The sequence below is a fragment of the Undibacterium sp. genome, from assembly GCF_030683615.1.
In the GTDB taxonomy this organism is placed as follows: domain Bacteria; phylum Pseudomonadota; class Gammaproteobacteria; order Burkholderiales; family Burkholderiaceae_D; genus Undibacterium; species Undibacterium umbellatum.
Map to the genome: position 1 here is coordinate 1 of NZ_JAUXQE010000004.1, position 57,386 is coordinate 57,386.

Annotated in this window: 58 protein-coding genes (1 of these 58 running past the window's edge); 36 read left to right on the forward strand and 22 right to left on the reverse strand. The window is 50.4% G+C overall.

Annotation, left to right across the window (positions count from 1 at the left end):
* The 8 genes from aceE to Q8K39_RS00975 all read left to right on the forward strand — a co-directional run.
* Positions 1-1,966, forward strand: a 1,966-nt coding sequence (gene aceE, locus Q8K39_RS00940; protein ID WP_305257924.1) for a pyruvate dehydrogenase (acetyl-transferring), homodimeric type, incomplete at its 5' end; no start/stop codon positions are given.
* Positions 1,967-2,101: 135 nt separating this feature from the next.
* A complete protein-coding gene (aceF, locus tag Q8K39_RS00945; protein ID WP_305257925.1) occupies positions 2,102-3,427 on the forward strand; it encodes a dihydrolipoyllysine-residue acetyltransferase in 1,326 nt (441 codons plus the stop codon).
* 14 nt (positions 3,428-3,441) lie between these two features.
* Positions 3,442-5,556 (forward strand): dihydrolipoyl dehydrogenase, encoded by a 2,115-nt coding sequence (gene lpdA, locus Q8K39_RS00950; protein ID WP_305257926.1) that lies wholly within the window; start codon positions 3,442-3,444, stop codon positions 5,554-5,556.
* Between the two features lie 160 nt (positions 5,557-5,716).
* On the forward strand, positions 5,717-8,605 hold the full coding sequence (locus Q8K39_RS00955) for a pitrilysin family protein (RefSeq protein ID WP_305257927.1): 2,889 nt from the start codon (positions 5,717-5,719) through the stop codon (positions 8,603-8,605).
* Positions 8,606-8,788: 183 nt separating this feature from the next.
* Positions 8,789-9,877 carry a DKNYY domain-containing protein gene (locus tag Q8K39_RS00960; protein ID WP_305257928.1) on the forward strand — a complete coding sequence of 363 codons (1,089 nt, stop codon included), beginning with the start codon at positions 8,789-8,791 and terminating at the stop codon, positions 9,875-9,877.
* A gap of 113 nt (positions 9,878-9,990) precedes the next feature.
* Positions 9,991-11,097: an HD-GYP domain-containing protein gene (locus tag Q8K39_RS00965; RefSeq protein ID WP_305257929.1), complete on the forward strand. Its 1,107-nt coding sequence runs from the start codon at positions 9,991-9,993 to the stop codon at positions 11,095-11,097.
* Positions 11,098-11,114: 17 nt separating this feature from the next.
* Positions 11,115-11,663: a GNAT family N-acetyltransferase gene (locus Q8K39_RS00970; RefSeq protein ID WP_305257930.1), complete on the forward strand. Its 549-nt coding sequence runs from the start codon at positions 11,115-11,117 to the stop codon at positions 11,661-11,663.
* A 185-nt stretch (positions 11,664-11,848) separates the two neighbouring features.
* A complete protein-coding gene (locus Q8K39_RS00975) occupies positions 11,849-12,817 on the forward strand; it encodes a GGDEF domain-containing protein (protein ID WP_305257931.1) in 969 nt (322 codons plus the stop codon).
* Between the two features lie 7 nt (positions 12,818-12,824).
* Here Q8K39_RS00975 and Q8K39_RS00980 read toward each other — a convergent pair whose 3' ends face one another.
* From Q8K39_RS00980 to Q8K39_RS01005, 6 genes are all read right to left on the reverse strand, one after another.
* Positions 12,825-13,445 carry a hypothetical protein gene (locus tag Q8K39_RS00980; RefSeq protein ID WP_305257932.1) on the reverse strand — a complete coding sequence of 207 codons (621 nt, stop codon included), beginning with the start codon at positions 13,443-13,445 and terminating at the stop codon, positions 12,825-12,827.
* A 63-nt stretch (positions 13,446-13,508) separates the two neighbouring features.
* The gene (locus tag Q8K39_RS00985) at positions 13,509-14,762 is read right to left on the reverse strand and encodes a hypothetical protein (protein WP_305257933.1); all 1,254 of its coding nucleotides are present in this window, start codon (positions 14,760-14,762) and stop codon (positions 13,509-13,511) included.
* A 2-nt stretch (positions 14,763-14,764) separates the two neighbouring features.
* Entirely contained in the window at positions 14,765-15,505 is a 741-nt protein-coding gene (locus Q8K39_RS00990) for an outer membrane lipoprotein-sorting protein (protein ID WP_186954780.1), read from the reverse strand.
* 14 nt (positions 15,506-15,519) lie between these two features.
* Positions 15,520-16,737 (reverse strand): FtsX-like permease family protein, encoded by a 1,218-nt coding sequence (locus Q8K39_RS00995; RefSeq protein WP_305257934.1) that lies wholly within the window; start codon positions 16,735-16,737, stop codon positions 15,520-15,522.
* Entirely contained in the window at positions 16,734-17,411 is a 678-nt protein-coding gene (locus Q8K39_RS01000) for an ABC transporter ATP-binding protein (protein WP_305257935.1), read from the reverse strand. Before Q8K39_RS01000 ends, Q8K39_RS00995 begins: the two co-directional genes overlap by 4 nt.
* The gene (locus tag Q8K39_RS01005) at positions 17,408-18,055 is read right to left on the reverse strand and encodes a hypothetical protein (protein WP_305257936.1); all 648 of its coding nucleotides are present in this window, start codon (positions 18,053-18,055) and stop codon (positions 17,408-17,410) included. The genes Q8K39_RS01000 and Q8K39_RS01005 overlap by 4 nt, the downstream gene beginning before the upstream one ends.
* Before the next feature lie 256 nt (positions 18,056-18,311).
* Here Q8K39_RS01005 and Q8K39_RS01010 point away from each other — a divergent pair, with 256 nt between their 5' ends.
* Entirely contained in the window at positions 18,312-19,436 is a 1,125-nt protein-coding gene (locus Q8K39_RS01010; protein ID WP_305257937.1) for a DUF2855 family protein, read from the forward strand.
* Here Q8K39_RS01010 and Q8K39_RS01015 read toward each other — a convergent pair.
* Positions 19,433-20,230 carry an ABC transporter substrate-binding protein gene (locus Q8K39_RS01015; RefSeq protein WP_305257938.1) on the reverse strand — a complete coding sequence of 266 codons (798 nt, stop codon included), beginning with the start codon at positions 20,228-20,230 and terminating at the stop codon, positions 19,433-19,435. The two genes, Q8K39_RS01010 and Q8K39_RS01015, sit on opposite strands and share 4 nt — an antisense overlap.
* A gap of 226 nt (positions 20,231-20,456) precedes the next feature.
* On the opposite strand from Q8K39_RS01015, the gene Q8K39_RS01020 reads away from it, so the two are divergent.
* The 5 genes from Q8K39_RS01020 (at position 20,457) to Q8K39_RS01040 (ending at position 23,634) form a co-directional block, all read left to right on the forward strand.
* A complete protein-coding gene (locus tag Q8K39_RS01020) occupies positions 20,457-20,837 on the forward strand; it encodes a tautomerase family protein (protein ID WP_305257939.1) in 381 nt (126 codons plus the stop codon).
* Between the two features lie 9 nt (positions 20,838-20,846).
* Positions 20,847-21,137: a TfoX/Sxy family protein gene (locus Q8K39_RS01025; protein ID WP_186954773.1), complete on the forward strand. Its 291-nt coding sequence runs from the start codon at positions 20,847-20,849 to the stop codon at positions 21,135-21,137.
* A 16-nt stretch (positions 21,138-21,153) separates the two neighbouring features.
* Positions 21,154-21,738 (forward strand): TMEM175 family protein, encoded by a 585-nt coding sequence (locus Q8K39_RS01030; RefSeq protein ID WP_305257978.1) that lies wholly within the window; start codon positions 21,154-21,156, stop codon positions 21,736-21,738.
* A 4-nt stretch (positions 21,739-21,742) separates the two neighbouring features.
* Positions 21,743-22,720, forward strand: coding sequence for a S9 family peptidase (locus Q8K39_RS01035; RefSeq protein WP_305257940.1), 978 nt, complete (start codon positions 21,743-21,745; stop codon positions 22,718-22,720).
* A 92-nt stretch (positions 22,721-22,812) separates the two neighbouring features.
* Entirely contained in the window at positions 22,813-23,634 is an 822-nt protein-coding gene (locus Q8K39_RS01040) for a DUF2189 domain-containing protein (protein WP_305257941.1), read from the forward strand.
* Between the two features lie 59 nt (positions 23,635-23,693).
* On the opposite strand, the gene Q8K39_RS01045 is transcribed toward Q8K39_RS01040, so the two are convergent.
* The gene (locus Q8K39_RS01045; protein WP_305257942.1) at positions 23,694-24,122 is read right to left on the reverse strand and encodes an NINE protein; all 429 of its coding nucleotides are present in this window, start codon (positions 24,120-24,122) and stop codon (positions 23,694-23,696) included.
* A gap of 184 nt (positions 24,123-24,306) precedes the next feature.
* On the opposite strand from Q8K39_RS01045, the gene rpsP reads away from it, so the two are divergent.
* The 11 genes from rpsP (at position 24,307) to Q8K39_RS01100 (ending at position 32,801) form a co-directional block, all read left to right on the forward strand.
* Positions 24,307-24,558, forward strand: a complete 252-nt coding sequence (rpsP, locus tag Q8K39_RS01050; RefSeq protein ID WP_110255824.1) for a 30S ribosomal protein S16 — start codon at positions 24,307-24,309, stop codon at positions 24,556-24,558.
* 17 nt (positions 24,559-24,575) lie between these two features.
* Complete coding sequence (gene rimM, locus Q8K39_RS01055) at positions 24,576-25,118, forward strand: ribosome maturation factor RimM (RefSeq protein WP_186954770.1); 543 nt, start codon at positions 24,576-24,578, stop codon at positions 25,116-25,118.
* Between the two features lie 25 nt (positions 25,119-25,143).
* A complete protein-coding gene (gene trmD / locus Q8K39_RS01060) occupies positions 25,144-25,890 on the forward strand; it encodes a tRNA (guanosine(37)-N1)-methyltransferase TrmD (protein ID WP_305257943.1) in 747 nt (248 codons plus the stop codon).
* A 132-nt stretch (positions 25,891-26,022) separates the two neighbouring features.
* Complete coding sequence (gene rplS, locus Q8K39_RS01065) at positions 26,023-26,406, forward strand: 50S ribosomal protein L19 (protein WP_186954768.1); 384 nt, start codon at positions 26,023-26,025, stop codon at positions 26,404-26,406.
* Between the two features lie 126 nt (positions 26,407-26,532).
* Entirely contained in the window at positions 26,533-27,201 is a 669-nt protein-coding gene (locus Q8K39_RS01070; RefSeq protein ID WP_305257944.1) for a CoA pyrophosphatase, read from the forward strand.
* A gap of 276 nt (positions 27,202-27,477) precedes the next feature.
* Positions 27,478-28,428 carry a CobD/CbiB family protein gene (locus tag Q8K39_RS01075; RefSeq protein ID WP_305257945.1) on the forward strand — a complete coding sequence of 317 codons (951 nt, stop codon included), beginning with the start codon at positions 27,478-27,480 and terminating at the stop codon, positions 28,426-28,428.
* A gap of 92 nt (positions 28,429-28,520) precedes the next feature.
* Entirely contained in the window at positions 28,521-28,994 is a 474-nt protein-coding gene (locus Q8K39_RS01080) for a GFA family protein (protein ID WP_305257946.1), read from the forward strand.
* Positions 28,991-29,560 carry a GNAT family N-acetyltransferase gene (locus Q8K39_RS01085; RefSeq protein WP_305257947.1) on the forward strand — a complete coding sequence of 190 codons (570 nt, stop codon included), beginning with the start codon at positions 28,991-28,993 and terminating at the stop codon, positions 29,558-29,560. The genes Q8K39_RS01080 and Q8K39_RS01085 overlap by 4 nt, the downstream gene beginning before the upstream one ends.
* 58 nt (positions 29,561-29,618) lie before the next feature.
* Positions 29,619-30,692 carry an acyltransferase family protein gene (locus tag Q8K39_RS01090; RefSeq protein ID WP_305257948.1) on the forward strand — a complete coding sequence of 358 codons (1,074 nt, stop codon included), beginning with the start codon at positions 29,619-29,621 and terminating at the stop codon, positions 30,690-30,692.
* 359 nt (positions 30,693-31,051) lie between these two features.
* Entirely contained in the window at positions 31,052-32,011 is a 960-nt protein-coding gene (locus tag Q8K39_RS01095; RefSeq protein ID WP_305257949.1) for a hypothetical protein, read from the forward strand.
* A 454-nt stretch (positions 32,012-32,465) separates the two neighbouring features.
* The gene (locus Q8K39_RS01100; protein ID WP_186954761.1) at positions 32,466-32,801 is read left to right on the forward strand and encodes a DUF3579 domain-containing protein; all 336 of its coding nucleotides are present in this window, start codon (positions 32,466-32,468) and stop codon (positions 32,799-32,801) included.
* Between the two features lie 50 nt (positions 32,802-32,851).
* Here Q8K39_RS01100 and Q8K39_RS01105 read toward each other — a convergent pair whose 3' ends face one another.
* Positions 32,852-33,763 (reverse strand): LysR family transcriptional regulator, encoded by a 912-nt coding sequence (locus tag Q8K39_RS01105; RefSeq protein WP_305257950.1) that lies wholly within the window; start codon positions 33,761-33,763, stop codon positions 32,852-32,854.
* A 101-nt stretch (positions 33,764-33,864) separates the two neighbouring features.
* Here Q8K39_RS01105 and Q8K39_RS01110 point away from each other — a divergent pair, with 101 nt between their 5' ends.
* The 5 genes from Q8K39_RS01110 (at position 33,865) to Q8K39_RS01130 (ending at position 38,978) form a co-directional block, all read left to right on the forward strand.
* Positions 33,865-34,596 (forward strand): histidine phosphatase family protein, encoded by a 732-nt coding sequence (locus Q8K39_RS01110; RefSeq protein ID WP_305257951.1) that lies wholly within the window; start codon positions 33,865-33,867, stop codon positions 34,594-34,596.
* A 28-nt stretch (positions 34,597-34,624) separates the two neighbouring features.
* Positions 34,625-35,389, forward strand: a complete 765-nt coding sequence (locus tag Q8K39_RS01115) for an SDR family oxidoreductase (protein WP_305257952.1) — start codon at positions 34,625-34,627, stop codon at positions 35,387-35,389.
* A 25-nt stretch (positions 35,390-35,414) separates the two neighbouring features.
* Positions 35,415-35,864 carry a PaaI family thioesterase gene (locus Q8K39_RS01120; RefSeq protein WP_305257953.1) on the forward strand — a complete coding sequence of 150 codons (450 nt, stop codon included), beginning with the start codon at positions 35,415-35,417 and terminating at the stop codon, positions 35,862-35,864.
* A gap of 49 nt (positions 35,865-35,913) precedes the next feature.
* Entirely contained in the window at positions 35,914-37,140 is a 1,227-nt protein-coding gene (locus tag Q8K39_RS01125) for an acyl-CoA dehydrogenase (protein ID WP_305257954.1), read from the forward strand.
* Between the two features lie 134 nt (positions 37,141-37,274).
* Complete coding sequence (locus Q8K39_RS01130; protein WP_305257955.1) at positions 37,275-38,978, forward strand: long-chain fatty acid--CoA ligase; 1,704 nt, start codon at positions 37,275-37,277, stop codon at positions 38,976-38,978.
* A gap of 334 nt (positions 38,979-39,312) precedes the next feature.
* Here the strand turns inward: Q8K39_RS01130 and Q8K39_RS01135 are convergent, their stop codons facing one another.
* From Q8K39_RS01135 to Q8K39_RS01150, 4 genes are read right to left on the reverse strand one after another with little or no spacing between them, the layout of a single operon-like run.
* Positions 39,313-39,765, reverse strand: coding sequence for a hypothetical protein (locus Q8K39_RS01135; protein ID WP_305257956.1), 453 nt, complete (start codon positions 39,763-39,765; stop codon positions 39,313-39,315).
* Positions 39,766-39,793: 28 nt separating this feature from the next.
* Entirely contained in the window at positions 39,794-41,254 is a 1,461-nt protein-coding gene (locus tag Q8K39_RS01140; protein ID WP_305257957.1) for a TIGR01777 family oxidoreductase, read from the reverse strand.
* Positions 41,251-41,898, reverse strand: coding sequence for a DUF4166 domain-containing protein (locus Q8K39_RS01145; RefSeq protein WP_305257958.1), 648 nt, complete (start codon positions 41,896-41,898; stop codon positions 41,251-41,253). Before Q8K39_RS01145 ends, Q8K39_RS01140 begins: the two co-directional genes overlap by 4 nt.
* Positions 41,895-42,365, reverse strand: a complete 471-nt coding sequence (locus Q8K39_RS01150; RefSeq protein WP_305257959.1) for a cell division protein — start codon at positions 42,363-42,365, stop codon at positions 41,895-41,897. Before Q8K39_RS01150 ends, Q8K39_RS01145 begins: the two co-directional genes overlap by 4 nt.
* 153 nt (positions 42,366-42,518) lie before the next feature.
* Here Q8K39_RS01150 and Q8K39_RS01155 point away from each other — a divergent pair, with 153 nt between their 5' ends.
* The 5 genes from Q8K39_RS01155 to Q8K39_RS01175 all read left to right on the forward strand — a co-directional run bounded on the left by Q8K39_RS01155 (position 42,519) and on the right by Q8K39_RS01175 (position 46,690).
* A complete protein-coding gene (locus Q8K39_RS01155) occupies positions 42,519-43,196 on the forward strand; it encodes a response regulator (RefSeq protein WP_186954749.1) in 678 nt (225 codons plus the stop codon).
* A complete protein-coding gene (locus tag Q8K39_RS01160; protein WP_305257960.1) occupies positions 43,193-44,518 on the forward strand; it encodes an ATP-binding protein in 1,326 nt (441 codons plus the stop codon). The genes Q8K39_RS01155 and Q8K39_RS01160 overlap by 4 nt, the downstream gene beginning before the upstream one ends.
* A gap of 181 nt (positions 44,519-44,699) precedes the next feature.
* Entirely contained in the window at positions 44,700-45,236 is a 537-nt protein-coding gene (pal, locus tag Q8K39_RS01165) for a peptidoglycan-associated lipoprotein Pal (RefSeq protein ID WP_305257961.1), read from the forward strand.
* 176 nt (positions 45,237-45,412) lie between these two features.
* Entirely contained in the window at positions 45,413-46,249 is an 837-nt protein-coding gene (locus tag Q8K39_RS01170) for a serine hydrolase (RefSeq protein WP_305257962.1), read from the forward strand.
* Positions 46,250-46,348: 99 nt separating this feature from the next.
* Positions 46,349-46,690, forward strand: coding sequence for an NIPSNAP family protein (locus Q8K39_RS01175; protein ID WP_305257963.1), 342 nt, complete (start codon positions 46,349-46,351; stop codon positions 46,688-46,690).
* A 109-nt stretch (positions 46,691-46,799) separates the two neighbouring features.
* Here Q8K39_RS01175 and Q8K39_RS01180 read toward each other — a convergent pair whose 3' ends face one another.
* The 9 genes from Q8K39_RS01180 to Q8K39_RS01220 form a co-directional block, all read right to left on the reverse strand.
* Complete coding sequence (locus Q8K39_RS01180) at positions 46,800-47,279, reverse strand: NADH-quinone oxidoreductase subunit B family protein (protein WP_186954744.1); 480 nt, start codon at positions 47,277-47,279, stop codon at positions 46,800-46,802.
* Positions 47,280-47,317: 38 nt separating this feature from the next.
* Complete coding sequence (locus tag Q8K39_RS01185) at positions 47,318-48,199, reverse strand: helix-turn-helix domain-containing protein (protein ID WP_305257964.1); 882 nt, start codon at positions 48,197-48,199, stop codon at positions 47,318-47,320.
* A 78-nt stretch (positions 48,200-48,277) separates the two neighbouring features.
* Positions 48,278-48,784, reverse strand: coding sequence for a hypothetical protein (locus Q8K39_RS01190; protein ID WP_305257965.1), 507 nt, complete (start codon positions 48,782-48,784; stop codon positions 48,278-48,280).
* Positions 48,785-48,938: 154 nt separating this feature from the next.
* Positions 48,939-49,544, reverse strand: a complete 606-nt coding sequence (locus Q8K39_RS01195) for a response regulator transcription factor (protein WP_305257966.1) — start codon at positions 49,542-49,544, stop codon at positions 48,939-48,941.
* Positions 49,541-50,656, reverse strand: a complete 1,116-nt coding sequence (locus Q8K39_RS01200) for a sensor histidine kinase (protein ID WP_305257967.1) — start codon at positions 50,654-50,656, stop codon at positions 49,541-49,543. The genes Q8K39_RS01195 and Q8K39_RS01200 overlap by 4 nt, the downstream gene beginning before the upstream one ends.
* A gap of 37 nt (positions 50,657-50,693) precedes the next feature.
* Positions 50,694-52,514: a CIA30 family protein gene (locus Q8K39_RS01205; RefSeq protein WP_305257968.1), complete on the reverse strand. Its 1,821-nt coding sequence runs from the start codon at positions 52,512-52,514 to the stop codon at positions 50,694-50,696.
* A 172-nt stretch (positions 52,515-52,686) separates the two neighbouring features.
* Positions 52,687-54,543, reverse strand: coding sequence for a signal peptide peptidase SppA (gene sppA, locus Q8K39_RS01210; RefSeq protein ID WP_305257969.1), 1,857 nt, complete (start codon positions 54,541-54,543; stop codon positions 52,687-52,689).
* Between the two features lie 33 nt (positions 54,544-54,576).
* Entirely contained in the window at positions 54,577-55,590 is a 1,014-nt protein-coding gene (locus tag Q8K39_RS01215) for a S1/P1 nuclease (protein WP_305257970.1), read from the reverse strand.
* A 90-nt stretch (positions 55,591-55,680) separates the two neighbouring features.
* Complete coding sequence (locus Q8K39_RS01220; RefSeq protein WP_305257971.1) at positions 55,681-56,427, reverse strand: hypothetical protein; 747 nt, start codon at positions 56,425-56,427, stop codon at positions 55,681-55,683.
* Between the two features lie 222 nt (positions 56,428-56,649).
* On the opposite strand from Q8K39_RS01220, the gene Q8K39_RS01225 reads away from it, so the two are divergent.
* A protein-coding gene (locus Q8K39_RS01225; protein WP_305257972.1) for a peptide chain release factor 3 crosses the window boundary here: on the forward strand, positions 56,650-57,386 show its beginning. Its footprint extends 940 nt past the window's final position; the window shows 737 of its 1,677 coding nt (coding positions 1-737); the start codon lies at positions 56,650-56,652; the stop codon falls past the right edge of the window.

Here is a 57,386-nt window from a genome sequence, read left to right on the forward strand (position 1 = left end):
ATCCATGGGCGCGATCGGCATGGCCGGGCGTGAGCAGCTGGACAACCTGGTCATGGTCGTTAACTGTAACCTGCAACGTCTGGATGGCCCGGTACGTGGCAATGGCAAGATCATTCAGGAACTGGAATCAGATTTCCGTGGCGCAGGCTGGAATGTCGTCAAAGTCATCTGGGGCAGCGGCTGGGATGAATTGCTGGCGAAAGACAAAGACGGCATCCTGCAAAAAGTGATGATGGAAACTGTCGATGGCGAATACCAGAACTACAAAGCCAAGGATGGTGCCTATGTACGCGCCAACTTCTTTGGCAAGCATCCAAAATTGCTGGAAATGGTCAGCAAAATGTCGGATGACGACATCTGGCGTCTGACCCGTGGTGGCCATGACCCACACAAGATTTATGCTGCGTTCAAAGTCGCCCAGGAAAACAAGGGCCAGCCTACTGTCATCCTGGCGAAGAGTATCAAGGGCTTTGGCTTTGGCAAATCCGGCGAAGCACGCAACACTGCGCACAACACCAAGAAGCTTGATGACGAAGCCATCAAGGCCATGCGTGACCGCTTCCAGTTGCCGATTGCTGACGCTGAATTGCCAGCCATCCCGTTCTTCAAACCGGCTGACGACACGCCAGAAATGCAATACCTGCATGCGCGCCGTAAAGAGCTTGGTGGTTATTTGCCACAACGTCGTCAAAAAGCCGACGAGGCTTTGGTGGTGCCTGAACTGACAGCCTTCCAGGCCATGCTGGAACCAACGGCAGAAGGCCGTGAAATTTCCACGACTGCTGCTTATGTCCGTATCCTGACTGCCTTGTTGCGCGATGCCAGCCTGGGTCAGCGCGTGGTGCCTATCATGGTCGATGAATCCCGTACATTTGGTATGGAAGGCCTGTTCCGTCAGATCGGTATCTTCAGCCAGGTCGGTCAGTTGTATGAACCTGTCGATAAAGATCAGGTCATGTACTACCGCGAAGACAAAGCCGGTCAGATTTTGCAAGAGGGTATCAATGAAGCTGGTGGCATGAGTTCATGGATCGCTGCCGCGACTTCCTACTCGACCAATAACCGCGTCATGATCCCGTTCTATACCTATTACTCGATGTTCGGCCTGCAACGTATTGGTGATCTGGCCTGGGCTGCTGGTGACATGCGTGCACGCGGCTTCTTGCTGGGTGGTACTGCTGGCCGTACGACATTGAATGGCGAAGGTTTGCAGCATGAAGATGGTCACAGCCATGTATTGGCTTCCACCATCCCCAACTGTATTCCTTACGACCCGACCTTCGCGCATGAAGTGGCAGTCATCATGCATGACGGCCTGCGCCGCATGGTGACCGATCAGGAAGATGTGTTCTACTACATTACCCTGATGAATGAAAACTATAGCCACCCAGGTTTGAAGGCAGGTCAGGAAGAGGGCATCATCAAGGGTCTGTACCAGTTGCAAAAATCCGAGCAAACCACCAAGCACCGCGTGCAACTGATGGGCTCAGGCACTATCTTGCGTGAAGTGATTGCCGGTGCTGAATTGTTGCAAAATGACTGGGGTATTGCTTCTGATGTCTGGTCTGCACCGTCCTTCACCTTGCTGGCACGTGATGGCCAGGATGCTGAGCGCTGGAACATGCTGCACCCGACCGCAGAACCACGCGTGCCTTACATCGCTCAATGCCTGAAAGACACGGCTGGCCCTATCGTCGTCGCAACGGACTATATGCGCACCTTTGCTGAACAGGTACGTGCCTTCATACCAAAAAACCGCAGCTACAAGGTCTTGGGTACAGATGGTTTTGGCCGTTCTGATTCCCGCGCCAAACTGCGTGAATTCTTTGAAGTCAACCGTTACTTCGTCGTCATCGCTGCGTTGAAGACACTGGCTGATGAAGGTGCATTGTCTGCATCCGTGGTGGCGCAGGCGATTGCCAAGTACGGTATCAATGCAGATAAACCTAATCCGGTTACTGTGTAATTTTACGTCTGACACCCACTAACATTTCCTGCTCCCTTCATTTGTAGGGAGGGGCAGGATGAGCGTGAAGCCAGAGTAAAAACTGGCTTCACCCCAACCGCCCTGTGATTGCACTGGGCGACAATGGAGAAAACTATGAGTAGCGTAGAAGTCAAAGTACCGGATATTGGTGATTTCAAGGAAGTTGAAGTCATTGAGCTGATGGTTAAAGTCGGCGACACCATCAAGGTGGATCAGTCACTGATCACCGTAGAGTCAGATAAAGCCAGCATGGAGATTCCATCCAGCCATGCTGGTGTGGTCACAGAAATTAAAGTCAAGGTTGGTGACAAGGTAGCTGAAGGTTCCTTGCTGGTCGTGGTGGATGCTGCGGCAAGTGCTGCAGCGCCAGCGACGGCACCTGTGGCTGCTCCGGCAGCATCACCAGCGCCAGTAGCTGCAACGCCAGCTCCAGCACCTGTAGCATCTCCTGCACCTGCTCCAGTAGCGGCAGCAGCACCAGCTGCTCCTGTAGCAACAGCCAGCTCAGGCAAGGCCCATGCCTCACCATCGATACGCAAATTTGCGCGTGAACTGGGTGTAGATCTGAGTCGCGTGGCCGGTTCCGGTCAAAAAGGCCGTATCACGCAAGAAGATGTACAAAACTTCGTCAAGGGCATTATGGCGGGTGGTACTGCTGTTGCTGCGGTTTCTGCTCCGGCAAAAAATGGCAGTGGTGTCGGTCTTGATGTATTGCCATGGCCATCGCTGGACTTCAGCAAGTTTGGCGCGACCACGACTTCGCCTTTGTCACGCATCAAAAAACTCAGCGGCCCCAATCTGCATCGCAACTGGGTCATGATCCCGCATGTCACGCAATTTGATGAGGCTGATATCAGCGATCTTGAAGAGTTCCGTAAATCTTCGAATGAAGCCCTGGTCAAATCCGGCGTCAAACTGACGATGCTGGCTTTTGTCATCAAGGCCAGCGTTGCCGCACTCAAAAAATTCCCGGCATTTAATTCTTCGCTCGATGCAACAGGTGAAAACCTGATCCTGAAGCAGTACTACAACGTCGGTTTTGCTGCCGATACGCCAAATGGCCTGGTCGTGCCTGTCGTTAAAAACGCAGACCAGAAAACCCTGTCGCAAATCGCGGTTGAAATGGGCGAGTTGTCGGCCCAGGCACGCGATGGCAAACTGAAACCTGCTGACATGCAGGGCGCAACCTTCACCATATCTTCACTAGGCGGTATAGGTGGTACGGCGTTCACGCCTATCATCAATGCGCCTGAAGTGGCGATTTTGGGCTTGTCCAAATCCAGTATCAAACCAGTCTGGGACGGCAAGCAATTCCAGCCACGCCTGATGCTGCCTTTGTCGCTGTCGTATGACCACCGCGTCATTGATGGTGCCATGGCTGCCAAGTTCACCGCTTATCTGGCTGATGTCCTGGCTGATCTGCGTAAAACCTTGCTGTGAACGGAGAGCAGACTATGAGCACTATCGAAGTCAAAGTACCCGATATCGGTGATTTCAAGGAAGTTGAAGTCATAGAGTTGCTGGTCAAGGTGGGTGACACCATCAAGGTTGATCAATCACTGGTGACTGTCGAATCCGACAAGGCCAGCATGGAAATCCCGTCCAGCCACGCCGGTGTCATCAAGGAATTGAAAGTCAAGCTCGGTGACAAGATTGCCGAAGGCAGTTTGTTGCTGGTGATAGAAGCGGAAGGTGTTGCGGCAAGTCCAGCACCAGCGACTGCTCCCGCAATTGCCACTGCTCCTGCATCTGCACCAGCAGCTCCCACTACCGTCGCGCCTGTGGCTGCAGCACCTGCCGGACCAGTCGGTATCGTCGAAGTCAAAGTCCCTGATATTGGTGATTTCAAGGAAGTTGAAGTCATCGAAGTCATGGTCAAGGTTGGCGACAGCATCAAGGTTGACCAGTCGCTGATCACTGTCGAATCTGACAAAGCCAGTATGGAAATTCCATCCAGCCATGCCGGTACTGTAAAAGAAATCAAGGTCAAGGTTGGCGACAAGGTTGCTGAAGGCAGCTTGCTGTTGCTGGTCGAAGCCGCAGGCCAGGCAGCGTCTGCTCCTGCAGTTGCCGCTCCAGCAGCAACTGCACCTGCTGCTGCTCCAGCCGTCCCTGCGCCAATCGCTTCCGGTTACACCGGCAAGGTCGATGTTGAATGCGACATGATGGTATTGGGCGCTGGTCCTGGCGGTTACTCCGCTGCCTTCCGTTCTGCTGATCTGGGCATGAATACGGTGCTGGTCGAACGTTATTCAACACTGGGTGGTGTCTGCCTGAATGTAGGTTGTATCCCATCCAAGGCACTGTTGCACGTAGCTGCCGTGATTGATGAAACCGCATCAATGGCTGCACATGGCGTGACATTCGCGAAGCCAGAAATCGATATCGACAAACTGCGCGGCTACAAGGAAAGCGTCATCAAGAAAATGACGACTGGCCTGAATGGCATGGCAAAAGCCCGCAAGGTCAATGTAGTGCAGGGCGTAGGCCAGTTCCTCAGCCCTAACCACATCGAAGTCACTGCAGCGGATGGCAGCAAAAAGACCGTACAGTTCAAACAGGCGATTATCGCTGCCGGTTCTTCTGTCGTGAACCTGCCTTTCGTACCGGCTGACCCACGCATTGTTGACAGCACAGGTGCGCTGGAATTGCGCCAAATACCAAAACGCATGCTGGTCATCGGTGGCGGCATTATCGGTCTGGAAATGGCGACTGTGTATTCCACCCTGGGTTCACGCATTGACGTCGTCGAAATGCTGGATGGTCTGATGCAGGGAGCAGACCGTGACATGGTCAAGGTCTGGCAAAAATTCAATGAAAAACGTTTTGACAACATCATGTTGAAAACCAAAACGGTTGCAATTGAAGCCCTGCCTGAAGGCATTAAGGTCACCTTCGAGGCGGCAGAAGCTGGCGGGACTGCACCTGCACCACAAGTCTATGACCTGGTACTGGTTGCAGTGGGCCGCAGCCCTAACGGTAAAAAGATTGCTGCCGACAAGGCAGGCGTTGCCGTGACTGACCGTGGTTTCATTAACGTCGACAAACAAATGCGCACCAATGTGCCGCATATTTTTGCGATTGGGGACCTGGTTGGCCAACCCATGCTGGCACACAAGGCCGTGCATGAAGCCCATGTGGCAGCAGAAGCCGCTTCCGGTGAAAAAGCCTACTTCGATGCCAGCGTGATTCCATCCGTCGCCTACACCGATCCTGAAGTCGCATGGGTAGGTATGACGGAAGATGAAGCCAAGGCCAAGGGCGTCAAGCTCGAAAAAGGACATTTTCCATGGGCAGCTTCTGGCCGTGCAGTGGCGAATGGCCGTGACGAAGGCTTCACCAAGTTGCTGTTCGATGCAGAAACCAAACGCATCGTCGGTGGTGGCATCGTCGGCACGCATGCTGGTGACATGATAGGCGAGATAGCCCTGGCGATTGAAATGGGTGCAGATGCGGTGGATATAGGCAAGACCATCCATCCTCATCCTACTCTGGGTGAATCGATAGGTATGGCGGCAGAGGTGTACAAAGGTGTTTGTACAGATTTGCCACCACAACGCAAGAAGTAAGCATGTAATTAATAAGCAGGACCAGACAAAGCCCGGATACAGGAAATTGTATCCGGGCTTTGTTTTTTGTCCTTGAACCTTTCCTCAGAATCTGAACTAGCTCTTGTATTTGCAGTCATAGACTCATAAGATCGCTTAAATCTATTAACCGGGGGATACAATGGAATTTTTTGCACCTTGTGCCATGACGCTGGTGCTAGCCAGCATCGTCTATCCAGCATTCGCACAAAATCAGGGCGCGGCTGCACAAACACCAACGCCAGCACACAAGCCTGCTGGCAAGGCGCAGGCAGGCAAGGATTTGCTGCCTTTCCAGGCAACCGAGAAGCTCTTGCCAAATGGCTTGAAAATCATCATCGTGCCTACTGGTTTGCCAAATTTGGTATCCTTGCAAATCCCGGTGCAGACTGGTTCCCGTAATGAAGTTGAGCCAGGCAAATCGGGCTTTGCCCACTTCTTCGAACACATGATGTTCCGTGGCACCAAGGAAATTCCGGCAGACAAGTACAAGGATATCCTGACCGCCACAGGTGCCAGACAAAATGCCTATACCAGTGATGACCTGACCAACTACCACACGACTTTTTCCAAGGAAGACCTGGAAACCATACTACGGGTAGAAGCTGACCGCTTTCAGAATCTGTCATATAGCGAAGCTGATTTCAAGACAGAGTCCCGCGCCGTACTGGGTGAATACAATAAAAATAGCGCCAACCCTATCAGCAAGTTGTTCGAAGTCACGCGTGACACGGCTTTCCAGAAGCATACTTACAAACATACCACCATGGGTTTCCTCAAGGATATTGAGGACATGCCCAATCAGTTTGCCTACTCCAAAATATTCTTCGATCGCTGGTACAGGCCCGAATATACAACGCTGATTGTTGCTGGCGATGTCGATCCCAAGGCGACCATCACCCTGATAGAGAAATACTGGGGCAAGTGGCAGCGTGGCAAAATGCAGGCGCCTGTACCTGTAGAACCGCCAGCAAATGGTCCATACTACAAACACGTGCCCTGGCCCAGTTCGACCCTGCCCTATGTGACAGTGTCTTTCCATGCACCGGCCTTCTCAGTCACCAATAAGGAGCATGCTGCACTGCGCATGTTGTTGTCGCTGTCTTTTGGTGCGACTTCGGAGTTGTACAAACGCTTGCAGCAGGATGAACAAAAAGTTGATCAGTTATTTGATTACACGCCAGATAACGTAGACCCCGGTCTGGCGACTATCGCTGCCCGCGTCAAGAAGCCTGAAGATGTGGTTTATGTCAGGGATGCGATATTGAAAAAAATCGCCGTATTGTCGCATGCACCTTTGTCTGGCAAGGAATTGGACGACGCCAAGTCCGCGCTCAAATATGGCGTGATACGCAGTCTCGATAATACTGATCAGATTGCCGGTACGCTGGCGCGTTTTGTTCATTATAAGCGCTCCTATGCCACCATGAATCAGTTCTATCAAGTCATCGACAGCCTGACACCTGCCGACTTGCAAGCTGCTGCGAAAAAATATCTGGTCGATGAAGGCATGATAATCAGCACGCTGTCCAGCAATGCCTTGCCTGCTGAAATTGCAACCCTGCCAAAATTGGCCAGCTTGATAGAAAAGCCTGACTACAGCAAATACAATGTGCTGGTGCAGGCATCCAAATTGCCACAGGTACGCTTCAAGCTGGTATTCAATGCCGGTTCTGCACAAGACCCGGCAGGCAAGGAAGGCCTGGCGCGTATGACGGCAGCGATGATAGACAATGCCGGTTCCAAAGAGCGCAAGATAGATGAAGTCAAGAAAGCCCTGTTCCCCATGGCGGCCAGCTTCTCAGCCCAGACCGACAAGGAAATGACCAGCTTCACTGGCTCCGTGCACAAGGATAAATGGCAAGAATATATGCGCATCGCCATGCCGCAATTGCTGGAACCGGGTTTCCGCGAAGAAGACTTCCGCCGTATCAAGGATGAGCAAAAGAATGCGCTCTTGCTTGATCTGAAAGACAACAATGAAGAAGAGTTTGCCAAGGAACGCCTGCAAACCAAAGTCTTTGCTGGTTCTGCCTATGCCCATCCGGTATTGGGTACGCTGAAAGGCATAGAAGCCATCACCCTGGATGACGTCAAACAATTCTGGAAGCAGGCTTATACCAGTGGCGCACTTAATGTTGGCATTTCGGGTGACGTCAATGATGAGATGGTGAATGCCCTTAAACAGGTTGTCGCCAAGCTGCCAGCAGGCAAGGGCTTGCCGGCGATTGCTGCGCCAGCTGGTAAGGCTACGCAAGGTCTGGATGTAGAAATTATAGAAAAAAATACCAGGGCAACAGCAATTTCTTTGGGTTTGCCTATCACGGTGACGCGCGCTCATCCTGACTTCGTATCGCTATGGGTCGCCAAGACCTGGCTGGGTGAACACAGGGCCAGTTCATCCCACCTGTATCAGCGCATACGTGAAATACGTGGCATGAACTATGGTGATTATGCGTATATTGAAGCCTTCCCTGGTGGCATGTTCCAGTTCTTCCCAACTGCCAACCGTGCCCGTCAATCGCAGTTGTTTGAAATCTGGATACGTCCGGTCGCACCTGAAAATGCGCACATGGCCTTGCGCGTGGCAATTACCGAACTCGATAAAATGGTCAAGCAAGGCTTGAGCAAAGAACAGTTCGAGATGACCCGCGCCTACCTCATGAAGAATGTCTTCATGATGACGGCCACCCAGGACCAGCAACTCGGTTATGCACTCGATGCGCAATGGCATCGCACGCCAGAGTTCACAAAAATGATGCGCGATAAGCTGGCGACACTGACTGCGGATGAAGTCAATGCTGCCATCAAAAAGCATCTGAGTTCTGAAAATCTGTCCGTCGTCATGATCGCCAAAGACGCCGCTGATTTGAAAGAGAAATTGGTCGCCGATGCCTTCTCGCCTATCAAATACAATTCCGACAAACCTAAAGACTTGCTGGATGAAGATCAGGTCATTGGCAAGCGAAAGCTGAACATCAAGGCTGAGTCAGTCAATATTATCCCTGCGAGCAAGGTGTTTGCAGAGTAAAAACACGTCAGATCGTCAAAATCAAGCTTAAAAGCCCGTCAATCCTTAGTGATTGTCGGGCTTTTAAGTTGATGTACCCCAAAAACTCAGGGTAGAGGCGTGTTTTTCTGCCATTTTCTGAAAATGATGATAGATTTATCGTATGACGAGTTGTTAGGCGGCTCTAAGACTTTGAAAGTGAAAATGAAATTATTCCTGGATATTCTGAGTACCCTGGGCCTACTGATATGGCCCTTGCTTATGATGATGTCTCCGATGCTGTTTGATGCGCCTGGTTCAGAGAGTAGTAAATCCAATCTGGCATTTCTGTTGCTGGTTATCTTTTACCCTGTCATTATCTTTGTCGGTTACAAGCTGTTTGGGATGACTTATTTTCGCATTTCTGCGGATCGGGCGTTGCTAACAAGTGTAGTGCTGATGGTGTTGGTGGCGCTGGTGTTTGGTTATCCGCGCTTCATTATGAATGTCGTGTCTGGTATTTCGGGCAACGGCTATTTTGTGAAAGGAGACAAGGTATATTACGATGGCAAGAGTATCGCTGGCGCTCAGGGATCCACCTTCAAGACCATAGGTGAGAAGTATGCGCGCTACGCCGTTGATGAGAAGCATGTTTATTTTGATGGTCTGATGATAGTTGGGGCCGAAGCCGCCAGCTTTACTGGTGTCAGCAATCCAAACAATCAGACTGGTGACGTGCGATCTTCCTTGTTTTGGAAAGACCAGGCCCATGTTTATCTGGAGGGGCGCCAACTGCCTGATGCCAAACCTGCAGAATTCCGGCATTTGGGTGGCCGTTATGGTAGTGATAGCCAGCAAGTCTACTATGGCTGGCAAGTGCTGCAGGGCGCGAATCCGGTGAGTTTTCAATTGCTAAGCCCCGATATCGCCAAGGATGATAAGCAGGTATTTGTTTTCGACAAGGTCTGCAGGCTAAGCGTTTCTACTGCGGAGTTTCGCATGTTGTCAAACCAGGATCTGGCTGTCTATGCTACAGATGGACAGCACCTTTTTGTGGTGTTTTTTGGTACGCCTGAGCCCCTGCAAATTGTTGCAGATGCTGATCCTGCTACATTTACATTGCTGGAACGGGCTTATTTCAAAGACAATAAACGAGTTTACTACAGAGATTCCAGCCTGAACAAAGTGATCTGGCTTGAAGCAGCCGATGCTAGCAGTTTTGTGGCTGGCAATTATGACGTGAACACCGATTCAGATGCACATGATGTTTCACGCTATTATCTGGGTGGCAAGCTGGTAGCTGCAAAAAAATAGGCAGCTACCTATACATCTACCTATTCATCTACATATATACCTGCATATTTTGCAGAAGTTGATCCTATAATTTTTTAACAATATTGACCTACGACAACCAGGGGCATTGAGAAATGAATACAGCCAGTAGCGTTGACAGTTTCACTTGTCCTGAATTTTTGGGGATGGAGCGTACCATCATCGATGACTTTGTCGACTGCACGCGGGAAGCTTGCGAAGAAGCCGAAGCCTGTGTCAAAGAACTCAATAATGATGGTGGTACTGCGTATGTGCACAGATTGTTCCGCGCCATGCATTCGCTGAAAGGCAATTGCCAGATGGTGGGATTGACGCCCTTTGTTGAGCTATTGCACCGTGTTGAAGAGATCGTCGCCAGAGTGAGGGCAGAGCAAGCGCCTTATTTTCGGGAGTTGGGTGAGTTTCTATTGCTGGCCATCGATGAAGTCGAGGATTTGCTCAATGATTTGATTGCCAACGGCAGCACCAGCGATGTCAGACGCAAAAAACTGTATGAATTGTGCGATGCCCTGCAAAAAAGTGGCAATCAGGATTTTCAGCCGCAGCAATTCAAGGATGCGATTGCTTTGCTGGATGGTAAAGTCAGCAGCAAGGAGGCTTCCGGCAAAGCCCCGAAGGTGCTGCTGGAGTTGCAGGATGACATGCTCATGATGCACAGATTTGCGCAGCAAATCGACCACCTCAGTATTTATAGAAAAAATCGCAGTGAGCAGGCAGCTCAACTGACACAGTCTTTGAATGAAGCTTTGGGCTTCCCCGTCGATGCACGGCAATTGGAGGCAGCCTCCTTAATGCATGACGTCGGGATGAGCTTTATCCCGCACAGCATTTTCAATAAAGAAGGGGGCTTGTCCAGGGAAGAGCTGAAAATAGTGCAAGAGCATGTGGTCACTGGCAGCCAGATGTTGTTGCGTTTTGGTGGGTGGGACGAGGCTGCTCGCATTGTACTGGATCACCATGAGCGGTATGACGGTTACGGCTATCCAAATGGATTGAAGGGGCAGGAGATACATGCTGGTGCGCGTATGCTGGCGATAGTGGATACTTTTTGCTCTATCACCAATGAACGCTCAGATCGTAGCTATAAGCGTAGTTTGTTGAGTGCGATTTCTGAGATCAATGCCAATATAGAAAGCCAGTTTGATCCCCGGATGGTAGAGATGTTCAATGATGTGGTGCGCAAGTTGATTGCCCGGCAATAAGCATTCGCACACATCTTATGCAGATAAACAAAATACCGACAGTTCCAATCAGAGACATAGGCTTGCGCAATATACGCCGTAGCGATGTACATGCCTGGTACAGTTACCTCAAGAATCCGGATGTGATCAGGCATACTAGCTGGAATTTGCGCAATGAGGACGATTTACTTGTACAGTTCGGTGCCTATGAAAGTAAGGAACTTAACTCGCCCATCCGTCTTGCCATCGTCAATCATTCAGATGACAAGCTGATAGGCACAGTTGGTTTTCATACCATCTCGGACATCAATCGCAGTGCAGAGCTGGCCTATGATCTGGCACCAGAATATTGGGGGAAGGGCATCATGCAGCCCGCTGCAATGGCGCTCTGTGACTGGGGGTTTCAACAAGCTGGCTACAACCGAATTCAAGCGACCGTGCTGGACAGTAATTCTCCTTCCATACAATTGCTGGAACGCATGGGTTTCCAGCGTGAGGGCTATTTGCGGGCTTTTCGCATGGTGCGTGGCAATCCCGGCAATTTTTGGATGTATGCCCTTTTGGATCCTGATATTGCTGATAAATAAACTAATTTCAGTAGTGAATTAGTAAGACTGTTTTTTTCCTGCAAAGCTTGTTGCTTAGTGTTGGACATTTGCTTATAGCTTGAGTTAGGCTGGCATTGAACCGCCTCTCAATTCTTGTTGAGCTGCGCTGCTACTCAATTACCAGCAATCGTCAGCAACGGCCAGCAAAGACCAGGAACGCAAGCATGTTGTTAAAACGCTCAAAAGAAGAAGTTGTCTTGCTCATGCTGTGTGGTTTGAGTATACCCAGCATTCTCCCCTTTGGTATCGTCCGCTTGTTTCAGGGCAATTTTTTGATGGCAGCGGTTGATCTCTTGATCGTGCTTGGCATGTTGTGCATTATGGTGTTTGTCTGGCGTACCCGGCGCGTCCGTCTTGCTGGTATTGCTGTCACGGTGTTTTATTCGCTGGGCATGCTAGCCGCCATCTATGTCAAAGGCGTGCCTATCGTGTACTGGGTGTATCCCACCATGATTGCTGCCTTTTTCATACTCAGGGCTAGAGAAGCCTTGTTGATCAATAGCGTATCACTGTTATGTCTGATCGCGATATTGCATGGTGCGATGCAGATACTGGATTTGTCCAGCCTGGTCGTGACTCTGGTGCTCGTCAATTTGTTTTCTTATATCTTTTCCGACCGTACCAGCCTTCAGCATTTTGAATTGAACCAGCAAGCCGAAAAAGATTTTTTAACCGGTGCTGGAAATCGCCGTGCTTTTGACAAACAACTGCAAACCCTCTGCGCCAAGGATGTGGTCCAGACAGATGCGTGCATACTGATACTCGATCTTGATCATTTTAAGAAAATCAATGATCAGTTTGGTCATACTGTGGGTGACCAGGTCTTGATACAATTTTGCTCGCTGCTGCGCTCACGTATACGTACTGCCGACAGTTTTTTCCGTTATGGCGGTGAAGAGTTCGTCATCGTTGCCATGGGTGCTGATGTTTTTGCTGCAGCACGTTTTGCCGAAGAATTGCGCTCGCTGATCGAGAAAGCGCAATTGTTACGCGATTATCCTGTCACGGTATCAATCGGCGTGGCAAAGAAAATTGCTGACGAAGAAGGTGAAGCATGGTTCCAGCGCGCGGATGCCAAGCTCTATGAAGCCAAACTATCCGGGCGCAACGCTGTGCGCGTGGCCATGGAATAGAGGGGAACTAGTCTTTTTGGTCTGGACTATTGTTAACGTCCTTCACGTCTTCCTCCACAATTGTTTGCTTTTCCAGTTCACGGTCAGGGCGATAACTCCAGGCTGGCATGACAAGCAAAATAAATAAAGATGCCAGTGCTGTGATGGCGCTGATCCAGAGGACAAACTGGTTGGCGGCGATACGCTCAGGGTAGATATGGGTAACTGCACCCAGACCAATGGCGTTGGCAGCGGCTACCAGTACTGCACAGGCGTAATCCTGAAAGCGCCTGGCCTTGTTGGCACTCTTGGCCCAGCGTGGGTCAGTGTTATAGCTGGGCAGGTGCAGGTGGGCATCTTCCAGCCTTTCCAGTGTGGCAAGGAAATGGCGCAAATTCGTGATCGAGCGTTCTGCCTTGTAATTCAAAAATGTCAGGCAGATGGATGCCACGGGAAAACCCATCACCAGCCACTCGATGGGCAGTTTGCTGCTAGGCTCGCCGGGCTTCAAGGCCACCAGTGCGGCCAGCAGGCTGACCACCAGGGTCACATACAAGGCCAGCGCCTGATGTCTTTGCGCGATGCGGGTATTGACTTCCTGGCTGGCAGCGATGAAACGGTAATTCGCATCAACATGGGATTTCGACATAGGGCAGCTTTCGGTGAACTTGGAACAAGCCGCTATTATCGCTGAATCCAGGCACCCCAACACTCAAAATGCCCAGGTGGCAGAAATGTAAGCTGTTCTGCTGTCTGGCAATTGCGCCAGTATTGCCTTGCTGGGGCCGCCATAAAAACGCACACCGCCATTGATACTGATGCGGTCACCCTGCCAGCCCAGGGCTGCTGTGACGATGCGGCCATTGTCTTCTGGGGTCCACAGTACATCCAGCGAAGGTTGCCAGCCATTTTCTTGCCAGCTCCAGCGTGCAAACACATTCTTGCGACGGATATTGCCAGAGGCTGACAATGCCTGGTTTTGCCATGCCAGGTTATAGCCAATCACTTGCTGCATTTGTGGCAAATAATTGACGCTACCCTGCAAAGTCAGGTTGCGCTTGTTCCAGTTTTGCCAATCGCGGTCAGACAAGGCGGTGCCATCCCACCAGGCTTCGATGAAAAAGCTGTGCTGTGACTCTGTCGTATAGTTCGCGCCCAGCATGGCCTGTACGACATTATTTTGGGTATTGTTTTGCCATGGGCTGTTGCGCTGTAACAGCGGGGTATCTGCATTCATTCGCAAGCCTGTGTTTCTTTGCATGAAGCGCAAAGAGCCGTGTACCTCCATTTCATCTGTCGCGACCCAGGATGCAGCAGCACCCAGGCTGCCACCGCTCTTTTGGCCATAACGGCCAAAGCCATGTAGATCCACACCGCCATTATGGTGATAAATCCGTGCTGCCAGGGCTTGCTCGTCCGCCACATCGGTGGTTGCTGCATGGCCGGGATTGACCCAGACCATGGACACAGACGTATTTGAGTTGAAATACTCCAGACTTGCCAAAGGCTTGCCTATCACCGTGGTGCTGATCAGCGAACGACGTTTTTCCTGTGCCACCACATCATTCGGGCGAAAACCATAACCAACATCCCAGGCGATGGTTTTTTTACCAGCACTGAACTGCCATGCACCATCACCCAGGCTGCCATAGAGTTCATTTAGCCATGCTGTGGCCTGGGTGCGTCCGCCATCATTCATTTGCCCCTGCAAGGTGGCGACAGCAGTAATGCCTTTGCCACTGGCGCGCAACTCGGTTTCCACTACACCCAATAGTGTATTCTTGTTGCTCAAGCCAGGGGCGAGTTGATTGGCAATTGCTAACTTGCTGGCACTATTGCTGGAATAGCTATTGAGCAGGCCGCGCACCTGACCGCTGAAGTCTGCATCCTCAGCCAAGGCAACAGCAGGTGTGCAGAGCAGGGCTGTCAGCAGGGCACCCAAGGCAGGGGTTTTCAAATTAACCATGTCTACTCCAGACTGGGGTTTTTGGCCAAAAACATGGGGTTCAGCCATTGTTCAGGCACGGTCTTTTGCTTGCGGCTGAGATAGCGCACGCGCGTTTCTTTGTGGCTGCTCAATTGATCCAGCAAGATCATTTCAGACACTGCAGTTGGTGCTTGCGGTTTGTCGAGGACAAAGCTGGCCTGCTTGGCGAGTTTTTCTGATTGCACATATAAGTCTGCCTTGATCGGCTCATGGCGGGTCTTGCCCAGCCACAGTTCTATGCGCTGGTAGGCGACGGACTTACGGACGGCATTCAGGCTCAGGTGTATGCAGGGCTTGTCATTGCATTTTTCTTCACCAACTATCTTGCCTGTGTAATCTTGCGACCAGCTCATGGTGGCGATATCGCCGATAGAGGCGTCCCCCAGCAATTTTTGCATAGGTGTGATGCGCAAAGGCCGCTGGCTGCCGGGCAAAAGCATCCAGAAATCATCACCCAGCATCAAGACTTTTTGTCCTTTTTCTGCCGGGCTTTTCATCAAGACCAGAGATTGATGATTGGCTTGCGAAAACACCAGGTAGTTTCTTTCCTTTTCCTTGCTGCCATCTTTGGCAAAGGTGGTGATCTCTGTTTCTACCTGCATGTTTTCTGTACCGACTCTGAATTGATCTGCCGTTTTCAGGTAGTCACTGACTTCATCTGCCCTGGCAAGGCCTGTGGTAGCTGCCAGCAGCAAGGTGGCGATGTGTATAGCTGTTTTCATTTTTTGTTCCTGTCTTAGTTATGTGCCAGTGCATCGACGATAGGTTGGCGCAGGGTTTTGCGGGCGATTAAGGCTGACGACAGCATGGACAAAGCAATCATCATGAATACCGTGATGGCATACATGGCGGCATCAATCGTGATCAGTAATGGGTAGCCGCTGGATCGTCCCGGTGGTGGTGGCATCTGTACCGGAAATATGGTCAGCAGCAAGGCAACCGTGATCGCCAGGGCCGCGCCCACTATGGCACCTGTGCCACCCAGTATCATTCCTTCAAATGAAAAACTGCGTATCAGTTGACCTGGTAGAGTGCCCATGGCGCGCAGTGTACCGACTTCACGGGTACGTTCTATGATGGCCATGGCCATGGCATTGGCAACCACGAACACCACGATGACACTGATGATGGCACCCAGTGCACCAAATATACGGTTATACAAATCGCGTACAGATTTATAGAAGAAAGCTTGTTCCAGCCAGTTTTGTACTGTCAGCTCAGGAAAGGTTTTTTCCAGCCTGGCTTGCGCTGGCAGGGTCGCATCCATGGAGTTCAGGAACACTCCCAGGCTGGAAATGCGCTGGGTATTCAACAGTTTTTGTGCGGTCTTGATATTTGAATACACCAGACGTTTATCCAGGTCTGGTACACCGGTGGATACCAGGCCCTTGACGGTGACATCAACTGCATTCAATGCACCATCTGTGGTGCTGGCCATCAGTGTCAGGCTGCTGCCGGGTTTGGCTTTCAGGCTGCGTGCCAGTGCTTCACCCAATACGATTTCAGCTTCTGCAGACTCGGTTTGCAGGAATTCACCTTCTTTCAATGTCAGAGTAGGGCCTTTGACCGAAAACTCAGCATCTGGGTCTATTCCAACTGCCATCATGATGGTGGACTTGTCGCCATTGCTGATCAGGCCGCTATATTCTATACGCGGCAAGACGTAACGCACGGCCGGGTCTGCCAGCAGCTTGCTTTGCAGCGCTGCCGCATTTTCCAGGCCATATTGCAGGGGAACATCCTGGTCACTGGTGAAGTGCTGGGGTTTGCCTATGATGAGGTGACCAGTGCTGCGTGCTGATATTTGCGCCAGACCTTCATAAGTCGAATAGGCAAAACCACCGGCCAGCAAGATCGCGGCTGTGCCCAGCGCAGCGATGACTACGGTGATGCCAGAACGACGGCGGTTGCGCAGGGTGTTGTAAAAGGCAAATTTGAGCCAGCTGAGTTTCATTGCAATCTCCCATCCAGCAATGACACAATGCGGTCACTGCGACTAGTAAGGCGGTTATCATGGCTGGCGATGATGAAGGCCACGCCTTCGGCATGACCTCGTTCACGCATCAGGTCCAGCACCTGGTCGGCGGTGTGTGAATCCAGGCTGGCTGTGGGTTCATCGGCAATCACCAGACTGGGGCGTTTGATCAGGGCGCGGGCAATTGCCACCCTTTGACGCTGGCCGCCAGAGAGAGCATCAGGCAAATGTTGGGCATGTTCATGCAGGCCAACTGCCTTCAATTGGGCGGCCACCCGCTCGCGACGTTCTGCTGCTGGCACGCCCGTCAGGAAGAGCGGATAATCCACATTTTCTGCCACCGTCATGACGGGAACCAGATTAAAGCTTTGAAAAATAAAACCTATGGTGTCGCGTCTTTGTAGTGTCTTTTGCGTTTCATTGTATAGCTTGATGTTGACGCCATTCAGCAAGATATCGCCAGCATCAGCATGGTCTATCAAGCCGCACAGATTCAGTATCGTGCTCTTGCCGCTGCCGGAGGGGCCGGTCAGGGCCAGCAATTCACCGCGCTGCAGTGTCAGGTCTACACCTTGCAATGCCTTGACGACGTGAGCACCCAATTTGTAGGTTTTATGAACCGCATGCAGTTCTATGGCAGGTGCCAGGCTCATGATGGGATGCCTTTCAGCATGGCTTTGGCGGCTTCTGCCTGAGGTGCATTTTGTTTGACCACTTCATTCAGATAACGCTTTGCATCCTCCGGGCGTTTTTGTTCATTCGCCAGGCTGGCTGCACGCATCAGCACAGAACCACGAAAGCCAGTTTCTGCCTTGTCGAATTGTTTGTGTTCCAGCACTTCATTCAAGAGCTTGGCACCACGCGGACCACGGTTCATAAAGGCAGGTACTGCCAGGAAAGTGCTTGCGGCGACAAATTTGACTTCCAGTATCACTGGCGTGCTGCCATGACCCTGGGCATTTTCATTGGCTGCCGCCAGTTGCAGGGCTTTTTCCAGCATGGCCATGCCATCTTCTGCATACGACATTTTCTTCCAGGGGAACATGGTGGTGACTGCCAGTTTGCCTGTGCTGGCACCTGCATAGGCCATGATCAAGGGGCTGGTGGGGTCTTGCTTGAGCAATTCATTGAAGGCATTCGCAGTGGCTTCTTCACCACCTTTGCCAGACTGCGTGAATTGCTGGAAGGCAGTCTTAAACTCAGGCTCAGAAAATGCCATGGCCTGACTGCTGACCAGCAATGCCAGGCTAGTTGTCAAAAGAAATTTTTTTCCAATAGTAAAGTGACGGGTGCGCATATGAATCTCCTGTAAGTATCAAACGTGTTTGGTGTTGCGACAGGGAGGAGATTAAAGAGCGCACGCTTTACTCACAACGCAGATGCGACGAGGCTAGGAAGTTTGCCGTGAACGGTAGGGAACGTGGCGCGAATGGCTGGGGCCGTGCGCGAGGAGTTTTGTTTTTATGGAAATATTGGCAAGGCAGGAAAATTTTCCTGAATCATGCAATACTAGATTTTGAGTATAAATTCCTTAACAAAAAAGCGACGAGACCATGAAAAACCCAGCCAAAGAATTTATTGTTAATAAAAGCGATTTACTGGAATCCAGATTCAAACCCCTGCATGTGCCTGCAGAGGCAGAGTTGCAAGAAGGGCAAGTAGTGTTGCAAGTGGAGCGTTTTGCTTTTACATCAAATAACGTGACTTATGCGGCCTTTGGCACAGCCATGCATTACTGGAACTTTTTTCCTACAGACGAAGGCTGGGGCAATATCCCGGTCTGGGGTTTTGGCGACGTGCTGGCATCGAAAGCCGAAGGAGTTGAGGTCGGTGAACGCTTCTATGGCTACTATCCCATGGCTACCCATCTGACAGTGCAGGCAACGCGGGTTGCGCCTGGCGGTTTTGTTGATGGAGCAGAGCACAGGCAAGCCATGCATGGTTTATACAATCACTATGTCAGAACCAGTACTGACCCTGGCTACACCAAGGAATCAGAAGACGTACAAGTCTTGTTGAGACCCTTGTTCATCACTTCCTTCATGATTGATGATTTTCTTGATGACAATCAGTTCTTCGGCGCGCAGACAGTGCTGATCTCCAGTGCATCCAGCAAAACTGCTTATGGCCTGGCGTTTATGCTCTCGTTGCGCAAGGATAAAGCTTGCAAGATCATCGGCCTGACTTCCGCAGGCAATCTGGAATTTGTGCGGAATATGGCGATCTATGATGAAGTCATCAGCTACGGGCAAGTGACTGAATTAAGTGCTGATCAAGCCGTGGTATATGTTGATATGGCAGGCAATGGCCAATTGCGCAGCCAGTTGCATCATCATTTTAAAGACAACATGAAGTATAGCTGTGCTGTTGGTGGCACGCACTGGGAAGAGTTGAGCGGCGCATCCAACCTGCCCGGTGCCAAACCCACGCTGTTCTTTGCACCGGCACAAATCAAAAAGCGCATGACAGACTGGGGGCCGAATGGCGTGCAGTCCCGTCTGGCGCTGGCCTGGCAAGCCTTCATGCAGCCGGTGATGAGCGCAGAAAAGCCATGGATGCAAGTTATCCATGGACAGGGTGAGGCGGCAGTGCGGCAAGTCTATGATGATATGCTGAGTGGAGCCGCCCGGCCGGATCAGGGCAATGTGCTTACTTTGCTCAGCGTTGATCCTGCTTAATTTTTCCAGAGAGCAGGCAAATCACCAGATTTCCTGCCCCTGATGATGGCTGCGTTGATCTTGTTGATGACTTCTGCCCTGGTATTGATGCTGGCAGTAAAATGGATGGGGTCAACCAGCAAAGGCTTGGCAAACACCTTGACGCCAAAATTCATCTGGGTGTCGCTGCGCAAGTTTTTCTCATTCAGATAAAGATTGAGTTCTGCCTCCAGATCCCTGGCATTGGGCAGGCGTGAATTCACCAGCATGACATCCATGCGCCCGGACAAGAGCTTCTTCAGGCGCGAACTGGTTTGTGGCTGATCTTCTTCTACCTTGAAGATGACATTGCGCATTTTATCTATTTCGTCGCCAAAGCGTATGCCTCTGACGATGCCCACGGATTTCCCTTGCAAGTCTTGTATGCCTGAATATTGCATTGTGGCGTCGTCCCTGACGACGACCCAGACAAAGTCTGAGAAAACCGGCTCTGAATAACGCATGGTTTTCAGTCGTTCACTGCTTTTTGATAAGCCAAAACCCAGGCCCTCACCCTTGCCTATGTTTTCTATGACACGCGGCAGGGGATAGCGGCGCACATCAAACTGCACATCCATGCTGCGCTCAAAATAGGCGATGATTTTTTGATTTTCTGGCCGTATGGGGGCAATTTCACCATTTTCAGTGCGAGTTTCTGCCAGCAATAAAGGCAGCACGGTCTTGGCATGAACTGCTGATGGCAGAGAGCAAAAACAAAGCACGATTGCTGTAACGCGAGCATAAGCATGGAAAATGGCGGGATACTTAACTGGCATGCAATCTTTTTGTCCGGGAACGATTTGTCGATGATACCTTTGCCATGGCAGGCTTGTATAGTTGCTTAAAGTAAGGATTTGTTAAGCAAGACGAAACTTTGGCAATCGATGCAGAAAGATCGAAAATAACAGGCTGGAAGCTTGGCAGATTTTAAAAAGAGCTAATTAATTTGCTAAGATAGCGCCAGGATTTTCAATGTTACTTTTTGCGTAAAAAGGAGACATCATGCCCCTGGTTACTATCACTGTTTGCAAGCCCAAGTCCCTGCTTTTTAAAGAGACTGTCTTGAATGCTGTGCATGCCGCCTTGGTAGAGGCGGGAGTTCCTGAGAAAGACAAATTTCAGCGCATACTGGAACTGGATGCGGAAAATTTCCGTTTTGATACGCATTATCCCGATCTGCACAAAGGCAGAAATCAGGATTTCGTCTTGATAGAAATCCTCTGGTCGGTTGGGCGCAGTGTACAGGTCAAGAAAAAATTATTGGACAGCCTGATGAAGCGACTTATTGACAAGAGCATGAACCCAGAGAACATCATGGTCTGTTTCAAGGAAACGTCATGGGAAAACTGGTCATTCGCGGGCGGTCGACTGATCCACGTATGAGCTTGCTGCATGTTTGAGAATGGTGCTATCGCAGCACAGAAGGGCTTAGGGCCCAAGTCGGCAATGATGCTTGCCAAAGTCGGTATTACGACGGTGGAACAATTGCAGGAACTTGGATCGGTAGGTGCGTTTTTACTGGTGCGCCAAAACGATAGTCGCGCCAGCCTGAATTTGCTGTGGGGACTGGAGTCGGCGCTGACGGGGATACCCTGGCAAGAGATATCGCGCTTTCATCGCAGTAGTTTGCTGTTGGCACTAGACAGTCAGGCCAATCAGAATAAATCATCGGACATTAAATAAAGAGAGGTAAATAATGATGGGAAAAACCAGGCTGGAAGCCTTTAGCGACGGTGTTATTGCGATATTGATCACCATCATGGTGCTGGAGATGAAAGTACCGCATGGCGGGACGCTGGACGCGCTGCTGCCTGTATGGCCGGTATTTCTGAGCTACATCCTGAGCTTTGTCTACGTTGGCATCTACTGGAATAATCATCATCACATGCTGCATACCTGCCGCAAGGTGACGGGCGGCATTTTGTGGGCCAATCTGCATTTGTTGTTCTGGCTGTCGCTCATCCCATTTGCTTCTGGTTGGGTAGGTGAAAATCATTTTGCTTCTGCACCAGCAGCCTTGTATGGTGTGGTTTTGCTGATGGCAGCGATTGCTTATTTCATTTTGCAGCAACAGATCATCGCCACCCAGGGTGAAGATTCTTTATTGAAAAAAGCCGTAGGTGCAGACTGGAAGGGCAAGCTCTCGCCTATCACGTACGCAACCGCCATCCCTCTGGCTTTCTGGTATCCCTTGCTATCGATGGCCCTGTATGTAGCGATGGCCATGATATGGCTGATACCTGACCGTCGTATAGAAATAGCTTTGAAGAATCACGAGGAATAAGCGCATGCGTCTTATCGTATTTGCCAACATCGTGTTGGCTGGCCTGTTTACTTGCATGCCCTGCCTGGCGACCGATCAGTCAGGCAATGATCAGAATATCGTACTTGTCAGCGCTACCGGGAAAATCGACGGTAGCCTGCAATTGCCAGCCAGTAAAGGCAAATTGCCCGTGGTCTTGATCATCGCCGGGTCAGGCCCCACAGACAGGGATGGTAATTCAGCTGGCTTGAAAGGCAAGAATAACTCTCTGAAAATGCTGGCAGAAAGCATGGCACAAGCAGGGATTGCCTCAGTACGCTTTGACAAGCGTGGCGTTGCCGCCAGCAAAGCCGCTGCAACATCTGAAGCCGAACTGCGTTTTGAAACCTATGTGCAGGATGCAGTGGCCTGGCTAACCTTGTTGAAGGCAGATGCACGTTTTTCTGATGTGGCGATTCTGGGCCATAGCGAGGGTTCCTTGATTGCCATGCTGGCTGCGCAGCAAGAGCCTGTCAAAGCGCTTATCTCAATTGCTGGCCCGGCAAAAAATGCAGCTGATGTATTACGTCAGCAATTGCAGGGTAAATTGCCGCCGGCATTAGCGGCAAAAAATGACGAGATTCTTACGTCTTTGCAAGCGGGGAAAATCTACAAAGAAGTTCCGCCAGAGTTAAATTCTTTATACCGCGAAAGTGTGCAGCCCTATCTTGTTTCCTGGTTTCATTACACGCCTGAAAAAGAAATAGGCAAGCTGACTTGCCCCATTCTCTTGATTCAGGGCGCAAAGGATATACAGGTGGATACCCAGCAACTGTCAGCCTTGAAACTAGCCAGTCCAGATGCCAGCATTTTGCTGGTGCAGGATATGAATCATGTATTAAAAACTATCAACGGTGACATGGCACAGCAAATGGCGTCTTATAGTGACCCAGCCTTGCCTCTGGCATCTGAGTTGGTGGTCAAGCTTAATGATTTTTTGCGTGAAAAGCTAATGAAGAAGTAATAATCATGAGATAGTTTGCCATTCATGCCAGACTGACTTAGGATGGATATTGATCCGCATCAAAGAAGCGGACATAGACAAATGGGGACAGAATGGCAAATCAATCGCAAGGCAGGGGCGGGGATAGTGCGCCGCCCGATATCAAGACCGTTATCGACAATGAAGCGGCATTTCCACCGCTGCGAAGGGTGGGCATGTTCCGGCCTTTTGTTTGGTTAAAACTGGGTTGGCAAGACTTTCGTGCATCTGGTGGCTCCAGCATCTTTTATGGAGTCTGTTTTGCTGCCATGGGTCTGTTGTTGCAACTGGTGTTGAACAATGCGCCTGAATATTTGTCTGCCCTGACTTGCGGCTTTCTGCTGGTCGGCCCCTTGCTGGCTCTTGGACTGTACGACATCAGCCGCCGGCTTGAAAATGTACGTTCCGGCTTGTTGGGCAGTGTCTTTTCCATGCGCGGGCGCTGGAGTAATATCGGCGTGCTGGCGCTGGTGCTGGCAGTTATCATGATGGTCTGGGCACGTGCTTCGCTGGTGATTTTTGCCCTGTTCTATAACAAAGGCATGCCGACCATGCAGCATTTCCTGTCGCAGCTATTCTCTCTGAATAATCTTGAATTCCTGGCTGTCTATCTTTGCATAGGCTTTGTCTTTGCCAGTCTGGTATTTGCCATTAGCTGGGTATCCATACCTTTAATGCTGGATCGCGATACCGATGCGATCACCGCCATGATCATCAGTTGTGTAGCCTTGTTCATCAATGTGCCTGTCACTATGGTCTGGTCTTCCATCATTATCGCCAGTGTCGTCGTGGGATTCATGAGCTGGAATATTGGTTTTCTTGTCATCATGCCCATCATAGGTCACGCTACCTGGCATGCCTATAAAGACGTGGTGGGTACGGAGGCAGACCGTTAATCTGTTTGGGAATAAAAAAGCCACGAAGTATCGTGGCTTGTTAACTTGAGATGAACTTCTCAACCGTAAGCACCACCAGTATACAAAAGGTCAAAAGTACGGGCGATGGCTGCAATCAGTGAAAAAGCACCCACACCCAATGTCAGTACCAGCAAAACTGCCAGCGGCCAGTTGGATTCGCTGGTTTTGCCGGATTTGCCATTGTGACGGGCATCCCATTTTTCATCCGGTGTTAAACCGATCACCAGCGCTTCCAGAATGGCGATCAGGAAAGACAGTAACAAGAAACCATATTGCACTATTTCTGGTTTGCCAAAATAGAAATAATGGATAGTCATGCTAAGCGGCAGTGTCATGAAATGCAACCAACCCCATTTGTCTTTTTTACCGTACAGGTAAAAACGGTGCAAGCCTATTGCGCCGAATACGGCTGCCAGAAGAGTTGCCAGGGTTTTATTTTTATGCGGTGTTTTATCGGTGAGTGTCATTGCTAAAACCATCAAAGTCGGAGCTGTGATTGTATGCTATGCCTGTGAAGTGTGTCGCATTTGTCACGCAGATAGATAAAAACAGGGTGCAGGATGGGAAAAGTGGGATAGTTCTTGCGACTTGCTCAAGAAGCGGGCTATAATCTACAGCTTTTTCCGCGTTCAGACATTTTTTGGAAATATTATGGTCGTTATTCGTTTAGCTCGTGGTGGCGCAAAAAAGCGCCCTTTTTACAACATCGTTGCAACTGATTCCCGTAATCGTCGCGATGGTCGCTTTATCGAGCGCATCGGTTTCTACAATCCAGTAGCTACTGGCAATGCAGAAACAGTACGCGTTGCAGCTGATCGCTTGGCTTACTGGCAAGGCGTTGGTGCTCAATTGTCTCCAGCAGTTGCTCGCCTGGTAGCTCAGTCCGGTAAAGCAGCAGCTTAATCGCTGCAAGCTGTATCATGACTGCTGCAGTCCATGCTCCTGATGATCTGGTCCTGGTTGGCTATATCTCGGGAGCATTTGGTATTCACGGCTGGGTGAGGATACGTCCTTATTCTGCTGACGCTGACGCATTGATGTCAGTAAAAACCTGGTGGTTGGATAAGCCTGAGTTGCGTGATGTTGACCGTCTGGAAGTTAAAATCCAGGGGGAAGATGTAGTTGCGCGGCTGGTGGGTGTGCCTGATAGAAATGCCGCAGAAGCACTGAAAGGTGCGACTGTACAAATTTCTCGCAAACATTTTCCTGCTTTGGCGTCCGGTGAATTCTATTGGCTCGATCTGATAGGTTTGCAGGTAGATAATCTTCAGGGTGAGAATTTAGGTGTGGTCAGGGATTTGATGGACAATGGTGCGCATCCGATTTTACGGGTGGCGGCAGCGGATGTGCCTGAAAATGAACTGGCGAAACACGAACGCCTGATCCCTTTTGTAGAAGCTTTCGTCAAGGAAGTCGATCAAAAAGCAGGCAAAATTCAGGTCGACTGGGGTAGTGATTATTAACGTGATGCAATCAGAAGGCATAAGCATGCAATTTGATGTCATTACGCTGTTCCCCGAAATGTTCGCTGCCATTACACAATCAGGTGTAACGAGGCGGGCTTTCGAGCAACAAAAATGCGAATTAAAGCTGTGGAATCCGCGTGATTTCACGACTGACAGGCATCGTACCGTGGATGACCGGCCTTATGGCGGTGGCCCGGGTATGGTGATGCTGGCAAAACCCTTGCAGACCGCAATCGAGTCTGCCAAGGCACGCCAGACTGCTTTGTCTGCAGTGGTGCCCAAAGTGATTTATCTGTCACCACAGGGCAAACCACTGACACATGAAAAGGTCATGCAACTGGCGGCAACGCCGGGCCTGGTTTTGTTATGTGGCAGGTATGAGGCAGTAGATCAGCGTCTGCTGGATAATTACGTCGACGAAGAAATCAGCCTCGGCGATTTCGTCTTGTCTGGCGGTGAATTGCCAGCGATGGCCCTGATGGATGCTGTCATACGGCAAATCCCTGGCGTCTTGCACGATGATGCCTCGGCAGTGCAGGACAGTTTTGTCAATGGTTTGCTGGATTGCCCGCATTACACCAGGCCAGAAGTCTTTGAAGATCAGGTTGTGCCAGCCGTCTTAATGGGTGGTAATCATGCTGAAATCGAAAAGTGGCGACGTCAGCGTGCACTGGAAGCCAGTCAGTTAAAGCGTCCGGATTTAATCATTGCAGCGCGTGCGGCGGGCTTGTTAAGTCGTGCCGACGAAAATTTTTTAAGTAGTTTGTAGTAATTTTCAGCTCTTGAGCTGAAATATTTAAGCGTGAATCTTCAATGATTCACATGTTAAACCCCATCCTCTACCGGGCATCAGCCAGAACCAGATTCTGCAGCGTCGGCAAGATGGTCTTAGGAGTAAAAAATGGATCTGATCCAAAAATTAGAGCAAGAAGAAATTGCTCGCCTCGGCAAGAGCATCCCTGACTTTGCGCCAGGTGATACAGTAGTTGTGAGCGTCAACGTTGTTGAAGGTACTCGCAAACGTGCACAGGCTTACGAAGGCGTAGTTATCTCCCGTCGTAACCGCGGTCTGAATTCCAACTTCATCGTCCGTAAGATTTCTTCCGGCGAAGGCGTTGAGCGTACATTCCAGTTGTACTCCCCACTGATCGCTTCTATCGAAGTGAAACGTCGCGGTGATGTACGTCGTGCAAAACTGTACTATCTGCGTGAACGCTCTGGTAAATCTGCTCGTATCAAAGAGAAATTGCCAGCACGTAAAGTTGTTGCAGCAAAAGCAGAGTAATATCTGGTCTTGCAGTATTGAAAAAGGATGCTTAGGCATCCTTTTTTTATTGGAAAATAGGCGACAAATGCTTTCTGCGATGCCAGCCAAAAAATAGCCAGACCAACAATAAAGTTAATTGTCATTGTGAGTAAACCGGTTTTTGACCCCCAGACTTTCCCTATCCATTCCTTGGGTGAAGAAGCGGCTGTGCCTGCGGCACATCTCTCACCAGCCTGGTTGCGCCAACGCTTCTTGCAACAGCATGAATGGACGCCAGAAGTTGTCGATGAAAGTTTTTTCTCCAAAAACCTGCCTTTCAGGCTGGCCTCGGTCTTGATACCCATCGTCATGCATGATGACGGCCTGACCGTGCTTCTCACTGAGCGGGCTGCACACCTGAACCATCATCCCGGGCAAATCAGCTTTCCCGGTGGGCGTTTTGAGGAAGAAGATATTGATCCGGTCACCACGGCCCTGCGTGAAGCAGAAGAAGAGATAGGCCTGCAACGCGAATATGTTGAAATTCTGGGGAGTCTGCCAGAATATAAAACTGGTACAGGCTACCAGGTCAGCCCTATCGTCTCATTGATCATGCCTGGTTTTCCCGTACGTAGCGATCCCTCGGAAGTTGCCTCGGTTTTTGAAGTGCCGCTGAGCTTCCTGATGGATGGCACAAATCACCAGCGCCGCAGCTTTGATTTACCTGACAATGCAGGCAAACGGCATTTTTATGCCATGCCATACGAGCAGCATTTTATCTGGGGTGCAACGGCGGGCATGCTGCGCAATCTGTTTCATTTCCTGCGTGCATGACCCCTAAACTCTTGCCGATAGTGCCCTGAGTTACTAATTTATACAACAAATCCGGCGAAAATCGCCACGATACTGCGTCTCAAATGCGCGCAAGGCACCAGCCTTGCTGTGCTTTGCTCCTTGCCTCGTGACGATTTCTCCAGATTTGTTATTGAATGAATTAATAACTCAGAGCACTAGAACAAAGCTTCATAATCTGGGCAAATCGGTTTACACTTGCCGCATTTGCAAATTGATTGTTTGCAGCATTGCGCTGCAACATAAGCCCAGTCTACCATGACCTTTATTTCTATCCTGTTGGCGCTGTTGATTGAGCAGCTCAAGCCCTTGCGGGCAGATAACCCTATCTATACGCAAATCCAGACGCTGGCTAACAAAATCGAAGCATCCTTTAATGCAGGCAAGGTCAAGCATGGTCGCTTGGGCTGGTGGATAGTCATTGCCTCGCTGACACTACCAACTGCCCTGATTTATTGGCTGTGCCTGCGCCTGAACCCGATTGCAGCCTTGCTGTGGAATGTGCTCATCGTTTATCTGACACTGGGTTTCCGCCGCTATAGCCATTATTTCACCTCGATACAATTGGCATTAAGCTCTGGTGACGAAGATGCTGCCAGGCGCTATCTGGCTGAGTGGACGCATTTGGACACCACCGGCATGGAAGTGTCAGAGATATCCCGTCTTGCCGTAGAACGTTCATTGATCGCTACCCACCGCAATGTGTTTGGTGTGTTCTTCTGGTTTCTCATGCCAGTTGGTCCGGCTTGTGCCGTCATGTATCGCGCAGCAGAATACCTGTCGCGCGCCTGGAACGAGCCTGAGCATATGAAAAATGAAGAATTTGGTATCTATGCAGCCAAAGTCTTTTACTGGATAGACTGGGTACCTGCCCGCCTCACTGCTGTCGCTTTTGCCGTGGTCGGCAATTTTGAAGATGCGGTTTACTCCTGGCGCAATTATGCCGATCGCTGGTCGGATGAGCTGGTAGGCATCATCCTCTCTGCTGGTGGTGGTGCCCTTGGTGTGCGCCTGGGTGAGCCAGAAGAAAAAGCCATGGTCTTGCAAGCGGATGCAACAGCGGTTGACGTTGACAGCCTGGATCTGGAAAGCCAGCCGGGGGCAGAAGCCTCACCGCGTGCATTACAAAGCGCCGTTGGCCTGGTATGGCGTGCCTTGCTGTTATGGATGCTACTGCTCCTGCTCCTGTCTTTCGCAGTCTGGATATAATTTAGAGGCTGGCCCTGTCAATACAGTGCCAGCCTTTTTGTTGTGAAGAATCTGAAAGTTATGGCAATATCCAGCATGCAAGGAACATCATCATGTCTGAAATCTTTGAAGGCCAGTGCCAATGTGGTGAGGTGCAGTACCGCGTTAGTGGCGAGTCTCTGACCTTATTTGCTTGCCACTGCCAGGATTGCCAGCGCCAATCTTCCAGTGCTTTTGGCATGGCACTCTGGATACGCCTGCAGCAGATGCAGCTAAAGACCGGTCAGCCCAAATTATGGGTGCGAAAAATGCCTTCGGGACGTGAGATGGAATGCAGCTTTTGCCCAACTTGTGGCACACGCATGTTTCATCGCCTCCTGGGCCAGACAGAAATCATCAGTATTAAACCGGGTACACTGAACGATACCAGCAGTTTGCAACCTGTCGCCCATATCTGGACCAGCAGCGTCCAGCCCTGGTTGCATCTGGATGAAGATTGCTTGCACTATACGGGCAACCCGGACGATTTCCAGATTCTGTTTGAAGCTTGGAAAAAAAATTTGCTGAATAAAACGAAAGAAGAATGAAGAAAATCATTGCCCCCGGCATGTGCCTGCGCGCCTATGAACTTGATGATGCGGATCTGTTTGCTGCAGTAGTTCGTGAATCGGTAGAAACCGTTGGACGCTGGATGGGCTGGTGTCATGTAGACTTCAATAGCGACCATGCGCGCGACTGGTTTGTTGCTTGTGACAAGGCACGTGAAGAAGGTAGCGCCTACGAGTTTGGCATCTTCAGCGAAGATGGCAAAAACTTGCTGGGCGGTGCAGGCTTGAACATGATCAGCAAATTGCATAATTATTGCAATCTCGGTTATTGGGTCAGACAATCATGCCAGGGACGGGGAATTGCCAGCAAGGCAGCAGGGTTGCTGGTGGATGCCGGGTTCAGGGAACTGGGTTTTAACCGTATGGAAATCGTGGTGGCTGAAGGCAATCTGGCTAGTATTGCGGTGGCGAAGAAACTCCATGCACAACTGGAGTGCATGGCCCGCAATCGCCTTATGGTCGGTGGCGTGCCAGTTGCGGCGGCGGTACATTCTTTGTTGTCGCAAGACTGGCATGCCAGTCTGACTTATGATGTACAAAAATAGCATTAATAGAATGTGTAGCACCAGATTGAATTCAGCAGCATTGCCTTGATGGAGGTTTATGTCTGAGCGAAATACCAGTATTGATATTGCTAAAGGCCTGGGTATCATCCTGGTGGTCTTTGGGCATAACTGGATCATCGCTCACAATCATGGTGAGTTGTTTCGTATCATCTTTTCCTTCCACATGCCCCTGTTCTTCTTTTTGTCAGGGGCCGTCCTGCATCAGGATACTGCCTTCAGAGATTTTCTGGTCTTTAAGGCCGATGCCTTACTGAAGCCGTTCTTTGTCGTGTTGTCAGCCTGGGGGCTGGCGCGTATAGTCTTGTCTGGAGTGGATGCCCATACTTATGTGCTGGGCATGCTGTATGCGACAGGCAATACCATAGAGTGGGTGCCGCTCTGGTATTTGCCACACTTGTTCCTGGCCATGCTATTGGCCTGGTCAGTCTTGCACCTGGCAAATCGCGTGCATGCAGGCTTATTGCTGCCGGTAGTTTGTATAAGTATTCTGCTTGCCGCCGGGATCGTTGTGACGCGCATTTGCAGTCAATTGGATGTTCAACAATTCGCCAGCTTGCATCTCTGGCTGGGCAACCGTCAACATGATTTTCCTGGCTTGCCATGGAGCCTGGACCTGATTGGCATCAGCACAGCTTTCATCTTGCTCGGCTATGTGATGCACGACTATGTCATGCGCTTTCGCTTCCTGCCCTGGGCGTTTATCGTGGCGCTACTCTTGTTTGCGGCCCTGCATTTCTTTTTTGATGAAACCATAGATTTGAATATGCGTGAGTATGGTACTTGGTGGATAGCGACTGCCCAGGCCTTGCTGGGCATCTATCTGGCCTTGTCAGTATCGGCCTGCCTGCAATATGCGGGCAAGCTGGGTAAGCTACTGGCTTATCTGGGCACCAGCAGTTTATTCATCATGATTTTTCACTCATGGATAGAGTGGAAGGTATTTGCCCTTCTGGCGCGCTGGAATTCATATGCCTACCTGAACGCCAGCCTGGCATTGCTGGCTGGATTGCTAATACCCTTGCTCTTATTAAGCCTGGTCAAAAAATACAAGTTCTTGTACATCTTGCTTTTGCCGAAAGCACATACGCCCAGGCTGCGTGCCGGGACATAGCGGCAAAACCGTGAGCATGATTGTGCTTGCTGAAACGATTCATGATAGTACGCAAGGCACTGCATTTGATTGAGCCTGGGTTTCACTTTTCAGGATCCGATGTAATAAAATGGGTGAGGCGTCAAATTTATACCAAGCTTTTTTAAATGCGACATAAGGATATAAGTACAGTGAATTTTCATGGAACAGGATTGTCACTACCAGGCATATCCCAGCCTGAATGCTCGCATCTTATTTGAACTACACTTTTGCTACTGGTTATTATGCAGGCATGGCTATTGGGATTGCGCACATATCTGCGTTACTACCTGGATCTACTTCGCGGATCAGAATTGGTCATCACTCGATTTTCAGGCAGCTTGATTCATACAGATCAAGCGCTGAATGTGATTTTCTATGGCTCCAGCAATTTACTGGCAGACGCTTTTTTGAATCCAGGTTACCAGCAAGAAGTACTGGGAAGTTTCCAGCCTCTACGCTTGCGTGCAGCAATCCAGCGGTATGGTTCAGCCGATGTCGTTTTGTATCCGCATTTGCCCTGGCAAGCCCGGCCAGAAATAGTAATACCCGATTACCTTGAGGCCATCTTGCCGCTGCCTGCCGCTATGGAAGGATTCATGAAGCAATTGCGGGGCAATGTGCGGCGCAGTGTGCAACAGGCATTGAAAAGCAATGTCAGCTTTGACGAAGGCCATAGCCTGGACGACTATCGTGAATTTCATGAGCAGATGTTGATACCTTATTTGCGCACACGACATGGCGAACATGCGCATCTGGATACTGCCGAAAACATGTATGCGCAGGCCGGTCGCTCGCACCTGGTCTTTGTATCGGAGAATGGTCAGAGACTGGGCGGGTTTTTATTGCTCAAACCGCGCATCTCTGGTGTCGCTTATTTCAATAAACTAGGCCTGCACCCTGCTGTGTATGCGGACAAGGAGCGCATGCGCCAATTGAATGCGCTTCTGTATTACAAAATGTTCAGCATGAGTATGGAGCAAGGATACCCTGCCATCAATCTGGGCATCACGCCACCCGTTTTTGGCAATGGCATACTGTGGTACAAATCCAGTTGGGGGGCGCAAATCATACCGAATGCGAGCTTGCATCGTTATGCGCTCAGTATTGCTGGCCCCAATCGCGCATCCGTGCTGGCACATATGCAGGCAGTGGTCGAAATGGATGCAGACAAGTTGCGCGTCAACCTGGCTATGCGCGATGGAATAGAGGATGACCTAAAACGTCATCGCTTCAATGGCTTGGCACATATTGCGTTGGTGAATGAGAATAGACAGATAATAAAGCATCTGACAGAGTGAAAAGGCCGAAAAAATGGCATGTGCAGATCGATATTGAACAGTTGCGAGCATGCCGTTTAATGTGGCACTAAACTTCTGGGTAAGAATCATCTGATCAAGCTTGCTTCTCAGTTGGGAAAATTCATTTATTTCTGCATGAAGGACATTTTTTTGAATTGTGTTTTGTTCATTGATAACGGCAATTCATACCTGTCAATTTAAACATGTCGCACGCAATATGATGATCAATCAATAAGTCCTGGCCCGCTCTTTTCTTTACTACACGACAAAATGAACTATATTGGCTCAATGAGTTGCTGGGTAAGATTGCCTGCTTTACATCAAAGCCAGATATATCAGTAACGCCGGTTTTGATTCAAGTCTTCTATAAGATATAATATGGAAGTATATTGAAAGCTTGGTGTCACATAATGATGTTAAGCTTAATTCACTCTTGCTTCAGCAAGCCGAGCACATGGCCGATTCCACAAAAACGCAACAAGTCCGCGAGTTTTTCATCCAGGGTTTAACCAGTGATGGCAAACAATTTCGCCCCAGTGATTGGGCAGAGCGCCTGTGCGGAGCCATGTCTTGTTTCAGCCCTGACGGTGGCAGGCACTCACACCTGCAATATTCACCCTATGTACGCCCGATATTGTTGAACGGTGTGCGTTCTGTTGTGGTCAATGAAGCAATACGCGATATAGAGCCGCTGGCTTATCATTTTGTCGTCAGCTTTGCCAAAGATAATGATTTGCAAATTATCGATGCCTGCCTGTTGCCAGACGAGCCCAAGGCTGCTGGCAAGTAAAGTTCCACGCTTGATACTGGATTAATCCAGTGCATGTCTGCTTTGCACCATCACACCGTCTGGTTTTGAAACGCCTCTATCACTTGCTGTCTTAGCCAGCGATTAGCAGGATCATTTTCCACATTTTGATGCCAGTACAAATACACATCCCATGAAGGCATGGAGCTTGGCAATGGCAAGATCTGATTGTTAAATTGTTCATTTGCGATGCGTGCATAGCCTTCCGGCATGGTCAGCAGTAAATCAGTCTGGCTGACCACCCTGCAAGCCGCAAAATAATGCTGACAGCGCAGGCGTATGCGTCTTTGCAAGCCGAGGCGGCTCAGTTCAAAATCTTCCAATCCCATGCCCTTACGTCTTGAGCTGGCCAGTATGTGTTCGGCCTGTATATAGGTGTCCAGATCCAGCTTGCCCTGTATGACGGGATGATCGCGTCTAGCCAGTACAACGGTATTGCCTTGCACCACCTTCTGGCGACGTATCTCATTTGGCAGAGGCAAGAGCATGTCAATCGCCAGATCAAGGCTGCCAGCCGCCAGTTCACTCACGAGTTCCCGCCTTTCCACCTGTATCGCTGCCAGATTGATTTGCGGCGCTTGCCGGGTGATGCTTTCCATCAGCGGCGGCAGGGCGGTGGATTCCAATACGTCACGTAAGGCCAGGTTGAATTGCTTGCTGGCCATTGCGGGGTCAAACTTTTCGTTCTCGGTCAGCGTCACTTCCAGCCCGCGCAAGGCGTGCCGCACCGGTTCTATGATGCTGCGCGCCAGCGGCGTCGAAACCATCATCTGCCCCTGACGTACAAACAGTGGGTCATTGAACAATTGCCGCAGGCGGTTCAGTGCATGGCTGATGGCTGGCTGGGTCAAGTTCAGTTGCTGGCTGGCACGGGTCACGCTGCCTTCGGTATAGATGGCAACAAAGACGGTGAACAGGTTTAAATCGACTCGAGATAAATGCATGAAATTAATTAATTCCGATAATAACTATTCATTTGATCAATTATAGGCGCAGGCTTACACTTTGTTCATCAATTTATAAGTGATATCTCACAGAGGAACAAATGGCAGCTTTATATCTGGTCAGGCACGGGCAGGCTTCATTCGGCAACCAGAACTATGACCAATTATCTGAACTGGGCGAACAGCAGGCAAGGCACTTGGGCCGCTGGTGGGCAGAGCGTGATATGCAGGTGTCAAGAGTGGTCACTGGCGCGCTTACACGGCACCAGCAAACTGCGCGAGCCTGTCTGTCTGAAATGCTGCAACAGGATGTTGATGCATTGGATACCTCTGCCTGGCATTGCGATGCAGGTTTTAATGAATACAACCACCATGAAGTCCTGGCGCGGCATGTGCCAGCTTTTGATGATCCGGCAGCCGTCAAGCATTTCCTGATGAATACGCCGAACGGCAAACAAGCCTTCCAGGATATTTTTGCCCAGGCGATCAGCCGCTGGATGTCTGGTGAGCATGATGCTGAATATGTAGAAAGCTGGAATGCTTTCCGCCAGCGTTGCATCATCGCCATGCACAAGCAACTGGAAATTGCTGATGATGCCAAGAACATCGTCGTGTTCACTTCTGGCGGCACTATCTCGGCGCTATGCCAGCATGTACTGGGTTTCCCTGATCCACGCTTCGCCGAACTCAACTGGTCGCTGGTGAATAGTGCGGTCACCCGTTTTCATCTACAGCCTACCGTAGAGGGCGTATTGCGCCCGGCACTGGCTTACCTGAATAATTTTTCGCACCTTGAAGTGCTGAACAATCCCAAAGCAATCACATACGTTTGAAAAATGAGAGAAATAGGAGATGCAGGAGATGACAGCAATGTTTGATTTGACGGGCAAGGTTGCACTGGTCACAGGGGCCAGCCGTGGCATAGGTGAAGCCGTTGCCAAGACCCTGGCTGCTAACGGTGCCTATGTCATCGTTTCCAGCCGTAAGGCAGAAGCCTGTGAAGCAGTGGTGGCGGCAATCGTCGCTGCAGGTGGCAGGGCAGAAGCACGCGCTTGCCATATCGGTGAAATGTCGCAGATTGATGCTCTGTTTGCCGACATCATGGCCGCTCACCGCAGGCTCGATATTCTGGTCAATAATGCCGCCACTAACCCGCACTTCGGGCATATCACTGAGACCGATGTCAGTGCCTTCCAGAAGACGGTGGATGTCAATATACGCGGCTATTTCTTCATGTCTTCAGCAGGTGCCAAACTGATGGCAAAAAATGGCGGTGGCAGCATCATCAATGTGGCTTCCGTCAATGGTGTGGTGCCAGGTGCCATGCAAGGGATTTACTCCATCACCAAGGCAGCTGTCATCGCCATGACCAAATCCTTCGCGCAAGAGTGTGCGCCCATGGGTGTGCGCGTGAATGCCTTGTTGCCAGGCGCGACAGATACCAAGTTTGCCTCGGCCCTGTTCCACAATCCCGTCATCCTCGAAAAAGCACTGACCCGCATACCCATGAAACGCATTGCCGAACCAGATGAAATGGCGGGCACGGTCTTGTACCTGGCATCGAATGCAGCTAGCTACACCACGGGTGCCTGCATCAATGTTGATGGTGGTTATCTGGTCAGTTAATGCGACACAAAGATAAGGCGCGATCATGAAACCGTCATATGTGGCTAGCAATCCAGATTACGCAATACAGCTAAAGAACCTGGTGCTGGCCATGCCGATGGCGAAATGGCTGGGCATAGCGTTTGTGAAGGTGGAACCAGGCGAGGTGGAACTGGATATCGCCTACCGGGAAGAACTCAGTTTCGTACCAGGAAAAATGCAGGCTACCGCCATCTTTGCCGCCGCTGATTTTGCTGGAGTTTCTGCCGCCGGCACTCTGTTACCAGCAGGCTGGATCAATGCCAGCATTGATTGTAATTTGAAGATAGTCGCACCTGCCGATGGTGAAAAACTGCGGGCGCGCGGGCGTGTGGTTTCACACGGCAAATTGCTGACAGTCAGCGCCGCAGAGGTTTTTTCTGTTCGCAATGGCGAAGAAGTTTTATGCGCAACAGCATTGCTGACGGCGCGCAATATTGAACTGCAAAGAAAGTAAATCGGACATATACATGTCCAGCCGGACCAACCAGGAAAAAGGAAATAAAATGGATTTTCAATACAGCCCCAAAGTCAAAGATTTGCAGGCACGCCTGATCGCCTTCATGGATGAGCACATCTATCCAAATGAAAAAACTTTCTTTGGTGAGATAGCTGCCAACCGCAAGGCAGGCAATGCATGGATACCGACCAAGGTGGTTGAACAGCTTAAGGCCAAGGCACGCGATGCCGGTTTGTGGAATCTCTTCCTGCCAGAATCTGGCCACGGCGCAGGCTTGACCAATCTGGAGTATGCGCCCTTGTGCGAAATCATGGGACGTGCTGTCTGGGCACCAGAGGTATTCAATTGCTCGGCTCCTGATACCGGCAATATGGAAGTGTTTGCCCGCTACGGCACACCAGAACATCAGGAACAATGGCTGAAGCCCTTGCTACGTGGTGAAATCCGTTCCTGCTTTGCCATGACAGAGCCGGCAGTGGCGTCATCTGATGCCACCAATATCGAATCATCGATTGTGCGTGATGGCGATGAGTATGTCATCAATGGTCGTAAATGGTGGTCGTCTGGTGCCAATGATCCGCGTTGCAAAGTGTTCATCTTCATGGGTAAGAGCGACCCAAGCAATCCTGACCGCCACAAGCAACAATCAATGATCATCGTACCGCGTGATACACCGGGCGTGACCATACTGCGTGCCTTGCCGGTCTTTGGTTATGACGATGCGCCACATGGTCATGGTGAAGTCCTGTTTGAAAACGTGCGGGTACCAGCATCCAACATCTTGCTGGGCGAAGGTCGTGGTTTTGAAATTGCCCAGGGCCGCCTCGGGCCTGGCCGCATTCACCACTGCATGCGTTTGATTGGTATGGCAGAGCGCGCACTGGAAGACATGTGCAAACGCTCTCTGACACGTGTGGCCTTTGGCAAACGGGTAGCAGACCAGGGCGTGACGCTGGAACGAATTGCCAATGCCCGCATCCTGATCGACCAGGCGCGTTTCCTGGTCTTGAATGCTGCACAGATGATGGACACGGTCGGCAACAAGGCCGCAGCTAAAGAAATCGCCATGATCAAGGTAGCAGCGCCAACTATGGCTTGCCAGGTCATCGACTGGGCGATACAGGCGCATGGCGGTGGTGGCGTGTCTGACGATTTTGGTCTTGCATACTCGTATGCGCAAGCCCGTACCTTGCGCTTGGCCGATGGCCCGGATGAAGTACACAGGAATCAGATCGGCAAGATGGAGTTGAAGAAATATACGGAGAAAAAATAATTACTTGTAGTTTCATAAGTGCGATTTACGGGTAGTTCCGGATTGGCTCTTCCTCTTTCCGAGGCAGGGCTTTTCCGACGTTAACTTCCCAGTTGGCTGACATTTTCAAATTATTCTTATAAAGAGAGACAAAAATGCGCGACTTACAACCCTGGATCAAATCTTACCCCGCAGGCGTACACTGGGACGCTGACCTGCCGATCAGCAGCGTGCCACAATTGCTGCATGATGCCGTTGCCAAATGGGCGGACTTGCCAGCCTTGGAATTCATGGGCAAGAAGACCAGCTATGCTGAACTGCAAAAACTGGTGAATCAGGCCACCAAAGGTTTCCAGCAACTCGGTGTCAAACCTGGTGTGCATGTGGGCCTGTATCTGCCCAACACACCACATTATGTCATCAGTTTTTTCGCCATCCTCCAGGCCGGTGGCACGGTGGTGAACTACTCACCTCTTGATGCCGAGAAAGTGCTGGAGCATAAAATTGCCGACAGCCATACCGACATACTGGTGACGCTCGATATGGTGATGCTCTACCCGCAAATGGCCAAGATGCTGGGACATACCCGCTTGCAAAAACTCATCATCGGCAATATTCCAGAGATGACGCCTTATCCTGATGCCGTCAAGGCGAACCTGGACAAGGCAGGGCAGCTCAGCGCCATTCCTGAAGACACCCAGCATTTGCTGTTTGCAAAGCTGCTGGACAATGGTGGTGACTACACGCCCATCCCGGCAATCGACCCCAGGGAAGCCGTCGCCACCCTGCAATATACAGGTGGCACTACCGGCTTGCCTAAAGGGGCAATGCTGACCCATGGCAACCTGACCACGGCTTGCAGCCAGATCATGGAAACCACAAATATCGAGCCGCGAGTGCTGCAAGAAGGCAAGGAAAAGCTACTTGCTGTGCTGCCACTGTTCCACATCTACGCCTTGACAGTCGACATGCTGTTTGGCATACGCATGGGAGCAGAAATTGTCTTGCATACCCGTTTTGATGCTGATGCCGTGGTGAAGGATCTGGCGAACAAGAAGATCACGGTATTCCCAGGCGTGCCTACCATGTACACCGCCATCATCAACCATCCGCAAATCAAGGAATATGATCTCAGCGCGCTGAAGTTTTGCAACTCCGGTGGTGCGCCCTTACCGACAGAAGTGCTGCAACAATTCCAGGCCCTGACAGGTTGTACGTTGCTCGAAGGCTGGGGCATGACCGAGACCTCACCCACTGGCACCTTCACCCCTCTGGGCGGCGTGCGCAAGGCTGGTTCCTGTGGTTTGCCGACACCAGGCATACGTTTTAAATTTGCCAGCATTGATGACATACGCCAGGAAGTGGCCTTGGGTGAACGTGGCGAAATCTGTGTCGCTGGCGCGAATATCATGAAAGGCTACTGGAACAAACCAGATGCCAACCGCGACGCTTTTACGCCTGACGGTTACTTCCGCACTGGCGATGTAGGCTATATGGATGCGGACGGCTTTGTGTACATCGTCGACCGTACCAAGGACATGATCTTGTCTGGTGGCTACAACGTCTATCCGCGCAATATCGAAGAGGCGATTTATGAACACCCGGCAGTCGCCGAAGTCAGCGTCATCGGCATCCCCGATGCGTATCGCGGTCAGGCGGCCAAGGCCTTTATCAAACTCAAGACAGGGCAGACAGCCTTCAGTTTTGAAGACTTGAAGGACTTTTTGAAAGATAGACTGGGCAAGCATGAAATGCCGCAAGCCATGGATATACGTGCAGAATTACCGAAGACCCCGGTAGGTAAATTGTCCAAGAAAGAATTGTATGAAGAAGAAGCGAAGAAAAGGGCTGCAGCCTGATCAATGTCGACTAAGCCTGTCCGAGTCAGGCTAAAACAGTTTTGCGCGTTTATGCGGCTTTCTGGTTGTTTTTCGGAAAGCCGCATTTTTTCTTATCTTGATATTTTTTCCTTGAGTTGCACTTGTAAAGACTGCAAATCTTTGACGCTGCGCTCGACAACAATAGTTTTGGTATCTATCGCCTGACTTCGACTGCTGACCTGTAGTTCAGGCACGGCTTTTCTTGGCCTCACGGGTTGGGGATGACGCAGAAAGAACATGGCTTGCTCCTTGAATTTGCAACACCAGATTGAGACTCAATCTCAGATTTCAAGTGCGGCATCTTGCACGACAGTTAAGCACTTCGCCTGCATTCTCGTAGAGCATCATGAGGCTTGCAATTACCGCCAGTCCGGACGTTGTATTGCTTTCCCGAGTCTGCAATGAAAGTGACAGTCACAGTATAAGGATTACCCCAACCGGAACGAAAGTAGTGCAAATGCGCTCTATATTCAGGCTGAAAATCAATTTGTATTTTGGCTGCCGCTAGCCAGTCTGCTGGAATTCCCTGCTTATTCAAGATTGCAAGCAGCTTCACTTTGTAGTCATGCATGATGGCATTGAACTCGGTGCTGTCCGGCGTGCAGACGATATTCAGCAAATCTAGTGTGACGGTAGAGATAGCGTGTTCATGCGCAAACCGGCAAAGCTTGCCTATGGCCCAATAGCCTTCCAGATCATTATTTCGGCTATTAAAACTGTCAATAATTCCTGCTGCTACCGATGTGAGTTGTCTTCTGCGCGGCATAGGCGTTCTTTACATGGCAATCAGCCTGCTAGGTTAAATTGATCAGCGCACTACGCAAATCCGGATAGTCAAATACAAAGCCTTCACTTAATAATCTGGCTGGTATTACACGCTGGCCTTCCAGTAATAAATCAGCTTGCTCACCCAGCATCAAGCGCATAGGCCAGCCTGGGGTAGGGAAGAAACTGGGGCGATGCAAGACACTGGCGGCGATGGTGCTGAACTGCTTTTGCGTCACTACTTCAGGTGCGGTGAAATTATAAGCACTATCCAGCGGCAGGCTGGCTTCATGCTGCCACAGGTGGGCAATGCCACGCAGCACATCATGCACATGTATCCACGATTGCCATTGCTTGCCTCTACCCAGCGCACCACCCAGGCCCAGCTTGATGGGCAGGAGCATCATGCCCAGTGCACCTTGCTGGCCCAGGACAACGCCGAAACGCATCTTGGCAACCTTGACGCCGTAAGTACTGGCAAGCTGGTTGGCTTGTTCCCATTCCTGGCACAGTTCAGACATGAAGATGGGTTGTGGTGCTGCGCTTTCAGTCAATTCTCTGTCATCACCCGGTGCCTGTATGCCGTAATAGCCTATGGCTGAGGCTGCCAGCAATAGCCTGGGTTTGCTTTCTGCTCTACTGATCCACGCAGTGATTTCTTTGGTCAGGCCAGTGCGGCTGTTTCGCAATTCTGCCTTGCGTTTTTCCGACCAGCGCCAGCCTAGTATGCGTGCACCGGCCAGGTTGATGATGACATCGATGCGCTGATTTGCGGGTAAATCTTGCATGGAGGCGATAACCCTGGCCTTGCCATCAAATTTCCAGCTTGCCTGTTTTGGATTGCGGCTGAGTATCGTCACTTGCTGCCCATCAGCCAGTAGAGCCTTGACCAGCAAGCTACCGATAAAGCCAGTGGCGCCGGTGACCAAAACCTGCTCTGATTTGTCGCTGAAATGGTTCATGCTTGCCTGCCTTTCTTTGATTGCGATTTTACCGAGATGGAGTGCAGCCAGCCCATCCCGTATGCCCGACATACCCACGCCCACACCACATAATGCCAAAAAAACACTGAGCCAGCCCTGTGGTTGCCACAACATCTGTGTAGGGGCGGCAAACCACTCTGGCGTATTCAAGACCAACAAGGTGATAAAGGCACCGCCATTAATCGCAAGTACGGTGTGTGTCACGCGTTCAGTGGCTGGCAAAAGGCGGGTCTGGTCTTCGATCACGAAGTCCCACAAGGTCAGGACGATCTCCACGCCAAACACCAGCAATAATACAATAGCCCAGGCGCCATGCCAGGCCCATGCCGACAAACCAATAAACAGCGCACTGTAAATGAGGGCGCGGGTCGCATGTATACCCAACTCTGTGCGGGCACTGGCGCGTTGCGGTAAGGCTTCAGTCAATTCATGGTGATACAGTGTATCGAAAGCGCCGAGCAAGCCTTGCGCGGCCATCAATTGCAGGGCGATTAAATGAGTGTTCATGATGCTGCCTCAGTATGAATTTCCTTGAAAATGCCGATCTGGGTAAACGTGCGCCCAAACAAGGCGTGTTTGATTTCTATGCGGATATTGAATTGCTCAGGGTTGTCATTGCGATGGCATAGATAAGTTTTGCCCGGTGTGAAAATGCCGGGTATGGGAATGCGATAACCAAGCACATCCCAGAAATAACCATCGCTGGTGAAGTAAAGATTACCTTCATGTACGCGCAGGATCAGTTTCATGCCTAGGCCCATGCCCACATATTCGAGCACTTCGCCTTTTTCACTTTCCCGCATATACGATGTGAACTGTATCGGCGGCCTGTTGTGGAGGCGGTATATCCTTTGCTTGAAGATGGCAGGGCAATCTGGCTTGGAATACACCATGATATCGACAGGAAAGTCATGATCGGTATAAGGGATCAAAGCCCCGGCTATCATAGGTTTGGTCAGATGACCCAGGAGTTTGCCTATCCTTGAACAGCTCAATTCGCTGAGTACACCTGTGTAATACAAAGGCTTGTCAGGTTCAGGATTTTTGGCAAACCTGGCCTGGATATCCGGGTGCAGTTTCAGCCATTCCTTGCCCAGTATTTTCCTGAACAATTCACCTTCAGACGGGATGGATTTGCTATCTGGGTTCATGCACTTCCCTCAGTATGTTCAGTGTTCTGTGCATCCATTTTCCACAAAATGAACAGGGGAGGGATCATGCTCAGGACAGCAACGACATCTATCCATACATTGATCAGCATATTCGCCTGCATGGAAATCAGCATGTCTTGCGGTGCCCATACCAATATGCCTATCATCAGCCACAGCCAGGCAATGCGGCTGCGATGCTGGTTGCCCAGATAAATCAGCGCACCCATCCACAAGCCTACGGTTTGTACGGTGGCGCCAAAAAGACTCATCCACCACACCTGCATGTTTCGCGCCGCATCTGGTGCAGCCTGTGGCCAGAAATGGCTCTCAATGAGCTGGTGATAGACCTCGACCAGGCCAGTGGCACTGATCCAGGGCAGCAGGAGGCCGATGATGAAATGGGCAAAAGCAGCTGCATAAAGCCAGCATATCAGCCATTTGCGTAATGATGATTGCCTTTGTTGCATGTATTTTCCTTTATTTCTTTAATTTCTGTCGTTACAGAAATTAAAGATTAAATGTGAGGGCCTGTCAAGCGATTTGCAGCATATCTTTCAGGTCGGCCCATGGCGTACAATCCACGCTGCAACCCTATTTCAAACCTAAAACATACAAAAACCATGAAAGTCCTGCTCGTCGAAGACGACCCCATGATTGGTGAAAACATACAGATTGCTCTCGAAAGTGAAGCCAATCTGGTTGATTGGCTGAGCAACGGCGAAGCTGCAGAGACAGCCTTGCAATTCCATAGCTATGATGTCTTGTTGCTGGACTTGAGCTTGCCACAGCGCGATGGCATGGAAATACTAAAAGCCTTGCGCAAACGCGGTGATACCTTGCCAGTGCTGGTCATGACGGCACGCGATGCCGTGCCTGATAGAGTCCGTGGCCTGCATGCCGGTGCGGACGATTACCTGGTCAAACCTTTTGACCTTGATGAGTTGCTTGCCCGCATGCATGCGCTGGTACGCAGGTCCCGTGGCCGTGCCGATACTTCATATATCTGCGGGGAAGTGGTTGTCAACACCACCACCCGGCAAGTGTTTGTTGGTGAAGAGCAGGTCATACTCTCTTCGCGTGAATGGACCATCCTTGACGCTCTGGTAGCACGCCCCGGCGCCATACTCTCGCGCAGCCGTCTGGAAGACCAGTTGTTTGGTGCCACCTCAGAAATCGAAAGCAATGCAGTCGAAGTGTATATCCACGGCTTGAGAAAAAAACTGGGCCAAAAATTCATCGTCAATGTGCGTGGCGTTGGCTATATGGTTGAGAAAAGCGTGGTTGAGAAAAGCACATGAAGTCTTTGCGCCTGCAAATGATGCTCTTGTTTGGCATGGCCATTCTGGCTGCCGCAGCCTTGCAATTTGCCAGCTCGCTGCATGCCGCCATTGGTGAAGCGAACAAGCTGTTTGATTACCACATGCAGCAAATGGCACTTGCCTTGCAGGACGGTGATTTTGATCAGGTAGACTGGCACAACCTGCCAGGCACAGAACTTGATGATTTTGATTTTGTCGTACAAGTCTGGTCAGAAGATGGGGCCAGGGTTTACCAGTCACGCCAGCACCGCAGCCTGCCCAAGCAGGCTGCGCTAGGCTATTCAACGGTGACGCTGGAAAACGGCGACTGGCGCGTGTATGCCGCAGAAGAGAACAAGCGTGTCATCCAGGTTGCCCAAAAAATGGGTTCACGCAGGGACAGGGCAATATCGTTTGCGCTGAGCACCTTGTGGCCGGTAATACCTGTGTCCCTACTCTTGTTTTGCGCCGTCTGGTGGGGTATCAATTCTGTCCTTGCACCTCTGAACCGCATAGGTAGCGAGCTGGCCAACCGTAATGCCAATTCCACTGATCCGGTTTCATCCGACGGTGTCCCCAGGGAAGTGTCATTGCTGGTGACGGAACTGAATTCCCTGTTGAGTCGCATGGGCCTGGCAATACAGTCGCAACAGCGTTTTGTCGCCGATGCCGCGCATGAGCTCAGGTCACCCATCACCGCCTTGCGCCTGCAGGTGCAAAATCTTGGCAGGGTTAAGGATGAAAAAAATCACGAGCAAGCCATCAATCGCTTACTCGGCGGTGTCGACAGGGCTTCGCGCCTGGTCGAGCAATTGCTGGCGCTGGCCAGGCAAGATCCAACTTCACAAGCCAGCCTGAGCTTCCAGAGCATCACACTGAATACCTGCATAGAGCAGGCTGTCAGCGATGTCATGCCCTTTGCGCAATCCAGAAAAATCATCATCAATGCAGAAATGAATGAGCTGCTTGAGCTGCAAGGCGATAGCGAAAGTCTGCGCATCATGATACGCAATCTGCTAGACAATGCCGTGCGCTATATACAGGATGAGGGCAGGGTACAGATCAGTCTCAGCCATGACAAGGATGGATTGCGGCTGGGTATACAGGACACTGGCGACGGCATCCCCGTAGAAGAACGTGCACGTATCTTTGACCGTTTTTATCGTGTCGCAGGTACAAATAAGAGTGGCAGCGGTCTGGGGCTGGCAATCGCCAAAGCCATTGCAGACCGACATCATGCGACGATCAATCTGGCCGATGCAGCTTTGGGTGGGCTGGAGGTAATTATCCTGTTTACTGCTGCAAATAATCAGTCAAATTGACTGATTATGACAATAAAGTTGTTTTTTTTGAAAAAATTCTCAGCTTAACCGGAATAAATGGGAAATTTTAAGATTCACCTAAGTTTCTTGGGGCAAGATGGCGAAGTTTCATAATACCTGATACCGGAAATGTTCTGTGGCAGGTTTGAATCGACCAATCAAAAATTTAGAGAGTATTTACATGCGTGCAATCAACACATTCAAAAACGCTGCTGGTTTGGCAGCAATTGCTACTTTGTTAGCAGCTTGCAGTTCACCAGTTAAAGTAGCCGAACAGCCAGCACAACAGCCTGCAACAACGACTAAGCCTGTAGTTACAGACACTCGTAACGTAGCTCCAGTAAAAGCAGAAATGGACCCATTGAATGATCCAAATAGCCCGCTGGCAAAACGTAGCGTCTATTTTGACTTTGACCAATACGTAGTTAAAACTGAATACAGTGGCACAGTCAACGCTCACTCTAAATATTTGGGTACTAACAAAGGCAAGAAAGTCCTGATCCAGGGTAATACCGATGAACGCGGTGGCAGTGAATACAACCTGGCGTTGGGTCAAAAACGTGCAGAAGCCGTGCGCAAATCCTTGTCCCTGTTAGGCGTTCCTGAAGCGCAAATGGAAGCTGTATCCCTGGGCAAGGAAAAACCAAAAGCCACAGGTAGTGATGAAGCTTCCTGGGCAGAAAATCGTCGTGCAGATATTATCTACTCAGGTAAATAATTCTTGACATGACTAAAACCAGTTTGTATTCGGTGTCATGAAATGACGCCAGTATGCAAACTGGTTTTTTACTATAATATTGACGCAAAATTGTTAGATCTGTTGCGATGTCATCGCCTTAGCAATTTTGCGTCAGCCTTATTTGTTTAATCCCGTGACAGAATTGATGTGCCCAGATGTTGAAGCCGAAGTTGCTTGTAGTCCTGATGTTTTATTGCGGCAGCCTGTCTGCCATGCAATTGAATTCGCAAAATGTCATTGTTGTCGATGAGCGCAATGGACAGGTTTTGCTGGAAAAAAATGCTGATGAAGTAGTGCCCATTGCCTCGCTGACCAAGCTTATGACAGCCATGGTGCTGCTCGACAGCAAAGCCAATATGGGTGAGAAAATCTCCATAGAAGAAGAGGATAAAGACCAGCTCAAGCATAGTCGCTCCCATGTCACCATAGGTTCAAGCATGACCCGCAGAGAGGCCTTGCAACTGGCTCTGATGTCTTCCGATAACCGTGCTGCCGCCGCACTGTCACGTACTTACCCTGGTGGTCAGGGTGCATTCATGGCGGCTGTCAAATCCAAATTGATTGCCTTGGGTATGGGGCATACCGTCATACGTGAAGCGACTGGCTTGTCGCCAGAAAATACCTCAACGGCGGCTGATCTGGTGAAGATGACGCAAGCTGCATCCCGCTATCCGGAAATTGCCGACATCACCACTGCCAGTGAAGACAGCGTCACACTGAAGAATGGTCGCAGCCGAGAATTCCATAATACCAATCGCCTGATTGGTAAAAAAGGCTGGGACATACTGTTATCGAAAACCGGTTTCACCAACGAAGCGGGTGCCTGTCTCATCATGCGTGTGAAGTTGGCAGGTAAAAAAGCCACCATGATTTTGTTGAATGCGCGAGCAAGTTCTGCACGGTGGACGGATGCCTTGAATATTGGGAAACTGCTGGGGTATAGAGAAGAAATCAAGGCGAAGACAGTCAGGCGACATAACCGTCATCGTTGAATTGCCTCGTTTGTGTCAGCGTCCTGCATTGATGGGCAATAAAAATTCGACAGCTATGCTAGCATGCCAGTTCTTATTTGAACTCTGACAGGAATCGCCATGCCCCGCTTAGTCGAAATTCGCATTTATCGCCTGAAACCCGGCGTTGCCGAGGCGTTTCATCACACCGTGCATACAATCACTGTCCCCATGTTGAAAAGCAGGAATATGGACGTGGTCGCCTATGGCCACTCAGACCATGAAGAGGCAAGCTACTACATGATACGTGCTTATGCCAGCCGTGATGCACTGGAAGCCGAACAAAATGCCTTCTATGGTTCCAGCGAATGGAAAAACGGTCCCAGGGCAGAATTAGTCGATTGCATCGATACCTATATGAACACCCTGGTCTGGCTGTCTGACGAGGGCGTTAACAGTATGCGTGAACTTAATGCGCACTAGTCAGCCAAACACTCAGCTTGCTTACCCAGACCGCTGGATAGATGGAGCAGGGCTGTGAATGACAAAGCATACATGCCTGGATGTGCAGCGTGAGGCATGTACGGTGGTTTTAGCGCGCTATGCTATTGCTGCGCTTGATCTTGTTCTGTAGCTGCAGTAATCCATAAATCAGGGCTTCTGCGGTTGGCGGGCAACCAGGGATATAGATATCAACCGGGACGATACGGTCACAGCCGCGAACCACGGAATACGAATAGTGGTAGTAGCCACCACCATTGGCGCAAGAACCCATGGAAATCACATAGCGTGGCTCGGCCATCTGGTCATACACTTTGCGCAGGGCCGGGGCCATTTTATTGGTGAGGGTGCCAGCGACTATCATCAGATCTGCATGGCGGGGACTGGCGCGTGGCATGAAACCGAAACGATCCATGTCGTAGCGGGCGCTGGCGGCCTGCATCATTTCCACAGCGCAGCAAGCGAGACCAAAAGACAGATACCACATGCTATTGCTTTGCACTTTGTTCATCAAGTCATTGACGTTGGTCAGGATGTAGGAATCCTGAAACAAACCTGATTGCTCTTCCATGGATGGTGCTCCTTCTATGAGATGCACCGATTATGCATTCAAGCGATGATTCGGTCTTGTACCGAAACGACATCGATCTCATCAGAGGGAATAAACAACTCCCCCAATTCAGTTTCGTTAAAGCTGAATGCCCAAAGTGCAGGATCTTGTCCGGCAATGCCACGTATCAGTTGTGCTGGCGTATGTCCAGTAAAACGCACAAAGTCGCGGTTCATGTGTGCCTGGTCTGCATAGCCAAAATTCATGGCGCATTCTGCCCAGGTCTTCGCTGGCAGTCTGCCCAGCATGACTTGCATCAGGGATGTGCCGTAGCGTAAATGCTGTTTGTAGCTGCGCAAACTGAGGCCAAAACTGGCCAGAAAGCGTCTTTCAAATTGGCGTGTGCCTAAACCCAGGCTGTCAGCTAGTTCCTGTGCTGGTTTATTGATCCAGTGATAGGGAATAACCAGCGGAGCAATGCGAGGTTTTTCAAGCAAGCGCAAGCGTAACAGCATACTTTGTACTACATCCAATTGGGCTGCAGTACCATTGGCGGCGTCCAGTTTTTCATTCACTTCCGTGTAGTGGGATAGCGGCAATACATCGGCCAGATTGATAACGGCGTCGCTAAATTCGTCTACAGGGTAACCTAGTATATTGCTGAGTTTACCAGGGCGAAAAGTCGTTGACATGAAGCGTGAGCCGGGCTGGGCCTTGCCCCGCGAACGATGCCGGTTGGGGCCGACGATGGCGAAGCGAAACAAGGTCTGCCCGTCTTCCATTTCCATCGCACCGTTTAAAACGACGATCAACATCGGTAGTGGACTGGCTGGCACGGTGTACCAGCACGATGGTACTTCCTTGACCAGAAAATGCATGCAGATATCCGCCAACAAGGGATGTGGGGCAAGGCTGGCATGTGGTAAAGAAGGATCTTGCAATTGACGCTAGCTCTTATTGCGGAAGAAATTGTCGCTATTGTAGCCTCTTTGCTTAAAACGCTTTATTCACTAAAGGCCTTATTCACTCTTGACCGCTTGCTCCTTGGCCTGGTCTGGCTGGATATAACATGTAGCAGGTAGCGCGTCGGGCTTTATTTTGTAAAGATAAGTTGCAGTCGGAGTCTGGGTGCCCGGTTTTAGTTTTATGGTCTTGAAATAGCGTTTTCTCAAATCAGCATTGGCGCGCAGATTCAAGGCGATATCGCTCAGGAGTATCAGGGGATTGGCGGCAATGGGGGCGAAATCCTGGCCTGGCCGATACTTTGAAAAAGCAAAACCCAAACGTTTTACATAAACTGGAAACATGGCTTTGCTGTCTTCCATGCCGCAAGCCAGCAGTACTGCAATTGCCTGGTGCTGGGCTGATGCTTTCCATTTACCGCTCTCGTAATAATACAAACCGGCATCATCATAATTTTCTATGGTGCGCCAGCTGGTTTCCGGCAAATGCCGGGTCACTTTAAGTGCTGCAGCATTGAGCTGTAAGGCCTTCTTCTGATCCTGATTTTTTTCGAATGCACTCATAGCTGCATTTCGCAACTTGTCTGCTTTTGCTTCAAGCAGAGTTTGCCCCGCATCTGCGAGAGATGGGAGGCTGAATAGCAGAAAAACGGTGAGTTTTCTCATGGCCTGCATTCAGTTTGCGATTTGTCTAATTATAGGCTGCTTCATTACTAACTCACAACCAACCTTGATCCCGCGCCAGACGGAAGGCATCCACGCGGTTTTTTGCATGCAGTTTACTGATCGCTTCTGACAGATAATTGCGCACGGTTCCTTCTGATAAATGCATGAGCTTGGCAATTTCGGTACTGTTGGAGCCAGTGCCTGCCAGGCGCAATACCTGACGTTCGCGTTCGCTCAGAGGGTCTTGCTCGCCACCCCAGCTTTCCATGGCCAGTTCAGGCGCTATGGCGCGTCCACCAGCGTGTACTGTGCGTATGGCTGTGGCCAGCGTGTTTGCAGGCGCATCCTTGAGCATATAACCGCGCACGCTACTTGCCATGGCGCGGCGCAGATAACCGCTACGTGCAAAAGTGGTCAGGACGATGACCTTGCTGTTCAGTTTTTTCTCTGCTACGGCAGCGGCCAGTTCCAGCCCCGTCATGATGGGCATTTCAATGTCGGTGACGAGTATGTCTGGTTGTTCTTTTTCGCACAGTGTCAGGGCTTCCTGGCCATTCTTCGCTAGGCCGATGACTTGTAAATCATCTTCCAGTCCTAGCAGGGCGGCCAGCGCACCAGATACCAGGGCTTGATCTTCGGCGATGACGATGCGTATCATGTTTCTTCTTTCATGGGCAGAGATAACTCCAAATGTAATCCTGTTATGCCAGGTTTTGTGCTTACTTGCAAGTTGCCACCTAGGGCAAGCACACGTTCACTCATACCGTTGAGCCCGCTGCCTTTGTGCACAACACCAGTTTTTCCGGCGATGCCATTGTCACTTATTTTGAGGACGATGTGCGAGCCTTGCCGGTGTAGCCGTATATGACATTGGCTGGCCTGGGCATGTCGTATGATATTGGTGATCGCTTCCCGTACAGCCAGTGCCAGTACATTTTCCAGGTTCTGGGGCATGGTGAACTGTTCTACATCACAGAGCAAGGCGACTTGTGCTGCATCCAGCGTGTTTTTGGCGGACTGCAATTCATGACCAAGGCCGGTAGCACGATAGCCAGTGACGGCAGCGCGGACTTCAGCCAGTGCCTGTCGTGCTGTGTGTTCGATATCATGGATTTCTTTCTTGCAAGCTTCTGGATTTCTATCAAGGAGTTTGCCTGCCAATTCGGCTTTCAGAGTAATCACCGAAAGGGTGTGACCCAGCAAGTCGTGCAAATCTCTGGCGATGCGCTCACGCTCACTCAGTGCAGCCAGATATTCGACTTCTTGCTGCTTGGCGATCAGGTTTTCATTACTGCGTGACAGGCGCTCCCCCATGATGGCACCGATGCCACTGGGTATGCTGAAGATGATTGCCGGTACCCAGAAAAAAGTTTCCAGTTTCATGAGAATGCTGGAGATCATAATGGCCATGCCTACGGCGAGCAAAGTCAAATATGCCTTGCGTGTATCTGGCAAGCGCGCGGACATGGTGGCTGCAAAGATGCAGAAAGTGGAACCGCCAAAATTGTAGGGCGCCCAGATAATGCCCATGGCGCAAACGGTTACGATGCATGCGTAAATGCGCCAACCAGTACACCAAAAACTATAAAAGTAAACCGGCAAAAAGAATAACAGGCTCAATGCCAGGGCGATCAATTCCTGACTGTTGGGAGCGACATACAGATATTTCCAGCTAAAAATGGCAAATGAGAAAAGCCAGAAATAAGGTGCTTTTCCAAAGCGCGCTGGCACCCAGGGGAAAGAGAGGGTCGATAGAATTGATATGCTCACGGTTTTGCCTTGGGTGCGTATTTCAATAAAAGCAGCATTATTCCTTTAAAAGGCGAACATCTGCAATTTCAAAATGATATTCGCCAATTTGCGGCCCGGCATTGAATGCCAGTATGGTGATGATGCTGGCGTCGAGTCCCTTGAACTTGCTGAATGGGACCACTACTTCCTGCCATTCTGATGTGGTATTGAAGCGTACGGTTAAAGGAATATAGCTACCTTGAACACTGATTGCTACACTATAGTCTTTACCATCACCTTTCACGCGGAATTTCAGGGTGTTGGCAGCACTTAAGTTGGCGGCTTCCATGGGCTGCCTGCCAGGAAAGAAAGCCAGCCCGGCCCAGGGGTAGGCAAAACCAGGATTAATGGTTGCCGCAATCGAGATGGCGTCTGCTGGTGCATCTGTTTCTTTGGTGGTATCGAGCTTTTTGATGTTGACGCTTGATTTTCCCGCCATGGGCGCATCCGTAGAAGGATGCCAGCCGAAACCAAATGGGCTGGCTAGCTTTTCTTTGCTGAACAAGCTGATACGGCCATCGGCAGGGATTTCCGCCAGCAGATTTTTTTGCGCATTTTGCCTGGACACTTCCTGCTGTTTTTGTTCGCGTTGCGCTGTGACGCGTTCACCGTCTTTCCAGATATCGACAATATTGCGTGTGCTGCTAATAGCCTTGTCCGGTTCGCCTTCGACCAGCAAGAGATCGGCTTTGTAACCATTGGCGATACGGCCTCTGTCCTTTAACTGGAATGCATTGGCCGACACAGATGTGGCTGATGCCAGAGCTGCTATCGGGCTCAAGCCTGCATCTACCAGTGAGGCGAGTTCATGATGCAGGCTGATGCCATATTGTGTGCCTGGGTTACCCGCATCAGTGCCAGCCAGGATGGGTACGCCAGCTGTATGCATGGCAGCCGTCACCATTTTTGGTGCCTTTAGCAAATCTGGGTCTGGCCTGGCACCAAAGGGCATGTTCAGTGCTTGCATCTGAGACTTGTCCAATAAATCAGTCAAGCGTTTGTCTGCCAATACATCTTGTGCTTTTATGCCAGCCATACTTTCCAGTACAGAAAAAGTGGGAATAATAAAAGCATGTTTGCGTTTTGCGCTATTGACCAGATCGCGCATGTCTTTATCACTGATTTGCTTGTCATTGAATAAATGTACCAAGCCATCTGCGCCAGCGGCTAAGGCATCTTGCGCTTCTTTAAGATTGCCTATATGGACTACTGCCAGCTTTTTGCGCAGATGAGCGGCTTTGATCAAGGCCTTGACTGTCGCGGTATCCAGGCTATTGAAAGGGCGCTTGTCACTGCCGTGTTCAATCACGATCTTGATAAAGTGAGAGCCTTCTGCCAGACGGGCATCAACCCAGGCTTGTGCTTCTTCCGGTTTGCTCAGGGTAGGGATGGACATGCCATATTCCGTGCCATGTCCACCAGGGGCAGTTGCCAGTACGCCAGCAGAAATCAGATCAGGGCGTTCGCGGTTGTCACCCTTGCGCATTTTTTCATTGATCTCTTTCATTTGCGTTACGTTGGTGAACATATCGATTTGCGTGGTAATTCCATACAACAATGGTAGTTCGTGGTCCTTATAGGCGTGCACATGGGCATCGATCAAGCCTGGCAACAGGGTGCGGCCTTTACCATTGATGATGGTGACATCTGCAGCAGGTTTGCCTTTGAAATTGCTGTCCTGGATTTTGCCATCGACGATAAGGACATTCTTATCTGCTTGAATTTTTTTGCCATCAAATACACGTACACGTTCAATCAAAAAGCTTGCCGCAGTTGCAGGAAAATGAATGCAGCCAGCGCAAACAGCCAGGGCCAGGGCGAGAGTGGTTTTTTTCATCTTGTTACTCCTTGTTGAGATATGTCGCTATCTTGCCTTTCCCGATATTGATAAAACAGAAGCAAATGCCATCAGTTTGAGATGACATTTGTCATACCGGCTGTGAAACCACTGTGCAAATAAAAAAGTCCCGCGAAAAGACGCGGGACTTTTTATTCAAGACGCTTCAGTCTTATGGGGCAGTACAAAGGCAATGCGTCAATGCGGTAAAGCCTTTACCTTCTTTATTGACTTCTGCCAACCAGCTCAGGTCTTTCAGGACCTGGCTTGCAGCCGCTGGTGGCATACCCGTTGGTACGACGGCGAGTTTGAAATTGTCATGCAATACCCTGGCGGCAGTGGCATCAAAGATACTTAAAATACGGTCTATCTTTGAAGGTTCACGTTCGATATAGCTGATGCGGTAATCTGCGCCCAGCTTGGCGCGGGTAGATGCCGATTTCAATGCATCTCCAAAATTGCCTATGGTATCAACCAGGCCGCGCTCCTTGGCTTGTGTGCCAGTCCAGACGCGGCCCTGGGCAACTTCATTGATTTTTTCAGGCGTGGTTTTACGTGCTGCCGCTACCTTGGAAGTGAAGTCTGCATAAGTGTGGTCTATGCTGCTTTGCAAAACCTGGGCAAAACGTGCGTTGAACGGACGCAAAGGATTGAAAGGATCGGCCAGCCAGGTGGTCGGTGAACCAGCAGTGTGCACGCCCAGTTTGTCAGCAGCCTTGTCGGCGGATGGCAATATGGCGATGACACCGATAGAGCCAGTAATCGTGGCTTCATCTGCAATCACTTCGTCAGCCGCCATGGAAATCCAGTAACCACCGGATGCAGCGACGTCCCCCATCGAGACCACAACGGGTTTGCCAGCCTTGCGCGTCAGTTCCAGTTCCCTGCGTATCAGTTCAGAACCAAAAGCACTACCGCCGGGCGAATCAACGCGCAGGACCAGGGCTTTGATGCTGTCATCTTCCCGTGCCTTGCGTATCATTTGCGCTGTAGACAATCCACCGATAGAGCCCGGAGGTGCCATGCCTTCGCTGATTTCACCTGCTGCGACGATAACACCAACTGCATCACCAAAGGCCTTGGTTTTAACTCTGGTCAGGTAGTCGTCAAAAGGGATCTGGCGGAAGCTTTTGATTTGCTCATCCTTGATGCCGCGCTTGAGCATGATTTCACGCAGTTCATCACGGGTTTTCAGTCCATCAACCAGTTTGGCATTGAGTGACAGTTTGGCGATATCACCGCCAGCAGCGACCAGCAGTTTGCTGAGGTCGTTGATGCCGCGCATGATGTCGCCTTCAGGCAATTTGCGGGCTTTTTCAACGTCGGTGGTATAGGTTTTCCACAAGCCATTGAATAAATAGCTTTCTGCTTCAGCGGCTTCTTTCGATGGGCCGTTGGCAACATAAGGTTCGCCAAAACTTTTAAAGTTACCAGCCTTGAGCACGTTCACGGTGACACCAAGCTTGTCGAGGGCATCGCGGTAATAATTACGGTATTTGCCAAAACCGGTAATCATTACAGTGCCCATAGGGTGCAGGTATACCTCATTCGCACGGGAAGCCAGATAGTATTGACGCTGGTCATAGCTGGAACCCCAGGCCACCACGGTTTTGCCACTGGCCTTGAACCTGTCAATTGCGGTCGCTACTTCACGCAGGGTAGCCAGGCCAGCGCCGTCCATTTCGTCCAGCATTAATACTGCACTGCTGATTTGCGGGTCTTTGGCTGCCTGATCCAGCACAGCCAGAACATCGCGCAATTGCGTGGTTTTCTTGGCTTCGCCTCTGGCTTCTGCCAGCAAAGCTTCCCTTGGGTTGCTATCGTGTTGTTCAACCAGCGTACCCTTAATATTTAGTATCAGGGCAGTTTTGTTTTCTATCTTTTTCACCCCGCTACTGAGAATATTAACGATGATCATGATAAGGATAGCCAGGATCAACAGGTTGAAAAATACCCGGCGGCTGAAATCCAGCGCATTCCAGAGGTATTTGAAGCCCGTTCCTATCCAGCGTAGTGGGGTAAAAGCCATAGCAAATTTTCCTAATGTGACGTTAGAACTGAATCATTCAGGCCAGATGGATTTTAACAACTGAGCCAGATGAGCACCCGCACGTGCCAGCGCACTTTCTTTCATGTTCAGCATGGTTTTTTCATATTCGAGTGGCAAGGCAATAGACCAGCTATTTCCTCTTTGGTTCGGTGTACTTTTACTGAATTGGGTACCGGCAAACAGTTGTTTGGCATCGCGAATGGCATCGTTGGCCCACAATGCCGGCAATTCTTCTATGGTGGCATTGGCAGGCGCTATTGCCCTGGCTTTTTTAGTCAGTGCTTCATTCATGCGGCCACGCTTGAATTGCTGAGGCAGATCATCCCACAATGCGTGAAGGTTGCCACATGGGCATTGCAATGCATTGCCACCAACGGTAGTGCTGCCACGGTCATACTGGCCTTCATCCGGGTTGACGATCTTCCCATCGGCGTTCAAAAAGATGGAGCCTACATGCAGAGGCTGATGCAAGTCGCCTACATAGTGGGTCAGCAGTGTCAGTGCTTCTTGCTTATCTTTGAAGTTGAATGGTTTGGGTTGTGGTTTGTCTTGCAACACCGCAACGGCTGCACGAATGGCATTGACGATATCATGATCGCTGGTGCCTACATAACCAGATTTATAGTGTTCATGTTGCAGCGCTACGTTGACATAGTGATATTGCTTGTGGCAGTTTTCTTCATCAAAGGCCGGATTACAATTGGTATTGTTGCGTTTCACATAATCTGCCATGGCATCGATGCCTGCGGTCGTCTCAAAGGATGCACACTCCGGGTAACGGCCAGTGGAGGTATAGGTAAAGTCTTTTTCGGGCGCTATGCCTTTGACGCAATCGCCCCATACGGCGACTTTTTCCAGGGTATTTGTACCCAGCAGTGCTCTGACCTGGATACCCGCTTTGCTACCTGCCAACAGGTTTTCAGCAATTGCCCCCACAGTCTGGTGACCATCGGCACCCCAGGCAAAACTCAGTTGTGGCAAGCTGGCCAGTGCCAGCATGAAAGCAGAGATCAGTAACTTTTTCATAGAAAGATCAAATAGATAGTAAAAAAACACCAAAGATGATAACAAGCAAAGATGATGAGGATATAGCAAACTGGGGAGATTGTGTTCGGATCAGAATGCGTATTGCAGGCGCATGCTGAATACGCCTGCGTGGCGGGTATTGAGTTTGCCGACTACATATGATGCTTCATACCTGATGGCTTGCTTGTTGTCTGCCGCGTTCCCCAACTTGAAACTCCCGGATACCATCGGGCCAGCCCGGTGCGATTGCTGAGCCAGTGCCGACCAGTTATCCCAATCACCCAGTTCTCCAAAGCCCTGCAAGCCAAACTCCAGCTCGGGTCGGTAGCGGTATTTGGTCTGCCACTGGTATTTCATTTGCATGCGCGTCGCCGGACTGGTGCGGTAGGTGCGTTCCAGGAACAGGTTGGTATTTATCTGTAGGCGGCCAAACCCGGTTTGCATGGCAGGGCCAAATTCAAAATCCACTCCCCGGCTGCTGTCAGTGTTCTTGTTCAGACTTGTATGCAAGGCAACGTCAACATCATACTGGCCACGGGTGAGCAAGAAATCGTTTTGCCAGGTCCATGCACTGTTTGCCATTGAACCAGCCCCGCGCCGGAACCAGGTTGCATATACTTCGGTGTACCAGGTCTTGTTGGGCATGTAGCTGAAACCCAGGTCAGGCGCAGTCGAAGTAGGGCGATTATCAACGAAAGAAGACCAGGTCTTGAAGTCTACGGTCTTTTCACCCTCATTTTCATAGATGCTAACGAGATAATAGCCAGAACCCGCTTGCGCAGGCATGGCTGACAATATACAGAGAGAGAATGTTGCCCTAAGAGCAAATTTCTTCATGATTATCTACATTGATCTATCGTGAACGAAGGTATGTGCATATCATGGCATCGCTACAGGAAAGTGCAAGAAAATCCATGATGGAATTGTTATTTCTTTTATTTCCTGGTCATGGAACTGTCAAATTGCCTTGCTTTGCAAATCCTTGCATTCGACTTCGACCTCAATACCAGCTAAACTTGCGTGTTTTTCTTCCATTTTTGCGGCATCAGCATGAACACCATGAATACATTCCCAGACGATAGCGCTGAATCCGGCCACGAGTCAGTCGCAGAGACGACTACGTCCAGCGCGGCATCGAAAGACCTGATCAGCCGCGAAGTGGCACGCCGCCGCACCTTCGGCATTATTTCCCATCCGGATGCGGGTAAAACCACGCTGACAGAAAAGCTGCTGATGTTCTCAGGCGCGATTCAACTGGCGGGTACGGTCAAGGCGCGCAAGAGCGGTCGCCATGCGACTTCCGACTGGATGGAGATAGAAAAGCAGCGCGGCATCTCGGTGGCATCCTCCGTCATGCAGTTTGAATACCGCGACCACGTGGTCAACCTGCTCGACACTCCCGGTCACCAGGACTTTTCTGAAGATACTTATCGCGTGTTGACGGCGGTGGATTCTGCCCTGATGGTGATCGACGCCGCCAAGGGTGTGGAAGAACAGACCATCAAGCTGCTCAATGTTTGCCGCATGCGCAATACGCCCATCATCACCTTCGTCAACAAGATGGATCGCGAAACCCGCGACCCGCTGGAATTGCTCGATGAGCTGGAGTCGGTACTGAAGATACATTGTGCACCAGTGACCTGGCCTATTGGTATGGGTAAGACTTTCCGCGGTGTGTACCATATTCTGAAAGATGAGATTTTGTTGTTCACGCCAGGTAGCGAACGTGCGGATCAGGAATTTGAAGTCATCAAGGGCATCAATAATCCTCGTCTGGTAGAAATGTTCCCACTGGA

Coding starts and splice junctions, on each gene's coding strand:
- aceF (WP_305257925.1), top strand. CDS start 2,102: ATGAGTAGCGTAGAAGTCAAAGTACCGGATATTGGTGATTTCAAGGAA.
- lpdA (WP_305257926.1), top strand. CDS start 3,442: ATGAGCACTATCGAAGTCAAAGTACCCGATATCGGTGATTTCAAGGAA.
- Q8K39_RS00955 (WP_305257927.1), top strand. CDS start 5,717: ATGGAATTTTTTGCACCTTGTGCCATGACGCTGGTGCTAGCCAGCATC.
- Q8K39_RS00960 (WP_305257928.1), top strand. CDS start 8,789: ATGAAATTATTCCTGGATATTCTGAGTACCCTGGGCCTACTGATATGG.
- Q8K39_RS00965 (WP_305257929.1), top strand. CDS start 9,991: ATGAATACAGCCAGTAGCGTTGACAGTTTCACTTGTCCTGAATTTTTG.
- Q8K39_RS00970 (WP_305257930.1), top strand. CDS start 11,115: ATGCAGATAAACAAAATACCGACAGTTCCAATCAGAGACATAGGCTTG.
- Q8K39_RS00975 (WP_305257931.1), top strand. CDS start 11,849: ATGTTGTTAAAACGCTCAAAAGAAGAAGTTGTCTTGCTCATGCTGTGT.
- Q8K39_RS00980 (WP_305257932.1), bottom strand. CDS start 13,445: ATGTCGAAATCCCATGTTGATGCGAATTACCGTTTCATCGCTGCCAGC.
- Q8K39_RS00985 (WP_305257933.1), bottom strand. CDS start 14,762: ATGGTTAATTTGAAAACCCCTGCCTTGGGTGCCCTGCTGACAGCCCTG.
- Q8K39_RS00990 (WP_186954780.1), bottom strand. CDS start 15,505: ATGAAAACAGCTATACACATCGCCACCTTGCTGCTGGCAGCTACCACA.
- Q8K39_RS00995 (WP_305257934.1), bottom strand. CDS start 16,737: ATGAAACTCAGCTGGCTCAAATTTGCCTTTTACAACACCCTGCGCAAC.
- Q8K39_RS01000 (WP_305257935.1), bottom strand. CDS start 17,411: ATGAGCCTGGCACCTGCCATAGAACTGCATGCGGTTCATAAAACCTAC.
- Q8K39_RS01005 (WP_305257936.1), bottom strand. CDS start 18,055: ATGCGCACCCGTCACTTTACTATTGGAAAAAAATTTCTTTTGACAACT.
- Q8K39_RS01010 (WP_305257937.1), top strand. CDS start 18,312: ATGAAAAACCCAGCCAAAGAATTTATTGTTAATAAAAGCGATTTACTG.
- Q8K39_RS01015 (WP_305257938.1), bottom strand. CDS start 20,230: ATGCCAGTTAAGTATCCCGCCATTTTCCATGCTTATGCTCGCGTTACA.
- Q8K39_RS01020 (WP_305257939.1), top strand. CDS start 20,457: ATGCCCCTGGTTACTATCACTGTTTGCAAGCCCAAGTCCCTGCTTTTT.
- Q8K39_RS01025 (WP_186954773.1), top strand. CDS start 20,847: ATGTTTGAGAATGGTGCTATCGCAGCACAGAAGGGCTTAGGGCCCAAG.
- Q8K39_RS01030 (WP_305257978.1), top strand. CDS start 21,154: ATGGGAAAAACCAGGCTGGAAGCCTTTAGCGACGGTGTTATTGCGATA.
- Q8K39_RS01035 (WP_305257940.1), top strand. CDS start 21,743: ATGCGTCTTATCGTATTTGCCAACATCGTGTTGGCTGGCCTGTTTACT.
- Q8K39_RS01040 (WP_305257941.1), top strand. CDS start 22,813: ATGGCAAATCAATCGCAAGGCAGGGGCGGGGATAGTGCGCCGCCCGAT.
- Q8K39_RS01045 (WP_305257942.1), bottom strand. CDS start 24,122: ATGACACTCACCGATAAAACACCGCATAAAAATAAAACCCTGGCAACT.
- rpsP (WP_110255824.1), top strand. CDS start 24,307: ATGGTCGTTATTCGTTTAGCTCGTGGTGGCGCAAAAAAGCGCCCTTTT.
- rimM (WP_186954770.1), top strand. CDS start 24,576: ATGACTGCTGCAGTCCATGCTCCTGATGATCTGGTCCTGGTTGGCTAT.
- trmD (WP_305257943.1), top strand. CDS start 25,144: ATGCAATTTGATGTCATTACGCTGTTCCCCGAAATGTTCGCTGCCATT.
- rplS (WP_186954768.1), top strand. CDS start 26,023: ATGGATCTGATCCAAAAATTAGAGCAAGAAGAAATTGCTCGCCTCGGC.
- Q8K39_RS01075 (WP_305257945.1), top strand. CDS start 27,478: ATGACCTTTATTTCTATCCTGTTGGCGCTGTTGATTGAGCAGCTCAAG.
- Q8K39_RS01080 (WP_305257946.1), top strand. CDS start 28,521: ATGTCTGAAATCTTTGAAGGCCAGTGCCAATGTGGTGAGGTGCAGTAC.
- Q8K39_RS01085 (WP_305257947.1), top strand. CDS start 28,991: ATGAAGAAAATCATTGCCCCCGGCATGTGCCTGCGCGCCTATGAACTT.
- Q8K39_RS01090 (WP_305257948.1), top strand. CDS start 29,619: ATGTCTGAGCGAAATACCAGTATTGATATTGCTAAAGGCCTGGGTATC.
- Q8K39_RS01100 (WP_186954761.1), top strand. CDS start 32,466: ATGGCCGATTCCACAAAAACGCAACAAGTCCGCGAGTTTTTCATCCAG.
- Q8K39_RS01105 (WP_305257950.1), bottom strand. CDS start 33,763: ATGCATTTATCTCGAGTCGATTTAAACCTGTTCACCGTCTTTGTTGCC.
- Q8K39_RS01110 (WP_305257951.1), top strand. CDS start 33,865: ATGGCAGCTTTATATCTGGTCAGGCACGGGCAGGCTTCATTCGGCAAC.
- Q8K39_RS01115 (WP_305257952.1), top strand. CDS start 34,625: ATGACAGCAATGTTTGATTTGACGGGCAAGGTTGCACTGGTCACAGGG.
- Q8K39_RS01120 (WP_305257953.1), top strand. CDS start 35,415: ATGAAACCGTCATATGTGGCTAGCAATCCAGATTACGCAATACAGCTA.
- Q8K39_RS01125 (WP_305257954.1), top strand. CDS start 35,914: ATGGATTTTCAATACAGCCCCAAAGTCAAAGATTTGCAGGCACGCCTG.
- Q8K39_RS01130 (WP_305257955.1), top strand. CDS start 37,275: ATGCGCGACTTACAACCCTGGATCAAATCTTACCCCGCAGGCGTACAC.
- Q8K39_RS01135 (WP_305257956.1), bottom strand. CDS start 39,765: ATGCCGCGCAGAAGACAACTCACATCGGTAGCAGCAGGAATTATTGAC.
- Q8K39_RS01140 (WP_305257957.1), bottom strand. CDS start 41,254: ATGAACACTCATTTAATCGCCCTGCAATTGATGGCCGCGCAAGGCTTG.
- Q8K39_RS01145 (WP_305257958.1), bottom strand. CDS start 41,898: ATGAACCCAGATAGCAAATCCATCCCGTCTGAAGGTGAATTGTTCAGG.
- Q8K39_RS01150 (WP_305257959.1), bottom strand. CDS start 42,365: ATGCAACAAAGGCAATCATCATTACGCAAATGGCTGATATGCTGGCTT.
- Q8K39_RS01155 (WP_186954749.1), top strand. CDS start 42,519: ATGAAAGTCCTGCTCGTCGAAGACGACCCCATGATTGGTGAAAACATA.
- Q8K39_RS01160 (WP_305257960.1), top strand. CDS start 43,193: ATGAAGTCTTTGCGCCTGCAAATGATGCTCTTGTTTGGCATGGCCATT.
- pal (WP_305257961.1), top strand. CDS start 44,700: ATGCGTGCAATCAACACATTCAAAAACGCTGCTGGTTTGGCAGCAATT.
- Q8K39_RS01170 (WP_305257962.1), top strand. CDS start 45,413: ATGTTGAAGCCGAAGTTGCTTGTAGTCCTGATGTTTTATTGCGGCAGC.
- Q8K39_RS01175 (WP_305257963.1), top strand. CDS start 46,349: ATGCCCCGCTTAGTCGAAATTCGCATTTATCGCCTGAAACCCGGCGTT.
- Q8K39_RS01180 (WP_186954744.1), bottom strand. CDS start 47,279: ATGGAAGAGCAATCAGGTTTGTTTCAGGATTCCTACATCCTGACCAAC.
- Q8K39_RS01190 (WP_305257965.1), bottom strand. CDS start 48,784: ATGAGTGCATTCGAAAAAAATCAGGATCAGAAGAAGGCCTTACAGCTC.
- Q8K39_RS01195 (WP_305257966.1), bottom strand. CDS start 49,544: ATGATACGCATCGTCATCGCCGAAGATCAAGCCCTGGTATCTGGTGCG.
- Q8K39_RS01205 (WP_305257968.1), bottom strand. CDS start 52,514: ATGAAAAAAACCACTCTCGCCCTGGCCCTGGCTGTTTGCGCTGGCTGC.
- sppA (WP_305257969.1), bottom strand. CDS start 54,543: ATGGCTTTTACCCCACTACGCTGGATAGGAACGGGCTTCAAATACCTC.
- Q8K39_RS01215 (WP_305257970.1), bottom strand. CDS start 55,590: ATGAAAAAGTTACTGATCTCTGCTTTCATGCTGGCACTGGCCAGCTTG.
- Q8K39_RS01220 (WP_305257971.1), bottom strand. CDS start 56,427: ATGAAGAAATTTGCTCTTAGGGCAACATTCTCTCTCTGTATATTGTCA.